Origin of the sequence: Hydrogenophaga atypica (assembly GCF_042665215.1) — a bacterium.
In the GTDB taxonomy this organism is placed as follows: Bacteria; Pseudomonadota; Gammaproteobacteria; order Burkholderiales; family Burkholderiaceae_C; genus Hydrogenophaga; species Hydrogenophaga defluvii_A.
This window is the reverse complement of sequence record NZ_JBHTCA010000005.1, coordinates 277907-329096: the sequence shown is the minus strand read 5'-3', so window position 1 is coordinate 329096 and position 51190 is coordinate 277907. Positions and strand designations below refer to the sequence as shown.

The 51190-nt window shown below is 66.4% G+C and carries 48 protein-coding genes (1 of these 48 only partly in view); 23 read left to right on the top strand and 25 right to left on the bottom strand.

Annotation, left to right across the window (positions count from 1 at the left end):
- The 9 genes from ACFQPB_RS10495 to ACFQPB_RS10455 all read right to left on the bottom strand — a co-directional run.
- A partial coding sequence (locus ACFQPB_RS10495) for a GTP-binding protein (protein ID WP_382222773.1) occupies nucleotides 1-217 on the bottom strand: 217 nt, incomplete at its 3' end.
- Between the two features lie 141 nt (nucleotides 218-358).
- Complete coding sequence (gene fusA, locus ACFQPB_RS10490) at nucleotides 359-2461, bottom strand: elongation factor G (RefSeq protein WP_382222770.1); 2103 nt, start codon at nucleotides 2459-2461, stop codon at nucleotides 359-361.
- A 97-nt stretch (nucleotides 2462-2558) separates the two neighbouring features.
- Entirely contained in the window at nucleotides 2559-3029 is a 471-nt protein-coding gene (gene rpsG, locus ACFQPB_RS10485) for a 30S ribosomal protein S7 (RefSeq protein ID WP_382202674.1), read from the bottom strand.
- A 156-nt stretch (nucleotides 3030-3185) separates the two neighbouring features.
- Nucleotides 3186-3563 (bottom strand): 30S ribosomal protein S12, encoded by a 378-nt coding sequence (gene rpsL / locus ACFQPB_RS10480; protein ID WP_305334118.1) that lies wholly within the window; start codon nucleotides 3561-3563, stop codon nucleotides 3186-3188.
- A gap of 135 nt (nucleotides 3564-3698) precedes the next feature.
- Entirely contained in the window at nucleotides 3699-4844 is a 1146-nt protein-coding gene (locus ACFQPB_RS10475) for a D-alanyl-D-alanine carboxypeptidase family protein (protein WP_382222789.1), read from the bottom strand.
- Between the two features lie 112 nt (nucleotides 4845-4956).
- Nucleotides 4957-5577: an alpha/beta hydrolase gene (locus ACFQPB_RS10470; protein ID WP_382222766.1), complete on the bottom strand. Its 621-nt coding sequence runs from the start codon at nucleotides 5575-5577 to the stop codon at nucleotides 4957-4959.
- The gene (locus ACFQPB_RS10465) at nucleotides 5574-5927 is read right to left on the bottom strand and encodes a (2Fe-2S) ferredoxin domain-containing protein (protein ID WP_382222763.1); all 354 of its coding nucleotides are present in this window, start codon (nucleotides 5925-5927) and stop codon (nucleotides 5574-5576) included. Before ACFQPB_RS10465 ends, ACFQPB_RS10470 begins: the two co-directional genes overlap by 4 nt.
- A gap of 9 nt (nucleotides 5928-5936) precedes the next feature.
- The gene (locus tag ACFQPB_RS10460) at nucleotides 5937-7052 is read right to left on the bottom strand and encodes a VanZ family protein (RefSeq protein ID WP_382222759.1); all 1116 of its coding nucleotides are present in this window, start codon (nucleotides 7050-7052) and stop codon (nucleotides 5937-5939) included.
- 5 nt (nucleotides 7053-7057) lie between these two features.
- Nucleotides 7058-7486: a CopD family protein gene (locus ACFQPB_RS10455; RefSeq protein WP_382222756.1), complete on the bottom strand. Its 429-nt coding sequence runs from the start codon at nucleotides 7484-7486 to the stop codon at nucleotides 7058-7060.
- Between the two features lie 62 nt (nucleotides 7487-7548).
- On the opposite strand from ACFQPB_RS10455, the gene ACFQPB_RS10450 reads away from it, so the two are divergent.
- The 3 genes from ACFQPB_RS10450 (at nucleotide 7549) to glcF (ending at nucleotide 10225) form a co-directional block, all read left to right on the top strand.
- Nucleotides 7549-7773, top strand: a complete 225-nt coding sequence (locus ACFQPB_RS10450; RefSeq protein WP_382222753.1) for a hypothetical protein — start codon at nucleotides 7549-7551, stop codon at nucleotides 7771-7773.
- A 68-nt stretch (nucleotides 7774-7841) separates the two neighbouring features.
- Nucleotides 7842-8984, top strand: coding sequence for a glycolate oxidase subunit GlcE (glcE, locus tag ACFQPB_RS10445; protein ID WP_382222750.1), 1143 nt, complete (start codon nucleotides 7842-7844; stop codon nucleotides 8982-8984).
- Between the two features lie 2 nt (nucleotides 8985-8986).
- Nucleotides 8987-10225: a glycolate oxidase subunit GlcF gene (gene glcF / locus ACFQPB_RS10440; protein ID WP_382222747.1), complete on the top strand. Its 1239-nt coding sequence runs from the start codon at nucleotides 8987-8989 to the stop codon at nucleotides 10223-10225.
- A 66-nt stretch (nucleotides 10226-10291) separates the two neighbouring features.
- Here glcF and ACFQPB_RS10435 read toward each other — a convergent pair whose 3' ends face one another.
- From ACFQPB_RS10435 to ACFQPB_RS10410, 6 genes are all read right to left on the bottom strand, one after another.
- Nucleotides 10292-10588, bottom strand: coding sequence for a cupin domain-containing protein (locus tag ACFQPB_RS10435; protein WP_382222744.1), 297 nt, complete (start codon nucleotides 10586-10588; stop codon nucleotides 10292-10294).
- 41 nt (nucleotides 10589-10629) lie between these two features.
- Complete coding sequence (locus ACFQPB_RS10430; RefSeq protein ID WP_382222741.1) at nucleotides 10630-10917, bottom strand: DUF6506 family protein; 288 nt, start codon at nucleotides 10915-10917, stop codon at nucleotides 10630-10632.
- 134 nt (nucleotides 10918-11051) lie between these two features.
- Complete coding sequence (fghA, locus tag ACFQPB_RS10425; protein WP_382222738.1) at nucleotides 11052-11912, bottom strand: S-formylglutathione hydrolase; 861 nt, start codon at nucleotides 11910-11912, stop codon at nucleotides 11052-11054.
- A gap of 89 nt (nucleotides 11913-12001) precedes the next feature.
- Nucleotides 12002-13108 (bottom strand): S-(hydroxymethyl)glutathione dehydrogenase/class III alcohol dehydrogenase, encoded by a 1107-nt coding sequence (locus ACFQPB_RS10420; RefSeq protein ID WP_382222735.1) that lies wholly within the window; start codon nucleotides 13106-13108, stop codon nucleotides 12002-12004.
- 82 nt (nucleotides 13109-13190) lie between these two features.
- The gene (locus ACFQPB_RS10415) at nucleotides 13191-14420 is read right to left on the bottom strand and encodes a CaiB/BaiF CoA transferase family protein (RefSeq protein WP_382222732.1); all 1230 of its coding nucleotides are present in this window, start codon (nucleotides 14418-14420) and stop codon (nucleotides 13191-13193) included.
- Nucleotides 14421-14498: 78 nt separating this feature from the next.
- Nucleotides 14499-15695: an acyl-CoA dehydrogenase gene (locus ACFQPB_RS10410; protein ID WP_382222731.1), complete on the bottom strand. Its 1197-nt coding sequence runs from the start codon at nucleotides 15693-15695 to the stop codon at nucleotides 14499-14501.
- A 129-nt stretch (nucleotides 15696-15824) separates the two neighbouring features.
- On the opposite strand from ACFQPB_RS10410, the gene ACFQPB_RS10405 reads away from it, so the two are divergent.
- Nucleotides 15825-16730 (top strand): LysR substrate-binding domain-containing protein, encoded by a 906-nt coding sequence (locus tag ACFQPB_RS10405; protein ID WP_382222729.1) that lies wholly within the window; start codon nucleotides 15825-15827, stop codon nucleotides 16728-16730.
- A 5-nt stretch (nucleotides 16731-16735) separates the two neighbouring features.
- Here the strand turns inward: ACFQPB_RS10405 and ACFQPB_RS10400 are convergent, their stop codons facing one another.
- Together ACFQPB_RS10400 and alr are read right to left on the bottom strand one after the other, a co-directional pair.
- On the bottom strand, nucleotides 16736-17221 hold the full coding sequence (locus ACFQPB_RS10400; RefSeq protein WP_382222728.1) for a glutathione peroxidase: 486 nt from the start codon (nucleotides 17219-17221) through the stop codon (nucleotides 16736-16738).
- A gap of 69 nt (nucleotides 17222-17290) precedes the next feature.
- A complete protein-coding gene (gene alr / locus ACFQPB_RS10395) occupies nucleotides 17291-18445 on the bottom strand; it encodes an alanine racemase (RefSeq protein ID WP_382222725.1) in 1155 nt (384 codons plus the stop codon).
- A gap of 158 nt (nucleotides 18446-18603) precedes the next feature.
- On the opposite strand from alr, the gene lplT reads away from it, so the two are divergent.
- The 3 genes from lplT (at nucleotide 18604) to ACFQPB_RS10380 (ending at nucleotide 23929) form a co-directional block, all read left to right on the top strand.
- Entirely contained in the window at nucleotides 18604-19887 is a 1284-nt protein-coding gene (gene lplT / locus ACFQPB_RS10390) for a lysophospholipid transporter LplT (RefSeq protein ID WP_382222722.1), read from the top strand.
- Between the two features lie 12 nt (nucleotides 19888-19899).
- Entirely contained in the window at nucleotides 19900-20661 is a 762-nt protein-coding gene (locus tag ACFQPB_RS10385; protein ID WP_382222719.1) for a sulfite exporter TauE/SafE family protein, read from the top strand.
- 160 nt (nucleotides 20662-20821) lie between these two features.
- Complete coding sequence (locus tag ACFQPB_RS10380) at nucleotides 20822-23929, top strand: putative bifunctional diguanylate cyclase/phosphodiesterase (protein WP_382222716.1); 3108 nt, start codon at nucleotides 20822-20824, stop codon at nucleotides 23927-23929.
- Here ACFQPB_RS10380 and ACFQPB_RS10375 read toward each other — a convergent pair.
- Genes ACFQPB_RS10375 through ACFQPB_RS10365 form a run of 3 tightly spaced genes read right to left on the bottom strand, consistent with a single transcriptional unit; the run spans nucleotide 23917 to nucleotide 25311 of the window.
- Entirely contained in the window at nucleotides 23917-24534 is a 618-nt protein-coding gene (locus tag ACFQPB_RS10375) for an exopolysaccharide biosynthesis protein (RefSeq protein WP_382222713.1), read from the bottom strand. The genes ACFQPB_RS10380 and ACFQPB_RS10375 overlap by 13 nt on opposite strands.
- Nucleotides 24535-24550: 16 nt before the next feature.
- On the bottom strand, nucleotides 24551-24952 hold the full coding sequence (locus ACFQPB_RS10370; protein ID WP_382222710.1) for a hypothetical protein: 402 nt from the start codon (nucleotides 24950-24952) through the stop codon (nucleotides 24551-24553).
- Nucleotides 24949-25311: an HPF/RaiA family ribosome-associated protein gene (locus tag ACFQPB_RS10365; protein WP_382222707.1), complete on the bottom strand. Its 363-nt coding sequence runs from the start codon at nucleotides 25309-25311 to the stop codon at nucleotides 24949-24951. Before ACFQPB_RS10365 ends, ACFQPB_RS10370 begins: the two co-directional genes overlap by 4 nt.
- 101 nt (nucleotides 25312-25412) lie before the next feature.
- On the opposite strand from ACFQPB_RS10365, the gene ACFQPB_RS10360 reads away from it, so the two are divergent.
- Together ACFQPB_RS10360 and ACFQPB_RS10355 are read left to right on the top strand one after the other, a co-directional pair.
- Nucleotides 25413-26294, top strand: a complete 882-nt coding sequence (locus tag ACFQPB_RS10360) for a LysR family transcriptional regulator (RefSeq protein ID WP_382222705.1) — start codon at nucleotides 25413-25415, stop codon at nucleotides 26292-26294.
- A 40-nt stretch (nucleotides 26295-26334) separates the two neighbouring features.
- Nucleotides 26335-27417 carry a calcium/sodium antiporter gene (locus ACFQPB_RS10355; protein WP_382222702.1) on the top strand — a complete coding sequence of 361 codons (1083 nt, stop codon included), beginning with the start codon at nucleotides 26335-26337 and terminating at the stop codon, nucleotides 27415-27417.
- 3 nt (nucleotides 27418-27420) lie between these two features.
- Here ACFQPB_RS10355 and ACFQPB_RS10350 read toward each other — a convergent pair whose 3' ends face one another.
- On the bottom strand, nucleotides 27421-28338 hold the full coding sequence (locus ACFQPB_RS10350; protein WP_382222700.1) for a LysR family transcriptional regulator: 918 nt from the start codon (nucleotides 28336-28338) through the stop codon (nucleotides 27421-27423).
- Between the two features lie 91 nt (nucleotides 28339-28429).
- Here ACFQPB_RS10350 and ACFQPB_RS10345 point away from each other — a divergent pair, with 91 nt between their 5' ends.
- The 5 genes from ACFQPB_RS10345 to ACFQPB_RS10325 all read left to right on the top strand — a co-directional run bounded on the left by ACFQPB_RS10345 (nucleotide 28430) and on the right by ACFQPB_RS10325 (nucleotide 35145).
- The gene (locus tag ACFQPB_RS10345) at nucleotides 28430-29941 is read left to right on the top strand and encodes a CoA-acylating methylmalonate-semialdehyde dehydrogenase (RefSeq protein ID WP_382222698.1); all 1512 of its coding nucleotides are present in this window, start codon (nucleotides 28430-28432) and stop codon (nucleotides 29939-29941) included.
- Between the two features lie 5 nt (nucleotides 29942-29946).
- Nucleotides 29947-31623: a GMC family oxidoreductase gene (locus tag ACFQPB_RS10340; RefSeq protein ID WP_382222695.1), complete on the top strand. Its 1677-nt coding sequence runs from the start codon at nucleotides 29947-29949 to the stop codon at nucleotides 31621-31623.
- A 303-nt stretch (nucleotides 31624-31926) separates the two neighbouring features.
- Nucleotides 31927-32280 (top strand): carboxymuconolactone decarboxylase family protein, encoded by a 354-nt coding sequence (locus ACFQPB_RS10335; RefSeq protein ID WP_382202622.1) that lies wholly within the window; start codon nucleotides 31927-31929, stop codon nucleotides 32278-32280.
- Nucleotides 32281-32322: 42 nt separating this feature from the next.
- Nucleotides 32323-34620: a helicase C-terminal domain-containing protein gene (locus ACFQPB_RS10330; protein WP_382222693.1), complete on the top strand. Its 2298-nt coding sequence runs from the start codon at nucleotides 32323-32325 to the stop codon at nucleotides 34618-34620.
- Nucleotides 34621-34779: 159 nt separating this feature from the next.
- Nucleotides 34780-35145: a nuclear transport factor 2 family protein gene (locus tag ACFQPB_RS10325; RefSeq protein WP_382202618.1), complete on the top strand. Its 366-nt coding sequence runs from the start codon at nucleotides 34780-34782 to the stop codon at nucleotides 35143-35145.
- A 79-nt stretch (nucleotides 35146-35224) separates the two neighbouring features.
- On the opposite strand, the gene ACFQPB_RS10320 is transcribed toward ACFQPB_RS10325, so the two are convergent.
- Together ACFQPB_RS10320 and ACFQPB_RS10315 are read right to left on the bottom strand one after the other, a co-directional pair.
- Nucleotides 35225-36082, bottom strand: a complete 858-nt coding sequence (locus ACFQPB_RS10320; protein ID WP_382222690.1) for a DUF6671 family protein — start codon at nucleotides 36080-36082, stop codon at nucleotides 35225-35227.
- A 91-nt stretch (nucleotides 36083-36173) separates the two neighbouring features.
- Nucleotides 36174-36473 carry a flagellar basal body protein gene (locus tag ACFQPB_RS10315; RefSeq protein ID WP_382222688.1) on the bottom strand — a complete coding sequence of 100 codons (300 nt, stop codon included), beginning with the start codon at nucleotides 36471-36473 and terminating at the stop codon, nucleotides 36174-36176.
- 166 nt (nucleotides 36474-36639) lie between these two features.
- Here ACFQPB_RS10315 and ACFQPB_RS10310 point away from each other — a divergent pair, with 166 nt between their 5' ends.
- Genes ACFQPB_RS10310 through ACFQPB_RS10300 form a run of 3 tightly spaced genes read left to right on the top strand, consistent with a single transcriptional unit; the run spans nucleotide 36640 to nucleotide 39817 of the window.
- Entirely contained in the window at nucleotides 36640-37338 is a 699-nt protein-coding gene (locus ACFQPB_RS10310) for a haloacid dehalogenase type II (protein WP_382222685.1), read from the top strand.
- Between the two features lie 32 nt (nucleotides 37339-37370).
- Nucleotides 37371-39587: a malate synthase G gene (locus ACFQPB_RS10305; protein WP_382222683.1), complete on the top strand. Its 2217-nt coding sequence runs from the start codon at nucleotides 37371-37373 to the stop codon at nucleotides 39585-39587.
- An 11-nt stretch (nucleotides 39588-39598) separates the two neighbouring features.
- The gene (locus ACFQPB_RS10300) at nucleotides 39599-39817 is read left to right on the top strand and encodes a cysteine-rich CWC family protein (protein WP_382222680.1); all 219 of its coding nucleotides are present in this window, start codon (nucleotides 39599-39601) and stop codon (nucleotides 39815-39817) included.
- Between the two features lie 18 nt (nucleotides 39818-39835).
- On the opposite strand, the gene ACFQPB_RS10295 is transcribed toward ACFQPB_RS10300, so the two are convergent.
- Nucleotides 39836-40957: a hypothetical protein gene (locus tag ACFQPB_RS10295; protein ID WP_382222677.1), complete on the bottom strand. Its 1122-nt coding sequence runs from the start codon at nucleotides 40955-40957 to the stop codon at nucleotides 39836-39838.
- A 60-nt stretch (nucleotides 40958-41017) separates the two neighbouring features.
- On the opposite strand from ACFQPB_RS10295, the gene hemB reads away from it, so the two are divergent.
- From hemB to ACFQPB_RS10270, 5 genes are all read left to right on the top strand, one after another.
- On the top strand, nucleotides 41018-42028 hold the full coding sequence (hemB, locus tag ACFQPB_RS10290; protein WP_382222674.1) for a porphobilinogen synthase: 1011 nt from the start codon (nucleotides 41018-41020) through the stop codon (nucleotides 42026-42028).
- Between the two features lie 8 nt (nucleotides 42029-42036).
- On the top strand, nucleotides 42037-43134 hold the full coding sequence (locus tag ACFQPB_RS10285) for a magnesium transporter CorA family protein (protein ID WP_382222671.1): 1098 nt from the start codon (nucleotides 42037-42039) through the stop codon (nucleotides 43132-43134).
- 37 nt (nucleotides 43135-43171) lie between these two features.
- Nucleotides 43172-43582, top strand: coding sequence for a rhodanese-like domain-containing protein (locus ACFQPB_RS10280; protein WP_382222669.1), 411 nt, complete (start codon nucleotides 43172-43174; stop codon nucleotides 43580-43582).
- 2 nt (nucleotides 43583-43584) lie between these two features.
- On the top strand, nucleotides 43585-45465 hold the full coding sequence (gene recQ, locus ACFQPB_RS10275) for a DNA helicase RecQ (RefSeq protein WP_382222786.1): 1881 nt from the start codon (nucleotides 43585-43587) through the stop codon (nucleotides 45463-45465).
- Between the two features lie 140 nt (nucleotides 45466-45605).
- On the top strand, nucleotides 45606-47573 hold the full coding sequence (locus ACFQPB_RS10270) for a sensor histidine kinase (protein ID WP_382222666.1): 1968 nt from the start codon (nucleotides 45606-45608) through the stop codon (nucleotides 47571-47573).
- On the opposite strand, the gene ACFQPB_RS10265 is transcribed toward ACFQPB_RS10270, so the two are convergent.
- Nucleotides 47527-49932 (bottom strand): ATP-binding protein, encoded by a 2406-nt coding sequence (locus tag ACFQPB_RS10265; RefSeq protein WP_382222664.1) that lies wholly within the window; start codon nucleotides 49930-49932, stop codon nucleotides 47527-47529. The two genes, ACFQPB_RS10270 and ACFQPB_RS10265, sit on opposite strands and share 47 nt — an antisense overlap.
- 160 nt (nucleotides 49933-50092) lie before the next feature.
- Here ACFQPB_RS10265 and ACFQPB_RS10260 point away from each other — a divergent pair, with 160 nt between their 5' ends.
- Nucleotides 50093-51190, top strand: the 5' portion of a protein-coding gene (locus ACFQPB_RS10260) for a threonine ammonia-lyase (protein WP_382222661.1). 102 nt of this gene lie beyond the right edge of the window; the window shows 1098 of its 1200 coding nt (coding positions 1-1098); the start codon lies at nucleotides 50093-50095; its stop codon lies beyond the right edge, outside the window.

Below are 51190 nucleotides of genomic sequence, written 5' to 3'. Positions count from 1 at the left end.
CCGTTTCGTACTCAACGTGGGCGGTGTTGATGGTGATGCCACGGGCCTTTTCTTCCGGAGCCGCGTCGATCTGGTCGTAGGCCTTGGCCGCGCCACCGAACTTGGCTGCCAGCACGGTGGTGATGGCTGCGGTCAGGGTGGTCTTGCCATGGTCAACGTGACCGATGGTGCCGACGTTCACGTGCGGCTTGGTCCGCTCGAATTTCTCTTTTGCCATTTCGATTACCTCAGTAAAAAGAACAATGCCCGTGTGGGTTTAACGTCTCCGACCCTGGCAGATCACGGGCAATCTGCCGACCGCAGCAGCGGCGTCGAAGACAAAAAGGATCCCGCGCCAGACAAGGCGCGGGGAGAGGCTTTACTTCGCGCGGGCAGCCATGATGGCTTCCGACACGTTGCGGGGCGCTTCGGAGTAGTGTTTGAACTCCATCGTGTAGGTGGCGCGGCCTTGCGTGGCCGAGCGCAGCGAGGTGGAGTAGCCGAACATTTCCGACAGCGGTACTTCGGCCTTGATGGCCTTGCCGCCACCGATCATGTCTTCCATGCCCTGCACCATGCCACGGCGGCTGGACAGGTCGCCCATCACCGTGCCGGCGTAGTCTTCCGGCGTTTCCACTTCCACGGCCATCATGGGTTCCAGAATGACCGGCTGGGCCTTCTTGCAACCTTCCTTGAAGCCGAAGATGGCGGCCATCTTGAACGCCAGTTCGTTCGAGTCCACGTCGTGGTACGAACCGAAGTGCAGGGTGACCTTGACGTCCACCACGGGGTAGCCAGCCAACACGCCGGTGGTCAGCGCTTCGATCACGCCCTTTTCCACTGCGGGGATGAACTCGCGCGGCACCACACCGCCCTTGATGGCGTCCACGAACTCGAAGCCCTTGCCAGGTTCTTGCGGCTCGATCTTGAGCACAACGTGACCGTACTGGCCCTTACCACCGGACTGGCGCACGAACTTGCCTTCGGCAGCATCCACCGTGCCACGGATGGTTTCGCGGTAAGCCACCTGCGGTTTGCCCACGTTGGCTTCCACACCGAATTCGCGCTTCATGCGGTCGACGATGATTTCCAGGTGCAGCTCGCCCATGCCGGCGATGATGGTCTGACCCGATTCTTCGTCGGTGCGCACGCGGAAGGACGGATCTTCGGCCGCCAGGCGGCTCAGCGCGATGCCCATCTTTTCCTGGTCGGCCTTGGTCTTGGGTTCCACGGCCTGTGCGATCACGGGCTCAGGGAACACCATGCGCTCCAGGGTGATGATGGCGGACGGATCGCACAGGGTTTCACCGGTGGTGACGTCCTTCAGACCCACGCAAGCAGCGATGTCGCCGGCGCGAATTTCTTCGACTTCCTGGCGGTTGTTGGCGTGCATCTGCACGATACGGCCAATGCGCTCCTTCTTGCCTTTGACCGCGTTGTACACGGTGTCGCCCTTTTTGAGCACGCCGGAGTACACACGCACGAAGGTGAGCTGACCCACAAACGGGTCGGTCATCAGCTTGAACGCCAGAGCGGACAGCTTCTCTTCGTCGTCGGCCTTGCGCGAGGTCGGCTCTTCGTCTTCGGTCGTGCCGCCCACGGGCGGGATGTCCACAGGCGAAGGCAGCAGCTCGATCACGGCGTCGAGCATGCGCTGCACACCCTTGTTCTTGAACGCGGTGCCACACAGCATGGGCTGGATTTCGCACGCCAGGGTGCGGGCGCGCAGACCGGCCGTGATTTCGGCTTCAGTCAGGTCACCTTCTTCCAGGTACTTGTTCATCAGCTCTTCAGACGCCTCGGCAGCCGCCTCGACCATCTTCTCGCGCCATTCCTTGGCCTGCTCGACCAGGTTGGCGGGGATGTCTTCGAAGGTGAACTTCATGCCCTGGGAAGCTTCGTCCCAGATGATGGCCTTCATCTTGCGCAGATCAACCACGCCGACGAAGTTGTCTTCGGCGCCGATGGGGATCACGATGGGCACGGGGTTGGCCTTCAGGCGCAGCTTCATGCCTTCGTAAACCTTGAAGAAGTTGGCACCGGTGCGGTCCATCTTGTTCACAAAGGCCAGACGCGGCACCTTGTACTTGTTGGCCTGGCGCCAGACGGTTTCCGACTGGGGCTGCACGCCACCCACGGCGCAGTACACCATGCAGGCGCCGTCCAGCACGCGCATGGAACGCTCCACCTCGATGGTGAAGTCCACGTGGCCGGGGGTGTCAATGATGTTGAAGCGGTGCTCTTCGAACGAGCGGTCCATGCCCTTCCAGAAGCAGGTGGTGGCAGCGGACGTGATGGTGATGCCGCGCTCTTGTTCCTGCTCCATCCAGTCCATGGTGGCCGCGCCGTCGTGCACTTCACCGATCTTGTGGTTCACACCGGTGTAGAACAGGATGCGCTCGGTGGTGGTGGTTTTACCGGCGTCGATGTGGGCGGAAATACCGATATTGCGGTACCGCTCCAGGGGCGTAGTGCGTGCCATGAAAATTCTCCAAATTGATGCATTAAAGCCCGCTCCCCGATTGGGGTGGCGGGCTCGCTTCTGAGAGGCTAGCGGGTAAAGATGAAACCCGCGTGAATCAGAAGCGGAAGTGGCTGAACGCCTTGTTGGCTTCGGCCATGCGGTGCACTTCGTCACGCTTCTTCATGGCGCCGCCACGGCCTTCGTTGGCCTCGATCAGCTCGTTGGCCAGGCGCAGGGCCATGGACTTCTCGCCGCGCTTGCGGGCGGCTTCCTTGATCCAACGCATGGACAGGGCCAGGCGGCGGACGGGGCGCACCTCAACGGGCACCTGGTAGTTGGCACCACCCACGCGGCGGGACTTGACTTCCACCATGGGCTTGACGTTGTTGATGGCGGTGGTGAAGGCTTCCAGCGGGTCTTTGCCGGTTTTCTTCTCGATCTGCTCCAGGGCACCGTAGATGATGCGCTCGGCGACGGCCTTCTTGCCGCCTTCCATGATCACGTTCATGAACTTGGAGAGCTCGACGTTGCCGAACTTGGGATCCGGCAGGATTTCACGTTTAGGGACTTCGCGACGACGTGGCATGTTTACACCTCAAATTTGCTTCAGTTGGCGTCTTTTCAGACACCGCGAAAACCCAGCCAGGTTTTCACTTACTCGACCCGACGCCGACATGGCGCTTTGGGGTCACTACGCTCAACACGGCTTGCCGGCCGGCCGAACACCGAACAACAAGCCGAATTACTTCGCCTTGGGACGCTTGGCACCGTACTTGGAGCGCGACTGCTTGCGGTCTTTCACGCCTTGCAAGTCCAGCGAGCCACGAACGATGTGGTAACGCACACCAGGCAAGTCCTTCACACGACCGCCGCGCACCAGCACGACGCTGTGCTCTTGCAGGTTGTGGCCTTCACCGCCGATGTAGGAAATGACCTCAAAACCGTTGGTCAGGCGCACCTTGGCGACCTTACGCAGAGCGGAGTTGGGCTTCTTGGGGGTCGTGGTGTACACACGGGTGCACACACCACGACGCTGAGGAGAGTTCTCCATGGCCGGGCTCTTGGATTTGGTCTTTTCGACCTCCCGGCCGTGGCGCACGAGTTGATTGATGGTTGGCATTGGAAACGTCCCTAAACGTTTGAAAAAAGCGAAAACGAAAAGCCCTTCGAAAATTTTCGAAAAGCCCGCTAATGTAGCACGGGGTGCCAAGCGGCGCAAGCCAGCCGCGCCACTGCGGGCACACAAAACCCAGATTTACTTGATCCAGAGGCGTATGGCGTCCCACGCCCGGCCCAGAACGCCGGCCTCTTCCACCGTCTCCAGCACCGTGAGGGGCACTTCGGTGACGGCCACGCCACCACCGGTGCTGACCTTGAGCGAGCCCAGCTTTTGGCCCTTTTGCAGCGGCGCCACCAGCGGGTCGGGGCGCACCACCTCGGTCTTGAGCTTGGCGCCCTCACCGGCCGGCACGCTCACCACAATGCCCTCGGGCACCCCCAAGCCAACGGTCGGGGCCTTGCCTTTCCACACAGCCGGCGTCACGGCCGGCTGGCCGGGCGCAAACAGGCGCACCGCCTCGTAGGCCGAAAAACCCCAGTTCAACAGCTTCTGGCTTTCGGCCGCGCGGGCGTTTTCGCTCGCAGCCCCCAACACCACGCTGATCAGGCGGCGTTGGCCGGCAGCGCCCTCGCCCAGGGCGGGGAAGTTGCGGCGAGCGGTGGCCACGAGGCAATAGCCGGCCGCGTTGGTGTGGCCGGTTTTCAGGCCGTCCACGCTGGGATCACGGAACAACAGCAGGTTGCGGTTGGTGTCGTTGGCCGCGGGCGTGCCCGGGTAGCGGTAGCGCTGGATGGCGTAGTAGGGCACGTAGTCCGGAAAGTCGCGCATCAGCCGCGTGGACAAGGTGGCCAAGTCGCGCGCGGTGGTGGTGTGCCCGGCTTCGGTCAGACCCTCCACGTTTTTGTAGCTGGTGTTGGCCATGCCCAGCGCCTTGGCCTGCTCGTTCATGAGCTGCACAAACCGCTCCACCGAACCGGCCACCCCCTCGGCCAGGGCCACGGTGGCGTCGTTGCCCGACTGCACGATCATGCCTTTGATCAGGTCTTCCACCGGCACCATCATCTTGGGGTCGATGAACATGCGCGAGCCCGGCATCTTCCAGGCGCGTTCGCTGACACCAAAGGTCTGGGTCAGGCTGATTTTTTTGGCCTTGAGAGCGTCGAACACCAGATAGGCGGTCATCAGCTTGGTAAGAGACGCGGGCTCCACCTGCACATCGGCGTCCTTGGCGGCCAGCACCTGCTGACTGGTCACGTCCAGCAGCAGGTAGGCGCGCGCGGCCACTTCGGGCGGCGTCAGGGCCTGGGCGCTGGCGCCCAGCGCCGCCAGGCCCAAACTCAGAGCGAACGTGGCCTGGCGAACGGTACGCCACGAGGTGGCCGCCGACGAATCAGAAAAACGCAACACAGGGAATCCTCAGAAAACAAAAAATGAAGGCCAGACCGCGCCCGGCTCAGGCCCGCAGGTGGCGCACCACCAGCGAACGCAGCAGGGGCAGCTGACCATGAAAAAAATGGCCGCCGCCGGGCACCACCGTCACCGGCAACACCTGGGGCCGCGCCCAGTCCATCACCGAGGCCAGCGGCACGGTGTCGTCGGCCTCGCCATGAACGACCAGGGTGCGCTCGTGGAGTTCCGCCGCGATGGGCAACACATTGAAACGGCTGGCCGCCGTGCCAATGAGGGCGATCTTGTGGATGTCGCGCTGCGGCGCCAGCGCCGCCACCGCGTGGGAGGTGACAAAAGCACCGAAGGAAAAGCCGGCCAGGCACAGCGGGCCCTGCGGCGCGAGCTGCTCGACCACCTGCTGCAGGTCGGCCGCTTCGCCCCGGCCCTCGTCGTGCACACCCGCGCTCTGGCCCACGCCACGGAAGTTGAAACGCAAGGTGCTCCAGCCACATTGAACGAAGGCACGCGCCAGGGTCTGCACCACCTTGTTGTCCATGGTGCCGCCAAACAGCGGGTGCGGGTGGGCGATGAGGGCCACGCCGCGCGCCTCGGGCGCCACGTCGCGCGCCACCTCGATGGCGCCAGCGGCGCCAGGAATCAGCAGCTTCTCGGTCTGGGCGTTCATCGACCGACGTCGTGGGGCGTGCGCAGCCGTTCGACCACCACGCCATCGCGCAGGTGCGAGCTGACGATCTCGTCGATGTCGGCCTCGTCCACAAAGGTGTACCAGGTGGCTTCGGGGTAAACCACAGCGATGGGGCCACCGGCGCAGCGGTCCAGGCAACCGGCCTTGTTGACCCGCACCTTGCCGGGGCCGGCCAGGCCCTGCGCCTTGACCTGGGCCTTGCAGCGGTCAAAGGCTTTTTGGGCGTTGTGGTCGGCGCAGCAGGCTTCGCCGTTGTCGCGTTGGTTCAGACAGAAAAAAATGTGGCGCTGGTAGTAGGAACCAGGCAGGGTGGATGCGGCATCGGACATCCACGCATTTTAGTGAGGGCGCCCACGCCGAGAAGCCAAGACCACGCCGTAAGCCAACGCCAGGTAGGGCCAGAGCCAGCCCAACCACTGGCTGAGCCCATGAAAGTGGCTGTAGCGGCTTTGCTCCCACAGCTGCAGTGACTGGTCCAGATAGGGGCTGTCGGGCGCCTGGTTGAGCAAGCCCAGCGAAAACGCCAACGCCAACAGCATCAACACCGCACAGGTGCGCCGGGGCAAACCCAGCGCCAGCAAGGCCAGCAGGGCCGCCGCCACGCCGCCGGCCACCACCTGTGGCACCAACCAGGCCCAGGCGTGCGCGGGGCCGTAGGTGAGCCCGGCCGACACGCCTCCCACCCCAAAGGCGCCCACACAAAAAAACAGCCAATACCACAGACGCTGCCGCAGCGTGGCCAACACGGCGTAGCCCAGCAGGCAAGGCACCAACAGGCTGAACGCCACACACACGGCGGTGCCCAGCGCGCTGAGCTCGCTCAGGGCCGGTGGCTGGGCCGGCAGCCAGGCGGCAAACGGCGTGTCCACCAAGGTTTCACCCAGCCACACCTCGACCCGCTGCCACACCTGCCCCAAGCCAAACGGCAGGGACGAGGGGTACAAAAGCGCCGGTGGCCACAAGGCCAGCAACACCAGGGCACCACGCGAATCCGGCACAAACACACGCTGGCGGAAATCGCTCCAGCGTGCGATGGCGCCCCCGTGCCCCAGCATCAGGGCCAACACCGCCCCCAACAAGGCGCCCGCGGCATTGAGCAGCCAGTCCACGTTGGACGGTACACGCTGGGGCAGGTAGCTTTGCACAGCCTCCAGGCCCAGGGACAACAGCGCCGGCAGCAGCGCGCCTGCCAGCAAGGCCAACACCCGCGCGCCACGCCGCCAAGCCGCCCAGGTGATCAGAAAACCCAGCGGCATGTACCCGGCCAGGTTGGCCAGCACGTCCTTGAGCGTCCAGTACCGCGGCCAGGGCGCCCACAGGTAGTCCCACGGCGACACCCCTTGGTCGCGCCAACTGTGGAAAGGGTAGAGGCTGGCGTACACCACCAAGGCCACGTACCACAGCGCCAGCAGCAGCGCAAAGCTGTGCTGACCGTCGTGGCGGTCGCTTGGCATGGCCGTCAGAAGGGCTTGACCACCACCAGCACCACGGCGGCCACCAGCATCAGCACGGGCGCCTCGTTGAACCAGCGGTACCAGACGTGGCTGCGGCGGTCTTGGCCGGCCACAAACCCCTTGAGCATGCGTGCACACAGGTGGTGGTAGCCCACCACCAGCAACACGATCAGCAGCTTGGCGTGCATCCAGCCATTGCCCGGCCCCATGCCGATGCCATAGCCCAGCCACAGCCACAAGCCCAAGCCCAGCGCCGGCACCGCCAGCAGGGTGGAGAAGCGCAGCAGCTTGCGCGCCATGACCAACAGGCGCTCGCGCTCGGCCACGCTCTCGGGTGGCACCATGGCCAGATTGACAAAGATGCGCGGCAAGTAGAACAGGCCGGCAAACCAGCTGGCCACAAAAACGATGTGAAAGGATTTGACCCAAAGCATCGGGGCAGTGTAGCCAAGCCGTGGCACCCGATCTACCATGGCGCTTCGATCAGGGAGAGAACATGAAACACGCCACTGAACTGGCCTGGCTGCTTGGCCTGGCCCTGCTTGTGTCCACCGCCCAGGCCCGCCAGGTCAAAGCCGAGGACAAACCCCGCCAGCGCACCGGCAGCGTGAAGATCGTGCCCAGCAGCTCCGAGGAGAGCGCCGCCACCCGCGCCAAACGCCTCAAACGCGAATGCCGTGGCCGGCCCAACGCCGGCGCCTGCCTCGGCCACGCGAGCTGAAATCCCGCGCGCGGGGGCACAAAAAATATCAAGCCCCAACAAAGGGCACGGTCGCTACCATTGCGGCCATGCAAGCTGCCACCCATCCCGCCCTGGCCCCGCTCGTCGAGTCGGTGCTGTCTGCGTCAGTCAGCCGCACGCCCCTGCGCGTGCGCGGTGGCGACACCAAAGCCTTCCACAGCGCGGCCACACACGACCTTGCCGCCAGTGCTGCCGTGCTGGACACGCGCGACCTCAGCGGCGTGGTGGCCTACGAACCCACCGAACTGGTCATCACCGCCCTGGCCGGCACGCCTCTGGCCGAGATTGAAGCCTTGCTGGCTCAACACGGTCAGTGCCTGCCCTTCGAGCCGCCCCACTTCGGCCCCGGCGCCACCGTGGGCGGCATGGTGGCCGCCGGCCTGAGCGGCCCGGCGCGCGCCAGCGTGGGCGCCGTGCGCGACTATGTGCTCGGCGTGCAGGTGCTCAACGGCCGGGGTGAGTTGCTCACCTACGGCGGCCAGGTCATGAAAAACGTGGCGGGCTATGACGTCAGCCGCCTTCTGGCTGGCAGCTGGGGCACGCTGTGCCTGATCGTCGAGGTTTCGCTCAAGGTGCTGCCGGTGGCGCCCGCCGAAGCCACGCTGGTGTTTGAACTGCCACAGGCCCCAGCCCTGGCGCAGTTGCAGCGCTGGGGCGGCCTGCCGCTACCAATGAACGCCAGTTGCTGGGTGCACGATGACACCGCCTCACCGCCCAAAGACCTGCTGTTCGTACGCCTGCGCGGTGCCGTGGCCGCCGTGGAATCGGCTTGTGCCCGCATGTTGAACGACGTGCCGGGTCAGCGCATGGACAACACCCAGGCCGGCACCGACTGGGCCGATTGCCGCGACCAGCGCCTGCCCTTCTTCACCGCGCCCGCACCCGACGCGGCCCTGTGGCGCCTGAGCGTGGCACCGTCCGCGCCCGCGCTGGAGCTGCCGTGGTCGCAGTTCATCGAATGGCACGGTGGCCAGCGTTGGCTCTGGGCGCCCGTGGATGCGGCCGAGCGCCTGCGCGCCGCCGCCGCCCGCGCGGGCGGCCATGCCACGCTGTTCCGCCCGCCCATCAACGGCCTGCCAGCCGGCGTGCCACGCCGCACACCCACCACCGGCCCCCTGGCCCAGATCGAACAGCGCCTGCGCGAAGCCTTCGACCCGGCTGGCATCTTCAACGCAGGAAAGCTGGCCTGAGCATGCAAACCAACCTCTCCCCCGAGTTCAAAGGCACGCCCGACGGCCAAGCCGCCGAAGCCATCCTGCGCAAATGTGTGCACTGCGGCTTCTGCACCGCCACATGCCCCACTTACCAGTTGCTGGGCGACGAACTGGACGGCCCGCGCGGACGCATCTATTTGATGAAGCAGGTGCTCGAAGGCGCCACACCCACCCGCGCCACCCAGCAACACCTGGACCGCTGCCTGACCTGCCGCAACTGCGAATCCACCTGCCCCAGCGGCGTGGACTACGGCCACCTGGTGGACATCGGCCGCAAGATCGTCGACGCCAAGGTGCCACGCCCGGCCGGTGAAAAGGCCGTGCGCTGGCTGCTGAAAGAAGGCCTGCCCTCGCCGCTGTTTGGCCCGGCCATGAAGCTGGGGCAACTGGTGCGCCCGCTGCTGCCGGCATCACTCAAGAACAAGGTGCCCGCTCGGCAGGACGCTGGCGCCTGGCCCACCCGCCAGCACACGCGCAAGGTATTGATGCTGTCCGGTTGTGTGCAGCCGGCCATGATGCCCAACATCAACAGCGCCACCGCCCGCGTGCTGGACGCTGCCGGCATCCAGACCATCGTCGAAGGCCAAGCCGGCTGCTGTGGCGCGGTCAAGTTCCACCTCAACGACCAGGACGGCGGCAAAGCCCAGATGCGCGCCAACATCGCCGCCTGGTGGCCACACGTCGAAGCGGAGGTTGAGGCCATCGTGATGAACGCCTCTGGTTGTGGTGTCACGGTCAAGGAATACGGCCACATCCTGCAAGACGAGCCCGAATGGGCAGCCAAGGCCGCGCGCATCAGCGAACTGACAAAAGACCTGAGCGAGCTGTTACCCGAACTGGTGCCCGCGCTGCAAGGCAAGGTGAAGGCCAGCGCCAAACTCGCCTTCCACCCGCCCTGCACGCTGCAGCACGGCCAACAACTCAAAGGCGGCGTGGAACAGCACCTGGGCGCCCTGGGCTTTGACATCCAAGTCAGCCGCGTTGAGCCCCACCTGTGCTGCGGCTCCGCCGGCACCTACTCGGTGCTCAATCCCGAGATCAGCTACACCCTGCGCGACCGCAAGCTCGGCCACCTGGGCGAGTTGCAGGCCAGCACCATCGTCAGCGCCAACATCGGCTGCATCACCCACCTGCAAAGCGGCACCAACACGCCGGTGCGGCATTGGGTGGAGGTGCTGGACGCAGCGATATCACCTTCGCCCTCAAGCCTTTCGTGATGACCAGCAGTCGCCTCCAGACAAGCGAAGCTCGTAGACGACTGGCCAGTTGCGCACGTGACCTGATCACTGATCGACAATGACCAAAGTCCCACAGCTGCCCGCAGCCACTGCATGAGGCTGCCCAGCGGGAACCATGAACACCTCACCCGCTTGCACACAAACGATTTGCCCGTCGATATCGAGGTTCATGTGACCCTCCAGCACAAGCAAAGCCTCCACAAAGTCGTGCACTTCGCTTGGATATGAGGAAGCGTCCATCCGCAAAACCTTGACGTTTGCGCCACCAGCCTTGCCAATGATTTTGGACTGCCAGGAAGAGGGAAGCGCAAGAGCTTCCCGGGCGATATTCACCGTGTTCATCGTCGGGGCGTCGGGCGGTGGCACGAGCGCGCTTGCGCTTTTCACTGCGCAAACAACCTGTACATGGCATCAATGGATTCCTGACCATAGGCGACCACACCTACTGGCACCTTGTAGTCGATGGCCTCGATCACCTTGCCTGCCCAAACGGGGCTGAAACCGCCGCACAACTCGATGAGTTGAATGCCCTCCGCGACCATGTCTTTCGCGGCCGCGATACCTTCACTTGGCTCGCGCACGCCCACCACCTTCATGGAAAAATTGTCTGTCCCCTGGTACTGGACGAACCGGTCGCCGGTAACGATAAATCCGAACTTGGTCAGCGCCATGTGAGTGTCTCCCTGAATGATTGCCTGCCTGAAACAGGCCGCCCATCCTACAAGGGACAGCCAGCGCAGCACGCACACGCTTCGTCAAGTTTTGCAAGAACCCACTGGGCGCTTTCAGTCGGCGCTGGCCTGATTCAGGCCAGCCGCTCGGCGTGGTGCCGAAGGTGGTCGGCCATGAAGGTCTGGATGAAGTAATAACCGTGGTCGTAGCCGGCGTGGCGGCGCAGCGTGAGCGGCTGGCCCGCCTGGGCGCACGCGGCTTCGAACAGCTCGGGCTTGAGTTGTTCCACCAGGAATTTGTCGGCCAGGCCTTGGTCGATGAGGATGCCGTTGGCGTAGGGTGCTGACGTCTGCTGCGCCATCAGCGCGCTGGCGTCGTGCGCGAGCCAAGTGCTTTCGTCCTGCCCCAGGTAGCCGGTGAAGGCGTTGTGCCCCCACGGGCATTGCGTGGGCGCGGAGATTGGCGCGAAGGCGGACACGCTCTTGAACACGCCGGGGTGGCGCAGGGCCAACGTGAGCGCGCCGTGACCGCCCATGGAGTGGCCGAACAGGCCCAGGCGCTGACCGTCCAGACCAAACTGCGCTGTCACGCCGGGCAGCAGTTCCTTGACGATGTAGCTTTCCATGCACCAGTGACCGGACCAGGGCATTTCGGTGGCGTCCAGGTAAAAGCCGGCGCCCACACCAAATTCCCAGTGGTGGTCTTCACCGGTGATGCCGGCACCGCGCGGGCTGGTGTCGGGCGTGAGGATGGCCAGGCCCAGTTCGGCCGCCTGGCGTTGTGCGCCGGCCTTGATGGCGAAGGTTTCTTCGGTGCAGGTCAGGCCGGCCAGGTAGGTGAGCAGCGGCGTGGCTTGCCCGGCCAGCGCCTGCGGCGGCAGGAACAGCCCAAAGCGCATGGGCAAGCCAATTTCGGCCGAGCTGTGTTTGTAGAAGCGCTGCACGCCACCGAAGCAGGCGTGTTCGCTGATCAGTTCCAGGTTGTCCAGCGACATGTCAGTGCCGCCCGGCCGCCCGAAGGCACTGACGCTTCCCCCTGGGGGGCAGCGATACGCGAAGCGATGAGCGTGGGGGCAGTTTCATTTCAGAACTCGACAACGGTGCGGATGGACTCGCCGGCCTTCATCAGGTCAAAGCCCTCGTTGATGCGCGACAGCGGCAGCTTGTGGGTGATCAGGTCGTCGATGTTGATCTTGCCGTCCATGTACCAGTCCACGATCTTGGGCACGTCGGTGCGCCCGCGCGCACCCCCAAAGGCCGAGCCCTCCCACTTGCGCCCCGTCACCAACTGGAACGGGCGCGTGCTGATCTCGGCACCCGCCTCCGCCACGCCGATGATGATGCTGCGGCCCCAGCCCTTGTGCGTGCATTCCAGCGCGTCGCGCATCACCTTGGTGTTGCCGATGCACTCAAAGCTGTAGTCGGCGCCGCCGTCGGTGAGCTGAACGATGGCGTCCACCAGGTTGGCGTGCTCTTTGGGGTTGATGAAGTGCGTCATGCCGAACTTGCGCGCCATGGCTTCGCGTGCGGGGTTCAGGTCCACACCGATGATCTTGTCGGCCCCCACCATCTTGGCGCCCTGGATCACGTTCAGGCCGATGCCGCCCAGGCCAAACACCACCACGTTGGCGCCCGCTTCCACCTTGGCGGTGAAGATCACCGCACCGATGCCGGTGGTGACGCCACAGCCGATGTAGCAGACTTTGTCAAACGGCGCGTCCTCGCGGATCTTGGCCAGGGCGATCTCGGGCACCACCGTGTGGTTGCTGAAGGTGCTGGTGCCCATGTAATGCAGGATGGGCTGGCCATCAATGCTGAAGCGGCTGCTGGCGTCGGGCATCAGGCCTTTGCCTTGTGTGCCGCGTATGAGCTGGCACAGGTTGGTTTTGCGGCTCAGGCAGAACTTGCACTGGCGGCATTCGGGGGTGTAGAGGGGGATGACGTGGTCGCCCTTCTTGAGGGTGGTCACGCCCGGGCCCACGTCCACCACGATGCCCGCGCCTTCGTGGCCCAGGATGGCGGGGAACAGGCCTTCGGGGTCGGCGCCGCTCAAGGTGTAGTAGTCGGTGTGGCAGATGCCGGTGGCCTTGATCTCGACCAGCACTTCACCGAACTTGGGACCTTGCAGGTCCACGGTTTCAATCGTCAGCGGGGCACCTGCTTTCCAGGCAACGGCAGCTTGGGTTTTCATGGGGGGAATCCATCTTCAAAAATGATGAAGCCCATTGTAGGCAGCGCTCTCGCTCGCCCGCTCGCCGCTGGCGATCAACCCGTCAGACCACGCCGCCTTGTTTGAGCGCGGCGATGCGCGCCGCATCCAGCCCCAGCTCGGCCAGCACCTCGTCGGTGTGCTGCCCCAGCGTGGGCGGCGCGTGGCGCAGTTGCGCGGGGTAGTCGCCCAGGCGGATGGGGCTGGCCACGCTGCGTATGGCCAGGCCGTCCTCGCGCTGCTGCGCAATCGCCAGGCCACGCGCTTGCACCTGCTCATCGGCAAAGGCCTGACCAATGTCGTTGATGGGGCCACAGGGCACCGCCTTGTCTTCCAGCAGCGCAATCCACTCGGCGGTGCTGCGGGTGCGGGTCACTTCGGCCATGGCCGGGATCAGCACCTCGCGGTGTTGCACGCGCAAGGTGTTGCTGGCGTAACGCGGGTCTTGCGCCCATTCGGGGTGGCCGGCAGCGGTGCAGAAGCGGGCGAATTGGCCGTCGTTGCCAATGGCCAGCAGCATGGAACCATCGGCCGTGGGAAAGTCTTGGTAGGGCGCCAGGCTGGGGTGGCTGTTGCCCTGGCGCTGCGGCACGATGCCGGCGTTCAGATATGACGCGGCCTGGTTGGCCAGGATGGCCATGCCCACATCAAGCAGGGCCATGTCGATGTGCTGGCCGGTGCCGGTGCGATGGCGGGTTTCGATCGCGGCCAGGATGGCGGTGGCCGAGTAGACGCCGGTGAAGATGTCGGTCAGCGCCACGCCCACACGCTGCGGGCCGCCACCGGGCACGTCGTCCGGGCGGCCGGTGATGCTCATCATGCCGCTGGTGGCCTGGATCATGAGGTCGTAGCCGGCGCGCTCGGCGTGGGGGCCGGTCTGGCCGAAGCCGGTGACCGAGCAGTAAATCAGGCGCGGGTTCACGGCCTGGAGGCTGGCGTAGTCCAGCCCGTATTTTTTGAGGCCACCGACCTTGAAGTTCTCCACCAGCACGTCGGCCTGCGCGGCCATCTGGCGGATCAGCGCCTGGCCTTCGGGCTTGGCCATGTCGATGGTGACCGAGCGTTTGTTGCGGTTGGCCGCTGTGTAGTAGCTGGCGTGTTCGGTGTTGTTGCCGGCCGCGTCTTTGACGAAGGGCGGGCCCCACTTGCGTGTGTCGTCGCCCTCGCCGGGCTTTTCGACCTTGACCACATCGGCGCCGAGATCGGCCAGGATCTGGGTGCACCAGGGGCCCGCGAGCACGCGGGAGAGATCGAGGACTTTGAGATGGGACAGAGCGCCTGGGGAGGTGGTCATGGAGGTTCTCAACAAATGGACAACGCCCTGGCTCCAGCGAGGAGACAGGGCGCCTGGTTTCAGCGATTCAGTGAACGATCAGTTCGCAAATGCGGCGATGCCCGTTTGGGCGCGACCCAAAATGAGCGCGTGGATGTCGTGGGTGCCTTCGTAGGTGTTCACCACCTCCAGGTTCACCAGGTGGCGCGCCACGCCGAACTCGTCGGAAATGCCGTTGCCACCCATCATGTCGCGCGCCAGGCGAGCGATGTCCAGCGACTTGCCGCAGTTGTTGCGCTTGATGAGCGAGGTGATTTCCACCACGTTCTGGTGCTCGTCCTTCATGCGACCCACGCGCAAGGCGGCTTGCAGGCCCAGGGTGATTTCGGTCTGCATGTCGGCCAGCTTCTTCTGGATCAGCTGGTTGGCGGCCAGGGGGCGGCCAAACTGCTTGCGGTCCAGCGTGTACTGGCGGGCCATGTGCCAGCAGAACTCGGCGGCACCCATGACACCCCAGGCGATGCCGAAGCGCGCGCTGTTCAGGCAGGTGAAGGGGCCTTTGAGGCCTTGCACTTCGGGGAAGGCGTTTTCTTCGGGGCAGAACACGTCGTCCATCACGATCTCACCAGTGATGGAGGCGCGCAAACCCACCTTGCCATGGATGGCTGGTGCGGTCAGGCCCTTCATGCCCTTTTCGAGCACAAAACCACGGATGGGGCCAACGGCGCCGCCTTCGGACACTTCCTTGGCCCACACCACAAACACGTCGGCCACCGGGCTGTTGGTGATCCACATCTTGCTGCCCTTGAGCTTGTAGCCGCCGTCCACCTTGTAGGCGCGGGTCGCCATGCTGCCGGGGTCGGAGCCGTGGTCGGGTTCGGTCAGGCCGAAGCAGCCGATGAACTCGCCCGAGGCCAGCTTGGGCAGGTACTTCTGCTTTTGTGCTTCAGAACCGAATTCGTTGATGGGCACCATCACCAGGGACGACTGCACCGAAGCCATGGAGCGGTAGCCCGAGTCCACGCGCTCGATCTCACGCGCCACCAGGCCGTAGCTCACGTAGTTCAAGCCGGCGCCACCGTACTGCGTGGGAATGGTGGGGCCCAGCAGGCCCAGCTCGCCCATCTCGCGGAAGATGCTGATGTCGCTCTTTTCATGGCGGAACATGTCCTGCACGCGGGGCAACAGCTTGCCCTGGCAGTATTCATAAGCCGCATCGCGGATCATGCGCTCGTCTTCGGTCAGCTGCTGGTCCAGCAGAAACGGATCGTCCCATTGGAAGGTGTTGTGGGCCATGGTGGGTCTCCTTGAAAGCGGTTGTGTGGATGGGGGAGTGGGCACATCGTAGGCCCGCCCGCCCCCGGTGGCAAACGATTGTTTTGCACCCAGATATGCGATTAGCGCATTTTTAAGCACAATCGACCCATGCGTCGCAAGATCCCTTCCACCCAGGCCCTGCAGTGCTTTGAATCGGCGGCGCGCCATCAGAGCTACACCCGCGCGGCACAGGAACTGGCGCTCACACAAAGCGCCGTCTCACGCCAGATTGCGCAGCTGGAGTCATTCCTGAATGTGCAGTTGTTCCAGCGCACGCGCCATGGCGTGCTGCTCACGCCCAGTGGTGCCGACTACGCCCAGCAGGTGGCGCGCCGCCTCGACGCGCTGGAGCGCGACACCCTGGACGCCATGGCCCGCTTCGGCCAGAGCCGAGCGGTGCACCTGTCTGCCGTGCCGACCTTTGCCACCCGATGGCTCATGCCACGCCTGCCCGCACTGGCGCAGCAGCACCCGGAAATCGTCGTGCACCTCGAAACCAGCACGCGCGCCTTCCTGTTTGCCGACTCGGAGCGGGACGCCGCCCTGTACGCCGGCACACCCGAGCAAGTGGCCAACTGGGCCGGTACCCACGCCACGGAGCTGCTGCCCGAAGTGGTGGTCCCGGTCTGCGGTCCGGCCTTGCTGGCAGGGCGCCAGAAGTTGCAAGCGGCCGATGTGGCTCAACTGCCCCTGCTGCAACAGAGCACCCGGCCCGACGCGTGGCGCCAGTGGTTCGAGGCGAATGGCGTGGACGCCCCCCTGGCCCTGGCCGGTCCACGGCACGAACTGTTTTCGCTCACCGCCGCGGCGGCGGCACACGGCTTGGGGGTTGCACTGGTGCCGCGCCTGCTGGTGCAAGACGAGTTGGCGCGTGGCGAGCTGGTGGTGGCCTGCGACCGCCCATTTGCCAGCGGCCGGCGCTATTGGTTTGTGACCCCCGAGCTGGCCGAGGAACCGATCGCGGTGGGGCTGTTGCGGGCCTGGCTGGTGGCAGAGGCACAGGCCGCTGCCTGAAACCCTCACGCCGCCAACGCGGCGGCAATGTCCTTGGCCAAAGAGGCGGGCGCGTCCTGCGGCGCGTAGCGTTTGATCACCCGCCCGTCCTTGCCCACCAGGAATTTGGTGAAGTTCCATTTGATGGCCTTGCTGCCGAGCAAGCCCCGCGCCTCGGCGGTGAGCCACTGGTACAAGGGGTGAGCGCCGGCCCCATTGACGTCGATCTTGGCCATCATGGGGAAATCGACCCCATAGTTCACTTGGCAAAAGCTGGCGATCTCGTCGTTGGCACCTGGGTCCTGGCTGCCAAATTGGTTGCAGGGAAATCCCAGCACCACCAGGCCTTGCGGGCCGTAATCCTGGTGCAGCTTTTCCAGCCCGGCAAATTGCGGCGTGAACCCACAAGCGCTGGCGGTGTTGACGATCAGCATCACCTTGCCTTGGTACTGGGCCAAGGGCACGGGTTGGCCGTTGATGGATTCGGCTTCGAAGTCGTAAATGGACGGCATGGTGGGGCTCCGGTGGAACAGCGCCCCATGATAGGCCGCACGCCATAACCCTGCGCCGGCGCCGGGCGGTCAGTCCACCACAAACGGCACCCGCTGCGCCACCCCGCAGGTGAGCTCGTAGCTGATGGTGCCAGCGGCTTGGGCCACCTCGTCGGCGCTCAACACAGCGCCGCTGGCGCTGCGGCCCCACAACACCACCTCGGCCCCCAGGCCGGCGTTGCGGCCAGCGGCCAGCACGGGGGTCAGGTCCACCGCCAGCATGTCCATGCTCACACGGCCCAGCAGCGTGGTGCGCACCCCGTCCACCAGCACCGGGCCGCCGATGCCACCGGTGGCGGTGCTGCCCGAGGCGTGGCGTGGGTAGCCGTCGGCGTAGCCACACGCCACCACACCCACCTTCATGGCGCGATTGGCCACAAAGGCCGAGCCATAGCCGACGGTGTCGCCTGGTGTGAGGTCTTGCACGCCAATCAACCGGCTGGCCAGGGTCATGGCCGGCATCAGGCCCCAGTCGGCGGCGGTGCGCTCGGGGTGATCGGGCGCGCCGCCGTAGACCATGATGCCGGCGCGCACCCAGTCGGCCGCCAGCGTCAAGGGCTGGCCGTCCGCCGCCAGCGGCGTGCTGGCGTGGCGCAAGGTGGCGGCGCTGTTGCACAGGCTGCGCTCGCCAGGCAGGTCGCGGGTCACGGCCTCGAACGCGGCCACCTGATGCGCGATGCCACGCGCGCCATCGGCGTCGCTGAAGTGGGTCATGAAGCCGATTTCATCGACCTGGGGCAAGGCATTCAGCCGCGCCCAGGCGGCGCGGAAGGCCTCGGGCTGGAAGCCCAGGCGGTTCATGCCCGAGTTGAGTTTGAGAAACACGCGGTGCGGCTGGTGGGTTTTGTGGGCGGCCAGCCAGTCGATCTGCTCGCTGCTGTGCACCGCGTGCCAGAGGTTCAGGCGCGAACACAGCTCCAGATCGCGCGCCTCAAACACGCCTTCCAACAGCAGGATGGGCCCACGCCAGTCGAGTGCACGCAGGCGCTCGGCCTCCGCCAGATCAAGCAGGGCAAAACCGTCGGCGCCACGCAGGCCTTCGAACGCGCGTTCGATACCGTGACCGTAGGCATTGGCCTTGACGACGGCCCAGACCTTGGCGTCGCCACCGGCCGCCTGGCGGGCGCGTTCGAGGTTGTGGCGCAAGGCCTGGGTGTGGACGGTGGCGAGTATGGGACGTGGCATGGCAATCTGAGAGAAATGCGGACGTGGTGGGCATGCTATAACCGCCCACCCGTGACAGGCGTTTACACATTCGTGGCTTTTGAGACAGGTCACTTTGTAACCGCACTTTCAACCCCCACCGCGCCCTGACCGACTGACCGCCCCGGAAAATCATCGCCATGAAGCGCGGCTTCTACACCATCATGACGGCGCAGTTTTTCAGCTCGCTGGCCGACAACGCTTTGTTTGTGGCCGCCGTTGAGCTGTTGCGCAGCCGGGGCGCGGCCGAATGGCAAAGTGCGGCGCTGGTGCCCATGTTTGCGCTGTTCTATGTGGTGCTCGCCCCGTTTGTGGGCGCGTTTGCCGACGCCAAACCCAAAGGCCGGGTCATGTTCATCAGCAACGCCATCAAGGTGGTGGGTTGCCTGATGATGCTGGGGGGGGTGCACCCGCTGGTGGCGTATGCCGTGGTGGGCCTGGGCGCGGCGGCGTACTCGCCCGCCAAATACGGCATCCTCACCGAATTGCTGCCACCGTCCCAACTGGTCAAGGCCAACGGGTGGATCGAGGGCCTGACCATCGCCTCCATCATTCTGGGCGTGCTGCTGGGCGGTCAGTTGGTGGGGCCGGTGCTCTCGAGCTGGTTGCTGGCGATCGACCTGCCGGGCGTGAACACCGGCATCGACACCCGCCCCGAAGCCGCCATCGCCACCCTGGTGCTGGTCTATGCGGTGGCGGCGTGGTTCAACACCCGCATTCCGCTGACCGGCGCCACCCCACGCCACCTGCCCAGCAACCCGCTGACCCTGTTGCCCGACTTCTGGACCTGCAACACCCGTCTGTGGCGCGACCGCCTGGGCCAGATTTCGTTGGCCACCACCACCCTGTTCTGGGGCGTCAGTGGCAACCTGCGCTACATCGTGCTGGCGTGGGCCGCTGCGGCTTTGGGCTACAGCACCACCCAGGCGTCGGGCCTGGTGGGGGTGGTGGCCATTGGCACGGCGGTGGGCGCGGTGGTGGCCTCGGTGCGGATGAAGCTGGACCAAGCCACCAAGGTCATGCCGCTGGGCATTGCCATGGGCCTGCTGGTGATCCTGATGAACTTCATCGACAACGTGTGGCTGGCCGCGCCCTTCCTGATTTTGCTGGGCGGCCTGGGCGGGTTTCTGGTGGTGCCCATGAACGCGCTGCTGCAACACAGAGGCCACAACCTGATGGGCGCGGGCCGCTCGATTGCGGTGCAGAACTTCAACGAGCAGGCCTGCATTCTGGGCCTGGGTTTCCTCTACAGTTTCTCCACCGGCATGGGGCTGTCGGCGTTTGCCGCCATCACCATCTTCGGCGTCATCGTGGCCGGGGTGATGTGGCTCATCAAACGCTGGCACGCCCACAACGAAGTGACGCACCCGCATGAACTGGCCCGGTTGCTGGAATTCGCCCGGCGCGATGACCTGCACGGCTGAACACCGCCGCCCATGGACACCTACAGCACCTACACCCTGCTGGCTGCGGCAGCCTTTGCCGCCGGCGTGCTCAACGCCATCGCCGGGGGTGGCAGCTTTCTGACCTTTCCCGCGCTGGTGTTCACCGGCGTGCCACCCATCGTGGCCAACGCCACCAGCGCGCTGGCGGTCAGCCCCGGCTACCTGGGCAGCACCTTGGGTTTTCGTGAGGAGTTGCGTGCGCTGCCTGCGCGCCGGCTCAAGCTGGAAATGTTGCTTTCGGCCGTGGGTGGCGTGGCGGGCGCCCTGCTGCTGCTGGTCACGCCCAGCCACCTGTTCAACGGCATCGTGCCCTGGCTGCTGCTGTTTGCCACCGTGCTGTTCGCGGCCGGGCCGTGGATCGCGCGCCTGGCGGCCAGCCACCCCGGCAGCGAACAGGCCCGCTGGCGCAACCCGGCGCTGCTGGCCGTGGCGGTGTATGGCGGCTACTTCAACGGCGGCCTGGGCATCCTGCTGATGGCGCTGTACACCGTGGCGGGCGAAAGCCGGCTCAACACCGTCAACGCGCTCAAAAACCTCAACTCGCTGGTGTTGTCCTGGCTGTCGGTGGTGGCGTTTGTGCTGGCCGGGGCCATTGCCTGGAAAGCCGGCCTGGTGATGATGGTGGCCGCCACGGCGGGGGGCTTCTTCGGCGCACGCTGGTCCAAACGCCTGCCGGTGGCCTGGGTGCGCGCGGGTGTGGTGGTGGTCGGCCTGCTGATGAGCGCGGTGTTTTTCAGCCGCTTGGCGGGGTAATGCCCCCACACCGCACAAATAATTGTCAAAAATTGCGTAGCTCGGGCCGATAATCTCCCAAAAAACAAGCAGGGGGGTGGGCCATGGTCCATAAACACATCGAGCAGGTGTGCGCAGCCGACGCAGCGCAGCCACCGACTTTGACAGCGCAGGAGGCCTCATGATCCGGGGCCATGAGACGCTGACTTCACGCCGCTACGGCATTTCGCCTGTGGCGGCGGCTTTCGCCTTGAACGCACTGGTGGCCCTGGTGGTGGTCGTTGGTGTGGCCTTGCACCTGTCTGCCCGACGCCACAGTGAAGTCCAGGCCGCCAACGAGCGCGTGGCCGACGCCGTGCGCATGCAGGTGGCCACCATCGGCGAACAACACCGCAACCTGGAATACGTGCTGTCGCAATTGGGCATGCGCCTGAACGAGGCCATGGCACTGCAGGGTGGTCACGACACCGACCTGCACGCCCAATTGCGGCTGTTCCAGAACCTGGTTCCAGGCACCCGGGATTTGCTGCTGGTGGACGGCGAAGGGCAGGTGTTGGCGGCCTCCGGCGCACCCGACGGGCGCACGGCCTTGTCGAACCACTGCGGCGTTTTCGCGCAGGAGCAGCCTGCCATCGAGGCGGCGGGCCTGTGGGCCATGCCCACCACGGCGGCCGATGAACGTTGCCCGCCACCAGGCACAGCGGTGATGGTGTTCAAAAGCGCGGCCTTCACCGGGCTGCACAGCGCCTCGCTGTGGCTGCTGGTGTCGGGTGACCGCTTTCAGCAGCAACTGCAGGAACGCTTGTCTGCACTGGTGCCCAGCAGCCGCTTTCGGGTGCTGATCGATGGCGACACGCCCTTGGTCGAAGGCCAGCTGGGCGGCCACGGGGGCAACGCCCTGGTGGCCAACTTCCCCCCTGCTTTTGACGGCAGCGAACAACCGGACCAGCAAGCCGGCCACACCTGGAGCGACCCCGTCGGCGGCGAGCTGTGGTCGGGCGTGGCCCAGCGTGTGCCGGGCATGGCCTTGCATGTGCAGGCGATCTACCCGGTCGATGCGGCAATTCAAGGCACGTGGCGTCCCTACCTGCGCCTGTGGTTGCTGGCCACCGCTGTGTTTCTGCTGGCCTGGGGCCTGGGCTCCATGCAGTTGCTGCGCCTGGTGCGCCGCTACCAGCACACGCTGCTGCGCAACGAAGACCGTTTCGACCTCAGCCTGGACTACGCCCAGGTGTGTGTGTGGGAGTGGGACCTGGCGTCCAAACGGGTGTTCTGGTCACGCCAGATGACCGCCATGCTGGGCGCGCACAAACCCGTCGTGGAAGGCACGGAAAACACCTTTCTGGACCGCATCCACAAACACGACCGCGAACGTGTGCGTGCCGAACTGCAGCGGTGCATCGACGGGGGCGGGTTCTACAGCTTCGAGTTCCGGCTGGTGCGCGTCGATCACCAAATCCGATGGGTACACAGCTATGGCAACGCCGTGCGCGACAAGAATGGCAAGGCCCTGCGCGTGTTCGGCATCATGCAAGACGCCACCGAGCGCATCCAGGCCACCCGCCAGCTTGCCGAGGTGGCACAACACACCCAGGCCATCCTGGACAACGTGGTCGATGGCATCATCACCATCGACCACTTTGGGGTGATCGGCTCCTTCAACCCGGCCGCCACGCGCATCTTCGGCTACAGCGCGGAAGAGGCCATTGGCCAGCCATCCCGCATGCTGCTGCCCGAGGGTTTCCGCCGTGGGCACGACAACTACATCGCCCACCAGATGGTCCAGACGCCGGACGCCAAGCAGGTGGTGGGCGTGGGCCGCGAGCTGTTGGCTCAACACCGCGACGGGCACACCTTCCCCATCCACCTGGCGGTGTCCGAGGTGCGGCGCGACGGCCAACCCACCTACATCGGCCTGGTGCGCGACATCACCCAACAGCGCCAGGCCGAAGCCGACATCGCCCACCTGGCCTTTTATGAGCAGCTGACCAATTTGCCCAACCGCCGCCTGCTGCTGGACCGGCTGCAGCGGGCCTTGCATGGCAGCGAACGCAGCCGCAACATGGGCGCCCTGGTCATGCTGGACCTGGACGACTTCAAAACCCTGAACGATACCTGGGGCCACGAAGCGGGCGACCAGTTGCTGGTGGAACTGGCCCAGCGCCTGACCGGCGCGGTGCGCGAGGGCGACACCGTGGCCCGCCTGGGCGGCGACGAATTTGTGCTGCTGCTCGAAAACCTGGCCACCGACCGCGCCACCGCCGCCGCCCACACCGAGGCGGTGATGAAAAAGGTGCTGGCGCTGTTCGACAAACCTTTCCACCCACAACAGCGCGAGTACATGACCACCGCCAGCCTGGGCGTCGCCTTGTTTGGCGATGCGGGGCGGACCAGCACCGACACGGTGATGGGACAGGCGGACATGGCCATGTACCAGGCCAAAGGCGCCGGGCGCAACAACTACCGCTTTTTCGACGCCGAGCTGCAGATCGCACTGACCGCCCGCGCCACCCTGGAGATGGACCTGCGCCAGGGCATTGCCAACAACGAATTCCGTTTGCACTTCCAGCCCCAGGTGGACGCCACCGGGCAGGTGCAGGGCGTGGAGGCGCTGTTGCGCTGGCAGCACCCCACCCGGGGCAACGTGTCGCCTGCGCAGTTCATTCCCCTGGCCGAACAAAGTGGCTTCATCCTCGAACTCGGCCAATGGGTGCTGACCACCGCCTGCGAAAAACTGGCGGCCTGGCGCCACGACCCCGACCTGAGCCCGCTGCGCATCGCGGTGAACGTCAGCGCCAAGCAGTTCAGGAGTCCGCGTTTTGTGCGCTCCGTCATCGACACCCTCACCGCCACGGGCGCCGACCCTTCGCGTCTGGAACTGGAGCTGACCGAAAGTGTGCTGGCCGACGACGTGGAAAGCCTGGTCGAGAAAATGACCACCTTGCGTGCCCACGGCGTGTTGTTCTCGCTCGACGACTTTGGCACCGGCTATTCGTCCCTGAACTACCTCAAGCGCCTGCCGCTGGACCAGCTCAAGATCGACCAGTCGTTTGTGCGCGACCTGATGACCGACCCCAACGACGCCGCCATCGTGTGCGCCGTCCTCACCCTGGGCAGCAGCCTGGGTCTGCAGGTCATTGCAGAGGGCGTGGAGACCGACGCGCAGAAAGATTTTCTGCGCCGCCACGGCTGCGCCCAGTTCCAGGGCTACCTGTTTTCGCGGCCCCTGGCCGAGGAGGCACTGGCCACCTTCCTGGAAGCCCGCAGACCGGTGGGTCAGGCCGCCTGAAGCCAGGGCAGGTGGGGCAGCGCGGCGGCCAGCAGGCGCAGCAGCAGCTCCCACCACACCACCACGTAAACCAGGGCCGCCACCCCGGTGGCGCCGGCCAGGGCCAGCGCCAAACCGTCGCGGAACATCCAGCCCAGCGCCACCAACATCAGGCTGAGCGCGGGCAGCACATTGCCCAGCGGCAGTGGCAGGAAAATCAGCGCGGCCATGAGCGACACCCACAGCGCCCACCAGGGCTGTGTGCGCTGGTGGGTCCACATCGCCCAGCGGGGCTTGAGGCAGCGGTCGGCCTGCTCAAAGACCCAGGCCAGACCGTACAGGCAACGCCGGCTCCAGCGTGGGCTCAGGCTGAGCGCCAGCGCGCGGCGCGGCACGGGCAACCGTTCGTGCCCGAGCCACCAGGCCCAGGCCACCCACCAGAGCAGGAAGCTGAGCACCGTGCCGGCACCCGCCACCGGCAGCATGGTGAGCGCCGCACTCAGCAACAACACGCTGGGCAGCGACTGGCTGTCCGGCAAAGCCAACAGCTCGGCCAGTGTGAGCCGCCAGGCGTCACTGGCATCGGCCGCACGGGCACGCAGGTGGCCCGCCAGGTGTCGACTCATGGTCGCCCCACTGCGTTCAATGGCCGGGCACAGCCGCCGGGCCGCGCCGCGCCATCAACCAGTGCAGGCCGCCCGCCAGCAACAACATCAGACCGAGCACCACCGCCCACACCAGCCACAACAAAGGCGCCACCCAGCCCAGCAAGCTGCCGGCCCATCCCGCAGTCGCCGGCAACACGTCCGACAGCCAGGCGAAGGCGTCGGCCCAGGCCTGCTGCAGCGCGCTCACCCAGGCCGGGTCCACCCACAGCGCCAACCACGCGGGCACCGGCCACTGGGCCGCGCTGCGCGCCACGTCCACGGCCTGGCCACTGGCCACCGCTGCGGCCAGCCAGTCGCTGAGTTGGGCGCCCACGGCCACCAAGCCGGTCCAGATCAGCGCCGCCAGCGCCACCACCGCCCACAACAGCCACTTCATGCTGCGCCTCCCAGGGCCAGCGCCTGGCGGCGTGCCAGCGACAAGCCACGCACCGGACGGCGTTGGCGCTGCCAGGCCCGCACCAAGGCCCCAGCAGCACGCTTGAGCGCCAGTTCCAGCGCGCCCATGGCCTGGCGCTTGACCGCGTTCACCACCAGCGTGCCGTGCTGGTCGGTGGCCAGCGTGATCTGGCACGATTGATCGATGCCACCGCGCGGGCCGTTGATGTCGCGCAGGCGCACGTGCACCTGCATCACCTGGGCGCGCATGCGGCGCATCACAAAACGCACCCGCGCCTCGACGCGCTGGCGGGCATCGCCGTTGAGATCATCGGCAACGGTTTCCACTCGAATCTGCATGACTGGCTCCTTCGGTTGGTCAACAAGCCCCCAACCTTAGGCGCGCATTCATTCACATAAAAGCATGTGCTTTGGAATTCTTTTTCAGATAAATTCGAAGCATGAGCCAGGAACTTAACTACAAACACCTCTACTACTTCTGGGTCACGGCCAAAGAAGGCGGCATGTCACACGCCGCCGCGCGCTTGGGCATGGCGGTGCAAACCGTGAGCGCCCAGGTGCGCGCGCTGGAGCAGTCGCTGGGGCACGCGCTGTTCAAGCCGGCCGGCCGTGGCTTGGCGCTGACCGACGCCGGCCTGGCCGCGCTGCCGCTGGCCGAGCAGATTTTTCAGCTGGGCGAACAGCTGCACAGCACCGTGCGGGACGCTGCCACCCACACCCAGGTGCGCCTGGCCGTGGGCATTTCAGACGGCCTGCCCAAACTGGCGGTGCGCGATCTGCTGGCGCCCGCGCTGGCCGAACCCCACCTGCGCCTGCTGTGCCACGAAGATGAGTTCGAGGACTTGCTCGGCGACCTGGCCTTGCACCGCCTGGACGTGGTCCTGTCCGACCGCGCCGCACCGCCCAACCCCAACCTGCGGCTGTACAGCCACGCGCTGGGCAGCTCACCGCTGGGCTGGTACGCGCCGGCGCAATGGGTCGATCAGGCTCGCGACCACTTCCCGCGAAGCCTGGCCACGGTGCCCGTGCTGCTGCCCAGCGCCCACACCGCCGTGCGCCCGCGCATAGACCACTGGTTCGAGCGCCACGGGGTGGCGCCACGGGTGGTGGGGGAGTTCGAAGACAGCGCGCTGTTGAGCACCTTTGGCGCATCAGGCCTGGGGGTGTTCCCGGCGCCCGACCGCATGCGCGAGACGCTGACGCAGCGCTACGGAGTGGTCTGGTTTGCCGACGTGGACGGTGTGCTGGAGCACTTCTTTGCCATCGGCACCGAGCGCAAGGTGCAGCACCCGCTGGTCAGGCGGCTGCTCGGGCAGGGGTGATTGCCTACAGGTGCCTGCTCCACACACAATAGGCCCCATGATGAACTTGTTGCTTTTCCTGGCTGGCCTGGTGGCCTTGGTGGCCGGCGCCGAATTGCTGGTGCGTGGCGCCTCCAAGATGGCGCTGTCCTTTGGCATCTCACCCCTGGTGGTGGGCTTGACCGTCGTGGCGTTTGGCACCAGCGCACCCGAAATGGCGGTGTCGGTGGGCGCGGTGCTGGACGGCCAAACCGACATTGCCCTGGGCAACGTGGTCGGCAGCAACATCTTCAACGTGTTGTTCATCCTGGGCCTGAGCGCGTTGATTGCCCCACTGGTGGTGCACCTGCAGCTGATCCGCCAAGAGGTGCCCATCATGATCGGCGGCGCTGTGCTGCTGCTGGTGCTGGGCCTGGACGGGCGCCTGGGCATGAGCGATGGCGCGCTGTTGTTTGGCCTGCTGTTGGCCTACACCGTGTTCCTGATCGTGCAGTCGCGCCAGCAAAACGCCAGCCACAGCGAGCCCACCGAGTTCGACGTCGAACTCCAGCCGGCCGCCGCCGGCGCCTGGGACAGCAAGCGGCCGGTGCAGGCGTTGCTGGTGGTGGTTGGGCTGGCCTTGCTGGTGCTGGGCTCGCACTGGCTGGTGGGGGCCTCGGTGGTGTTTGCCAAAGCACTGGGGGTAAGCGATGTGGTGATTGGGCTGACCATCGTGGCGGCCGGCACCTCGCTGCCCGAGGTGGCGGCGTCGGTGACGGCTGCGCTCAAGGGCGAGCGCGACATCGCGGTGGGCAACGTGGTGGGCAGTTGCACCTTCAACACCTTCGGTTGCCTGGGCTTGTCGGCACTGGCCGCCGGTGGGGCCGGGCTGGTGGTGCCGGCCTCGGTCATGGCGTTTGACATCTGGGTGATGCTGGCGGTGTCGCTGGCCTGCCTGCCGGTGTTCCTGACCGGGCGCGAGATCGCGCGCTGGGAGGGCGGCGTGTTCCTGGCGTTCTACGTCGCCTATGTGGCCTACCTCATCCTGGCGGCGCAACAACACGCCGCGCTGGGGCCTTTCTCGGCGGTGATGATGGGGTTTGTGATCCCGCTGTCGCTGGTCACGCTGGTGGTGTCGGTGCTGCGCCGCGCCCCGGGCCCCTGAGCCTCAGGCCCACACGCTGTCCAGCGCCGCCAGGGCGCTGGCAATCACCGGCTCACCGGCCCGCGCGGCCAGGCACACAAAACTCAGATCGCAGTCCAGCGCCACGCGGTCGGCCACGACCAGACCACGCGCCTGCGCTTCGCGCATGGCAATCGCATCGCGCACCAGGCTCAGGCCCACGCCACTTTTCACCAGATCCAGCATCGAAGCCTCCTGATCGACCAAGGCCACGCGGCGCGGTTCCAGCCCGGTGAGCGAGCCGGGGCCAAACACGCGGCGCAGCAAGCGGTGGTGCGCGCTGGCGGCCGGGGTGGCCAGCCAGGGCAGCGCGGCCAGGGCCTTCCAGTCTTTGCCACGCACCTGCGGGCCCCAGCCGGCCGGCGCCAGCACCCGGTAGCTGAAGCGGGCCAGCGGGCGCAGCCGGTAGGGCGCGCCGGCCGGGTCGTCCGGCAGGTCGAGAAAAAAGCCGACGTCCAGGTCGCCCCGTGTCACCTGCGCCAGCACGTCACCGCTCATGCCCTGGCGCAGCTCGGTGCCGATTTGCGGCGCCGATTCGACCAGGGCCTTGAGAAAGGCGCCCAGGCGGGTGAACTCGGGGTCGAGGATGGTGCCGATGCGCAGCGTGCCGCGCACCGTGTGGTGCAGCGCGGCGGAGGCCTGGCCAAAATCAGCCAACGCCGACAAGGCCTTGTCGGCCAGGGGCAGCAGGGCCGCGCCGTCTTGCGTGAGGGCCATGCCTTTGGGCGTGCGGGTGAAAAGTTGCAAACCGGTGACCTCGGACAGGGCCTTGAGTTGCAGGCTCACCGCCGGTTGGCTCAAGTGCAGGCGCTGGGCCGCGCGTGAGACGTTGCCCTCGCGCGCCACGGCCACAAAGGCGCGCAGCGCTTGGGGGTCGGCCTGGCCCAGGGCGGGGGTTTTCATATTTGCATTGCTTATAAATAGGTTTTGACGATTTCATTGGATTTCGTCACGTTGGTCAAGCACACTCGGCCCATTCTTTGGAGAACCACCCATGAGCATCACTAATATTGAACACTTCATCAACGGCGCTGAACAACCGGGCACCGCCACCCGCGCACAAGACGTGTTCAACCCCGCCACCGGCGCCGTGACGGGCCGCGTGAAGCTGGCCAACACGGCCGATGTGGCCACCGCCGTGGCCGCCGCGCAGGCCGCCTTCCCGGCCTGGGCCGACACGCCGCCGATCCGCCGGGCGCGGGTGATGTTCAAGTTCCTCGAACTGGTCAACCAGCACAAGGACGACCTGGCCCGTTTGATCACCGCCGAACACGGCAAGGTGTTCACCGACGCGCAGGGCGAGGTGTCGCGCGGCATCGACATCATCGAGTTCGCCTGCGGCATCCCGCAGTTGCTCAAGGGCGATTTCACCGACCAGGTCTCCACCGGCATGGACAACTGGACGCTGCGTCAGCCGCTGGGCGTGGTGGCGGGCATCACGCCCTTCAACTTCCCGGTCATGGTGCCCATGTGGATGTTCCCGGTGGCGATTGCCGCTGGCAACACCTTCATCCTCAAACCCAGCCCCATCGACCCCTCGCCTTCGCTGTTCATTGCCGACTTGCTCAAGCAGGCCGGCCTGCCCGACGGTGTGTTCAACGTGGTGCAAGGCGACAAGGAAGCGGTGGACGCGCTGCTGGTGCACCCCGATGTGAAGGCCATCAGCTTCGTTGGCTCCACCCCCATTGCCAACTACATCTACGAGACCGGCGCCCACCACGGCAAACGTGTGCAAGCCCTGGGCGGCGCCAAGAACCACATGGTGGTGATGCCCGACGCCGACCTCGACCAGGCGGTGGATGCGCTGATCGGTGCCGCCTACGGTTCGGCGGGCGAGCGCTGCATGGCCATCAGCGTAGCGGTGCTGGTGGGCGATGTGGCCGACCGCATCATGCCCAAGCTGATCGAGCGCACGAAGGCGCTGCAAGTGCTCAACGGCACCAACCTGGCGGCCGAGATGGGCCCCATCGTGACGGCCGCTGCGCACCAGCGCATCACCGGCTACATCGAAGCCGGTGCCAAGGAAGGCGCGCAGCTGCTGGTGGACGGGCGGGGCTTTGACGGCGCCCGCGCAGGCGACGGCTGCAAGAACGGTTTCTGGCTCGGCGGCACGCTGTTCGACCACGTGACGACCGACATGAAGATCTACAAGGAAGAGATCTTTGGCCCGGTGCTGAGCTGCGTGCGGGTGCCCGACTTTGCCCAGGCGGTGCAAATCATCAATGACCACGAATTTGGCAACGGCGTGAGCTGCTTCACCCGCGACGGCAACGTGGCCCGCGAATTCGCGCGTCGCATCCAGGTGGGCATGGTGGGCATCAACGTGCCCATCCCGGTGCCCATGGCCTGGCACGGTTTTGGTGGCTGGAAAAAAAGCCTGTTCGGCGACATGCACGCCTACGGCGAAGAGGGCGTGCGCTTCTACACCAAGCAGAAGTCCATCATGCAGCGCTGGCCGGAATCGATCGGCAAAGGCGCCGAGTTTGTGATGCCCACCGCGAAGTGAGCCCCATGAGCGACGCCACGTTCGACTACGTTGTGATCGGTGGCGGCACCGCCGGCAGCCTGCTGTGCAACCGGCTCAGCGCCGACCCGTCCAAGCGGGTGCTGTTGATCGAAGCCGGCCAGCAGGACAACTACCACTGGGTGCACATCCCCGTGGGTTACCTGTACTGCATCGGCAACCCGCGCACCGACTGGCTGTACCAAACCGAACCCAGCGACGGCCTCAACGGCCGCCGGCTGCGCTACCCGCGCGGCAAGGTGCTGGGCGGTTGCTCCAGCATCAACGGCATGATTTACATGCGCGGCCAGGCACGCGACTACGACCAGTGGGCGCAGCTCACCGGCGACGATGCCTGGCGCTGGGATGCCTGCCTGCCCGACTTCAAGGCGCATGAGCAGCATTACAAACTGGACGACACCCAAGACCCGGCTTTTGCCGCCTTGCACGGCCACAAAAACACCGGCAGCAGCGGCGAGTGGCGGGTGGAAAAACAGCGCCTGCGCTGGGACGTGCTCGACGCCTTTGCCGAGGCCGCGCAACAGGCTGGCATACCCGCCACGGGCGACTTCAACACCGGCAACAACGAAGGTGTGGGCTACTTTGAGGTCAACCAGAAAGCCGGCTGGCGCTGGAACACCGCCAAGGCCTTTCTGCGCCCCACCTGCACACAGCGGCCCAACGTGACGCTGTGGACACAAAGCCAGGTCAGCCGCGTTCTGCTGGAGGCGCAGGCCGATGGCAGCCAGCGCTGCGTGGGCGTGGAGGTGTGGCGCGAAGGCCGCCCCGTGACGGTGCGCGCCGAAGCCGAGGTGGTGTTGAGCGCGGGCAGCATCGGCTCGCCGCAGATCCTGCAGCTCTCGGGCATCGGCCCGGCCGACCTGCTGCAGCGGCACGGCATCACACCCCTGGTGAACCTGCCCGGCGTGGGCGCCAACCTGCAAGACCACCTGCAAATCCGCGCGGTGTTCCAGGTGCAAGGTGTCAAAACGCTCAACACCCTGGCCAACAGCCTGTGGGGCAAGGCCCTGATCGGGCTGGAGTACGCGCTCAAGCGCAGCGGCCCCATGAGCATGGCGCCCAGCCAACTGGGCGCCTTCACCCGCAGCGACCCGGCCCAGCCCCACGCCAACCTCGAATACCACGTGCAACCGCTGAGCCTGGAGGCGTTTGGCGAACCGCTGCACCCCTTCCCGGCCTTCACCGCCAGCGTGTGCAACCTCAACCCCAGCAGCCGGGGCACGGTGCACATCCAGAGCGCCAACTTCCGCGACGCCCCCGCCATCGCGCCCAACTACCTGAGCACGGCCGACGACCGCCAGATCGCCGCCAACAGCCTGCGGCTGACCCGGCGCATCGTTGAGCAATCGGCCCTGGCCAAATACCGGCCCCAGGAGATCAAACCCGGCGTGCAGTACCAGAGCGATGAAGACCTGGCCCGCCTGGCCGGCGACATCGCCACCACCATCTTCCACCCGGTGGGCACCACCGCCATGGGCCGCGATGGCGACCCCATGGCCGTGCTGGACAGCCACCTGCGCGTGCGCGACGGCCAAGGCGGGCACGTCGCCGGCCTGCGGGTGGTGGATGCCGGTGCCATGCCCACCATCACCAGCGGCAACACCAACAGCCCCACGCTGATGATGGCCGAGAAGGCCGCCGCCTGGATTCGTGCAGGCCGATGAGCGGTTGTGGTGCCTGGGGTAATCCCTATGCCCAGTTGCGGTGCATGTTTTTTACAATTCGGCCACTCGCAAACGGCGTGGCTTGAAACAGCGCACCGTTGTGCCGCGAGGGACCGAGGAGACAACCGAAGTCGAACAACATATCCCCAGCGTCCCCAAGAGATGCATTTGATTCAACCGCGCCGGCCCAAGCCGGCGTTTTTTTTGCCCTCACGCCCCACAAACACCCCAACTGACGCAAGTCAAGGCGGGTGAGCACCCGGCCTCCGATACTCCCAGGTGTACCCCACATCGGAGATTCAGATGGCGTTGTTCGATCACACCGGCCTCATGGCCGAACTCAACCAGAGCCTGGCCAGCTTCCGCCAGGCGCAACCCGAGGCCATGGCGGGTTTTGGCCAATTGGCCCGCGCCTCGATGGCACCGGGCGCCATGGACGGCAAACAAAAGGAGCTGATCGCGCTGGCCATCGGCATCACGCAACGCTGCTCGGGCTGCATCGGCTTTCACGTCAAGGCCTTGCACAAGCTGGGCTGCAGCCGCGCCGAGCTGGAAGAGATGTTGGCCATTTGTGTGTACATGGGCGGCGGGCCGGCCCTGATGTACGCCGGCGAAACCCTCAAAGCATGGGACGACCTCGACCCCAGCAAGGCCTGATGACCTGAAGGCCCGCGCGGGCTGGCATGATGCGCGCTGCCCATGCCAGCCGAGCCCGCACCCGCCGCGATCACCACCTACACGGTGGCCGTGCGCACCCTGTGCGACTTCACGGCCCGCCAGGGTGACCTGGACACCCGCTTCACGCCTGGCCCCACGGCCGCGCAAGGCCAGGAAGGCCACCGCCTGGTGGCCAGCCGCCGACCCAGCCATTGGACTGCCGAAGCGAGCCTGAGCGGCCGCTGGCGCCACCTGCTGGTGCGCGGCCGGGCCGACGGCGTGGACGTGCAGGCGCGGCGCGTGGAAGAAATCAAAACCCACCGGGGCCCGATTGAGCGGGTACCCGCGAACCACCGGGCCTTGCACTGGGCGCAGGCCCGCACCTACGGCTGGCTGCTGTGTGAGCAGGAAGGCTGGCCTGAGGTGGAGGTGGCGCTGGTGTATTTCGACCTCGACGAGCAGGCCGAAACCGTGCTGAGCGAAACCCACAGCGCGGCCGATTTGCGCGACCACTTCGAGTCCCTGTGCGAGCGCTTTCTGCACTGGGCCGATCAAGAAGCCGACCACCGCACGCGGCGCGACGAAGCGCTGCGCCAGCTCGCCTTCCCCTTCGGCCACTTCCGCGCTGGCCAGCGCGAACTGGCCGAGGCCGTGTACCGCGCCCACACCCACCACCGCTGCCTGCTGGCACAAGCCCCCACCGGCATCGGCAAAACGGTGGGCACGCTGTTCCCGGCGCTGCGCGCCCTGCCTGTGACTGGCACCGACCAGCTCTACGCCCTGAGCGCCAAAACCCCCGGCCGCCAGCTCATGCTCGACGGCCTGGCCCGCCTGCAAGCCCACACGCCCGCCCTGCCCTTGCGCACGCTGGAGCTGGTGGCGCGCGACAAGGCCTGCGAACACCCCGACAAGGCCTGCCACGGCGACTCGTGCCCCCTGGCCCAAGGCTTTTACGACCGCCTGCCCGCCGCCCGCGCAGCCGCCGTGCGATCGGCCCGCATGGACCGCGCTCAGGTGCGCGCCATCGCCCTGGCGCATCGCATCTGTCCCTACTACCTGACCCAGGCCCTGGTGCGCTGGAGCGACGTGGTGGTGGGCGACTACAACCACTTCTTCGATCCCTTCGCCATGCTGCACGCACTCGTGGCCAGCGAAGAACGCAGCGCGGCCCTGCTGGTGGACGAGGCCCACAACCTGGTGGAGCGCGCGCGGGGCATGTACAGCGCGGCGCTGGACTTCGCCTGTTTTCGCGGCATGCGCCTGCTGGCGCCCAAAACACTCAAGCGCCCGCTGGGGCGCCTGCACAAAGCCTGGAAGCAGCTGCTGGACAGCTTTGACGCGCCTTACCAGGTGCTGGAAACCTTGCCCGACGACTGGACCGGCGCCCTGCAAGGCGCGGTGGCCGCCGTGGCCGAGCACCTGGCCGAACACCCCACCGAAGCCCCTGGCAGCCCGCTGGTGCGCTGGTATTTCGACGCCCTGTTTTTCCAAAGCCTGGCCGAGGCCTTCGGCCCCCATTCCCTGCTGGACCTGAGCACAGAGAACGACGGCACGCTGAGCCTGCGCAACGTGGTGCCCGCGCCGTTTCTGCGCGAACGCTGGCAGGCCGCCCAAGGCGCCACCCTGTTCTCGGCCACCCTCAGCCCGCCCGACTTTGTGCGCGAACTGCTGGGCCTGCCCGAGAACACCGCCTGGCGCGACGTGCCCTCGCCTTTCGCCGCGTCACAGTTGCGGCTGGAGGTGGCGCGCGACATCTCCACCCGCTTTCAGGACCGCGCCCCATCGCTGGACCGCCTGGTGGATCGCATCGCCCACCACTACCAAAACCGCCCCGGCAACTACCTGGCCTTTTTCAGCAGCTTCGACTACCAACGCCAGGCCAGCGAACGCTTGGCCGAACGCCACCCCGAGGTGCCGCAGTTCGCGCAATCGCGCGGCATGAGCGAGGCCGACCGCCAGGCCTTTGTGGACCGCTTCACGCCCACCAGCCAGGGCGTGGGTTTTGCCGTGCTGGGCGGCGCCTTCGGCGAAGGCATCGACCTGCCCGGCGCCCGCCTCATCGGTGCCTTCATCGCCACCCTGGGCCTGCCACAGGTCAACCCGGTCAACGAACGCATGCGCGAGCGCCTGCAAGCCCTGCTCGGCGACGGCTGGCGTTACACCTACCTCTACCCCGGCATACAAAAAGTGGCCCAGGCCGCCGGGCGGGTGATACGCACGCCCGAGGACCAGGGGCTGATCGTGCTGATGGACGACCGCTTTGCTCAGGCCGAGGTGCTGGCCTTGTTGCCGGCCTGGTGGCCGGCGCCGCAACCGGGCAACCAGTTTCACAAAGCTTGAGCATCGGACGGGACACCGTGCCCGTCGGCCCCCGTAACATGGGCACGCCCGATGCGGCCAGCACGCTGCCACGGTCGTTCCGGGCCAACGCCAGGGGCGTGATGTCGGCCCGATGCCCCATGTCAGGCACACCCATTAAAGAGATGAGACCACCCACCCATGGAACCGTCCGCCCTGATTGATCGGTACTGCGACGTCTGGTCAGAGCCCGACCCGCGTGCCCGCGCGCGACTGCTGGCATCCGTGTGGGCGCCCCACGCCACCTACACCGATCCGACCGTGCACGCGGTCTGTGCAGAGGAACTGCTCTCGCACATCGCCAAGGTACAGGCGCGCCGCCCAGGCGCCCGGGTCGTGCGTACCAGCCAAGTCGATGTCCACCATGGGGTGGCCCGGTTTGCGTGGCACGTTGTCCAGGCCGATGGCACGGCCTTGCCGGAGGGCTTGGACATCGCGTTCATCGCGCCCGAAGGGACTCAGATCGAACGCATCATTGGGTATTTCGGTCCTTTGCCCCGCCGCTGATGGGCAGCCGGCTCTGAGCGCTCGGCACCGTATCGCCCGCTTCACTTAAGTTGCGCGCGAAGCGCTCGTGTGAAAGTGCCTACCGATTGCACATCGGGCAAAACGCCGGATCGGCCTTGCCCTTGACCTTGCGGTGTTCGATGTGGTGACAGGCTTGGCACTGCCAGGCCGGGCCCGACGGCATAGAGGTAGGAAAGCCACAAGTGGCACACGGCAGGCCTGGGCGTGGCAAAGGCTCGCCAAAACCCGGGGCCTCGCATTTGGGGCAGGCGGTGCGCAGCCGGTTGGCCAGGCGCATGGCCAGGCGGCGGATGTGGCGCAAGCGGGTGGGGTTGAGGTGGGCGCGCAGCTCCGAGCGCAGCTCGGCCACCGGGTGCTCGCGCAACACGGTGGCCACGGCTTCGGCGATCTGCTCGCGGGTGGTCAGCGCCTTGAAGAACACACCGGGTGCACCGGGCAGGCCCACCATGACAGCGTGTTCGGGCAGGCGGTAAGGGGCCAGGGCCTCGTGCAACTCGTCCACATGGCCCACGCGACGTTCGTGGTTTTCCATGGTGGTGGTCATGCCCTGCACCGTGCACTCGAAGCCGGTGTCGAGGTCGGCGAACTTGAGCCACTCCAGGTTGACCATTTGCAGCGGCACCGTGGGGTGCGGGCGGAAGCTGCCCTCGGACGCCATGAACAGGCGCCCCTCGGGCACCATTTCCTTGGCGGCGGCGATTTTGGTGGCCAGGGCAAACAGCGGGCCGTTGGGCCGGTCCACCGCGCCACAAAAAGTGCCAAGCTTGTCGGTGTCCACCGGCACCTCTTGCACTTGCGCGATGCCCAGCGTGGGCGCCAGCACCGAAGTGAGGGTGGGGCCTTTGCCGTGCAGCGTGGGCAAATAGACGGTTTGGCCAGCCCAGGGGCTGGCGATGCGCGGGCCTAGGGCACTCATGATGACGAGCCCCCACGCTCCCCCGCTTCGCGTGGTCCGCTGCCCCCCGAGGGGGCGCGAGCTTGCTTGGGGCGGCCCGGCGCGGCGCTCATCAGGCGAGGGTGTCCAGCAGCGAGCCGGTCATCTCGCGCTCGGTCTTGAGCACCCGCAGGTTGGCCTTGAATTCGAGCACGGCCATTTTCTGATCCACCACGTCGCGGACCACATCAGCGCCCTGCGTTTCGGCCTTTTGCACACTGACCGACACGCCGCCCCCTATTTGTGGCACGGCGCTGACCTCATCGCGCCGGAAACCGGGCGTGTTCATGTTGGCGATGTTGTTGGCGGCAGCGCCCAGACGGGTCTGGGCCGCGTTCAGGCCGGACAGGGCGGTGGAGGACAACATGTTCATGGGCATCACCTGAATGTGAATTCGGCAGTTTACGCCGCCGACTGAAAGCCGTCCGTCCGCTGCGCGACGAATCGGCATCGGGCCGGGCAATTCATGCACAAAAAGTCATGGATACATCGCTTCTGGATTTGTTAATGATTTGACAAGTATCGAATACAGTCTCGCCATGGAACATCCCCGCGCTGTACTGTTTGACGCCTATGGCACGCTGTTTGACGTGTACAGCGTGTCGCTGCTGGCCGAACAGCTGTTCCCCAGCCAGGGCGAGGCCATTGCCGTGTTGTGGCGCGACAAACAGATTGAATACACCCGCCTGGTGACCACCAGCAACCACGGCGCGCACTACCAGCCCTTCTGGGCCCTGACAAGCCAGGCGCTGACCTACGCGATCAAACGCCTGGTGCCGGTGGCCCGCAGCGACTGGCCGGCGTTCGAAGAACGCGCCACGCAGTTGCTGAACCAGTACCGCCACCTGTCGGCCTACCCCGAGAATCGCGAGGTGCTGCAAGCGCTCAAGACACGCGGTGTGGCCACCGGCATTCTGAGCAACGGCGATCCCGAGATGCTGGGCATCGCGGTGCGCAGTGCCGGACTCGATGGCCTGCTCGACCACGTCATCAGCGTGGACCCGATCCGCAAATTCAAAACCCACCCCGACGCCTACGCGCTGGGCGAACAGACCACCGGCCTGTCGCGCTCGCAGATCCTGTTCGTCAGCAGCAACGGCTGGGACGCGCTGGCGGCCACCTGGTACGGTTTTCGCACGCTGTGGGTGAACCGGCAAAATCTGCCCTTTGAGGAATTGGGCACCCAGCCAACGCGCACCGGCAGCAGCCTGCGCGACGTGCTCAGCTTTTTCCCCTGACACCGCCTTTTTATTGATTCAACGGAGTCTTCATGACCGCACGCACCCCAGTCCACCAACTGCAAGTCGCCACCGAGTTGCACCAGTTCATCGAAAACGAGGTTCTGCCGGGCACCGGCGTGGACAGCGCCGCGTTCTGGAAAGGGTTTGACGCCATCGTGGCCGACCTGGCCCCCAAGAACATCGCCCTGCTGGCCGAACGCGACCGCCTGCAGAGCGAGCTCGATGCGTGGCACAGCGCCAACCCCGGCCCCATCCAGGACATGGCCGCTTACCGCGCCTTCCTGGAAAAGATCGGCTACCTGGTGCCGGTGCCCAAAAAGGTGAAGGCCACCACCAAAAACGTGGACGACGAGCTGGCCACCCAGGCCGGCCCGCAGCTGGTGGTGCCCATCCTGAACGCACGCTATGCACTGAACGCCGCCAACGCGCGCTGGGGCTCGCTGTACGACGCGCTGTATGGCACCGACGTCATCAGCGAAGACAAAGGTTGTGAAAAGGTCGGCAAAAAAGGGGGATACAACCCCAAACGCGGCGCCAAGGTCATCGCCTACGCGCGCCACGTGCTGGACCGCTGCGCGCCGCTGAAGAAGGGCTCGCACGTGGGCTCCACCGGCTACAAGGTCAACAAGGACGGCGAGCTGGTGGTGGGCCTGGCAGAGGGCGGCACGTCCAAACTGGCCGACAAGTCGCAGTTCATCGGCTTCCAGGGTGAAGCCAAGGCGCCCAGCGCCGTGCTGCTCAAGCACAACGGCCTGCACCTGGAAATCCAGATCAACCGCAACACCGCCATCGGCAAAAGCGACGCCGCCGGCGTGAGCGACCTGGTGGTGGAAGCCGCGCTGTCCACCATCCTCGACCTGGAAGACTCGGTGGCCGCCGTCGATGCCGAAGACAAGGTGTTGGGTTACCGCAACTGGCTGGGCATCCTGCAGGCCACGCTGACCGAGTCCATCACCAAGGGCGACAAGACCTTCACGCGCGGCCTCAACCCCGACCGCGAGTACACCGGCAGCAACGGCAAAAAGGTTCGCCTGCACGGCCGCTCGCTGATGTTCGTGCGCAATGTTGGCCACCTGATGACCAACCCGGCCATCCTCTACACCGCCGCCGATGGCTCGGTGAAAGAGATCCCCGAGGGCATCATGGACGCGGTGGTCACCACCACCATCGCCCTGCACGACCTCAAGCGCACGAAGAAGGACGCCATTCGCAACTCGCGCAAGGGTTCGGTCTACATCGTCAAGCCCAAGATGCACGGCCCCGAGGAAGTGGCCTTCGCGGCCGAGCTGTTCGGCCGCGTCGAGCAACTGCTGGGCCTGGCCGACAGCACCGTCAAGCTGGGCATCATGGACGAGGAGCGCCGCACCTCGGTCAACCTCAAGGCCTGCATCGCAGCCGCTGGCAGCCGCGTGGCCTTCATCAACACCGGCTTCCTGGACCGCACCGGCGACGAGATGCACACCGCCATGCTGGCCGGCCCCATGATGCGCAAGGGCGACATGAAGTCCAGCGCGTGGATTCAGGCCTACGAGAAGAACAACGTGCTGGTGGGCCTGAGTTGTGGCCTGCGCGGCAAAGCGCAGATCGGCAAGGGCATGTGGGCCATGCCCGACCTGATGAAGGCCATGCTGGAGCAGAAGATCGGCCACCCCAAGGCCGGTGCCAACACCGCCTGGGTGCCCAGCCCCACCGGCGCCACGCTGCACGCCCTGCACTACCACCAGGTGCTGGTGTCCGACATCCAGAAAGAGCTGGAGAAGACCAACGCCGACAAGCTGCGCGATGAGCTGCTGACCGGCCTGCTGACCGTGCCGGTGGTGGCCAACCCCGCCTGGACCGAAGCCGAAAAACAGGCCGAGCTGGACAACAACGCCCAGGGCATCCTCGGCTACGTGGTGCGCTGGGTCGACCAAGGCGTGGGCTGCTCCAAAGTGCCCGACATCAACGACGTCGGCCTGATGGAAGACCGCGCCACCCTGCGCATCAGCAGCCAACACATGGCCAACTGGCTGCACCACGGCATCGTGACCGAAGCGCAAGTGAAAGAAACCTTTGAGCGCATGGCCGCCAAGGTGGACAAGCAGAACGCGGGCGACAAGCTGTACCAGAACATGGCCGGCCACTTCGACACCAGCATGGCCTACCAGGCCGCGTGCGACCTGGTGTTCAAGGGCAAGGAACAGCCCAGCGGCTACACCGAGCCGCTGCTGCACGCGTGGCGTTTGAAGGTGAAGGCGGCAGCCTGAGCTCTGCACGCATGTCCACTGGCACCACGGACCCCTCCCGCTGCCCGCTCTGCGGGCAGCCCAACCGCTGCGCCATGGAGATCGAGCGCGAAACGGTGGAGAAGCAGGGCCCTTGCTGGTGCGTGTCGGTGGACTTCACGCCCGCGCTGCTGGCACAGGTGCCGGCGGAGGCGAAGGACCAAGCCTGCATTTGCGCGGCTTGCGCTGCGCGCGCCAGCCCCTGCGATTGAGCCGCCCTGCGGGCCGGCTCACATCACCCGCGACAGCGCAAACATCACGGCCGAGCCCAGGCGGGTCGCCACCTCGTCGCGCGCGATGCGGGTGGTGGCCGCTTCCAAGGTGGGCGGCAGGCGGTGGGGAGAGGTGTCGGTGGAACCGATTTCCACAAACAGCAACTGCGGTTGTTTGGACAACAACTCGGCTTGCAACAGGTGCAGGGCGTCGGCATGGTGGGCGGTGTCCAGCACCAGCAGGTGGGCCACGTGGCCTTGCAAGGCCTCGCGGGCCTGCGCTGCGTCCACCACGCCGTCCACCGCAATGCCCAGGCGTTTGAGCGTGGACACGGCGTCGTTGCGCAGGGCCGCATCGCCTGACACCACCACCACATAAGCGCCCGACACCGACTTGAACACCGAGTCCATCGGCACCTCTTGCGCCGCAGCCACCTTGACCTCTTCCTCAGCCACCTGCACGGTGCGCCGGAACAGTGCCACCAGCTCGACGCCATCATTGGCGAGGCTGCGCTCCAGGCGCACGGCACCGTCGGATGCAGCGATCTGGCTCAGCAGCAGCCAGTGGATGTTGTCTTCCACCACCGCGCTGCCGGGGATGACGCGGTCGCCGCTGTAGACCTTCATCCACAGGCGGGCCTGGCCGTCGGTCGTTTCCAGCCGCCAGTCGATGCGGTAGCCAAAAGGCAGGCCCCAGTCGAGCATGGCGTTGGTGAGGCTGAAGCCCAGGGTGGGATCGATCAGGATGTCCACCGCCTTGAGGCGGCGGCGCAGGGTGACGCCCAACATGGCCATCTCGCCCTTGCGCTCCTGCAGCACACATTCGAGCAGGTAGGCCAGGTCGATCTTTTCGTGCGACTGGCGCACCCGGCCGCTCTGGAATCGGACGATCTGCTGGGCGCTGATGCCACAGTGTTTGAGCCGCTCGGCCGGCATGGCCAGCACCTTGTATTCGGCGGGCGTCAGGCGCCCCTTGGTGAGCAGCAGGTCCAGCCCACGCACCAGCGACGACACCGTTTCAATCGACTGGTCGGTGAGCGCCGTCACCAGCTCGGGCCAGTGCTCGGCCATGCGCCAGTTGTCGATGGCGGACAAAGGCGCGGGCGACGAAGCGGCGGCATCCGGCGGTGTAGTGGCCATGGTGGTGCGTCAGGTGGTTCACAAATGAGTGTAACGCCAACCATTTGCCACAATACCGGTATGAACACCGCTCCGCTGCCCGCCTTCCCCGCCGCCCGCCCGCGCCGCCTGCGCCGCGACGCCTTCACCCGCAACCTGGTGCGCGAACATGCGCTCACCGCACACGACCTGATCTACCCCGTCTTTGTGCTGGACGGCCAGAACCGGCGCGAGGCCGTGGCCTCCATGCCCGGTGTGGAGCGCCTGAGCCTGGACCTGCTGCTGCCGGTGGCCGAAGACTGCGTGAAGCTGGGCATCCCGGTGATGGCGCTGTTCCCGGTGATCGACCAAAGCCTGAAGACGCCCGACGGCCGCGAGGCCTTCAACCCGGACGGGCTGATTCCGCGTGTGGTGGCCGGCCTGAAGACCCGCTTCCCTGAGCTGGGCGTGATGACCGACGTGGCGCTGGACCCCTACACCAGCCACGGCCAAGACGGCCTGCTGGACGAGCGCAACTACATCATCAACGATGCCACGGTGGAGGTGCTGGTGAAGCAGGCGCTGGCACAGGCTGCCGCCGGCGTGGACATCGTGGCGCCCAGCGACATGATGGATGGCCGCATCGGCGCGGTGCGCAACGCGCTGGAAGCGGCCGGCCACATCCACACCCGCATCATGGCCTACAGCGCCAAGTACGCCTCGGCCTTCTACGGCCCCTTCCGCGACGCCGTGGGCTCCGCCGCCAACCTGGGCAAGGCCGACAAAAAGGTCTACCAGATGGACCCGGGCAACACCAACGAAGCGCTGCGCGAAGTGGCGATGGACATCGCCGAGGGCGCCGACATGGTGATGGTCAAACCCGGCATGCCCTACCTGGACGTGGTGCGCCGCGTGAAGGACGAATTCGGCGTGCCCACCTTCGCCTACCAGGTGAGCGGTGAATACGCCATGCTCAAGGCCGCCGCGCAGAACGGCTGGCTGGACCACGACGCCGTGATGATGGAAAGCCTGCTGGCCTTCAAGCGCGCCGGCGCCGACGGTGTGCTGACCTACTTCGCGCGCGACGCGGCGCGCCTGCTGCGCCAGATCTGAAGCCACCGATGCGCGCCTTCACCATCGCTCACAGCGGCGCGCGCGAACTGGGCGCCTGCCCGTCGGCGTTGCCCGACACCGGCTTTCTCTGGCTGGCGCTGGAGCGCAGCGAACTGGAAACCGACACCACCACCTGGCAACAACGCCTGCAAGACCTGTGTGGTGTCGGTCTGGTGGACCTGCATGTGTCGGACCTGCTCAATGCACAGCTGCCCTCGCGCTACGACTACACCGACAGCTACGACCTGCTGGTGTTCCGCCGCCTGGCGGCGGCGGGTACGGCCAACGGCAGCGACACGCCGCCCCCGCCCGAGCCCACACGCCGCAGCGGCCCGCCGGTGCTGCGCCGCATCGACACCAGCCCGGTCGGTTTTGTGCTGTTCGACCGCGTGCTGCTGAGCGTGCACCCCAGCGGCTGCGGTGTGCTGGTTCAGCAGGCCACTCGCCTGCTGGCGGCGGGTGCGGCCGACCACCGCCCAGCGCTGGCCCGCACCCTGCCCGACCACCCGGCCGAACTCATGCTGCGCCTGACCAGCGTGATGGTGGACGCCTACCTCGACCTGCGACGCGACCTCACGCGCCAGCTCGACCACTGGCAGACCGAGCTGCTGCACCCGCGCACCCGCTTCAACCAGTGGGACCGGCTGCTGCAAGCCCGCATGGCGCTGCACCAGCTCGATGAAATTTGCGAAGACCAGCGCACCGCCATCCAGGGCTGGATGAACGGTCTGGAGCTCCCCACCGACAAAGCCGCCAAGCGGGAACAGGAGCTGCTCAAGCTGCGCGGGCGCGATGTGATCGAGCACATCGAACGGGTGGTGCACCACGTGCGACGGCTCGAACACAACGCCGAAACCACGGTGCAGATGCACTTCAGCGTGCAGGGCAACCGCACCAACGACATCATGCGCACGCTCACCGTGCTGACCGCCATCTTCTTGCCGCTCAACCTCATCACCGGCATCTTCGGCATGAATTTCGACAGCATTCCGCTGTTGCACAGCCAGCGCGGCTTCTGGTGGGCCATGGCGGCCATGGGTGTGGTGGCCGTGGGCCTGGTGCTGGTGTTCTGGCGCAAGCGCTACCTGGAACGCAGCGGTCGCTGAAAGGCCGCCCCACACACAACGGCGACAATATGGCCCCATGAAACACCTGTTGCCGACCGAAGCCTGGGGCCTGCTCCAGCAGCGCCGCGACGAGCCGCTTGAGACCGCGCCGCTGTTCGTGGACGTGCGCATGGAAATCGAATCGCTGTACGTGGGCCGCCCGCCCGGTGTGGTCAACATCCCCTGGTACGAGTACCCCGACCTGATGCCCGACCCGGCACGTTTTGTGCGCCAGGTCGAAGAAGAATCCGGCGACAAGGCACGCACCGTGTTGCTGATCTGTCGAAGTGGCAAACGCACGGTGGAGGCCGGCCAGGCACTGGAAGCCGTCGGCTTCACCGATGTGGTCAACATCCTGCACGGCTTTGAGGGCGAGCTCGACGAACACTTCAAGCGCTCCACCCTCAACGGCTGGCGCAAAGAGGGGCTGCCCTGGGAGCAGATGTAGTGTTGGCCTCCCTGGCCAGCCCGGCGCTGGCCGCACACGGCATCCTGCGCGAGGTCTTTGGCTACGACAGCTTTCGCGGCCAGCAGCAGGCCATCATCGAGCACGTGTGCACGGGTGGCGACGCCCTGGTGCTCATGCCCACGGGCGGCGGCAAAAGCCTGTGTTACCAGGTGCCGGCCATCGCGCGGGCGCGCGCTGGTTTGGGCGTGACGGTGGTGGTGTCGCCCCTGATCGCTCTGATGCACGACCAGGTGGGCGCCCTGCACGAAGCCGGCGTGGACGCCGAGTTTCTCAACTCCAGCCTCAGCGCCGACGACGCCGCGCGCATCGAACGCCGCCTGCTGCAGGGCGAGATCACGCTGCTGTACGCCGCACCGGAGCGCCTGAACACACCGCGTTTCCTGGCCCTGCTCGACACCCTGCACCAGCGCCACCAGCTCAGTCTGTTCGCCATTGATGAGGCGCACTGCGTGAGCCAGTGGGGCCACGATTTCCGGCCCGAGTACCGGGCGCTGTCGCTGCTGCACGAACGCTACGCGGGCGTGCCGCGTGTGGCCCTCACCGCCACCGCCGACGCACCCACGCGCGCCGACATGGTGACCCACCTGCAGCTCGAAGGTGCTCGCACCTTCGTCAGCAGCTTCGACCGGCCCAACATCCGCTACGCCATCGTTGAAAAGAAAGACGGCTTCAACCAGCTGCTTCGTTTCATCGAACGCGAGCACACCGGTGCCAACGGGCACGACGCCGGCATCGTCTACTGCCAGTCGCGCAAGCGGGTGGAAGAGGTGGCGCAAAAGCTCAACGACGCCGGCCTCAAAGCCCTGCCCTACCACGCCGGCCTCGATGGCCCGGTGCGCCAGGCCAACCAGAACCGCTTTCTGCGCGAGGAAGGCGTGATCATGGTGGCCACCGTGGCCTTCGGCATGGGCATCGATAAGCCCGACGTGCGTTTTGTGGCCCACCTGGACAGCCCCAAAAACATCGAGGGCTACTACCAGGAAACCGGCCGCGCCGGCCGCGATGGCGAGGCCGCCAACGCCTGGATGCTCTACGGCCTGCAGGACGTGGTGAACCAGCGCCGCATGATCGACGAAAGCCCGGCCGCCGACGCCTTCAAGCAGGTGCTGCGCACCAAACTCGATGCCCTGCTGACCCTGGCCGAATCGACCGAATGCCGGCGGGTGCAGTTGCTGCGCTACTTTGGCGAAGACAGCTCGCCCTGTGGGAATTGCGATAACTGCCTGCACCCGCCGGAGACGACCGATGCCACGGATGCCGCGCGCAAACTGCTCTCGTGCATCTACCGCGTGCAGCAGGCCAGCGGCACGGCCTTTGGTGCGGGCCACATCATGGACATCCTGCGCGGCAAAGCTACCGAGAAGGTAGAGCAACACGGCCACCAGGCCCTGAGCACCTTTGGCATCGGTGCCGACTGGAGCGAGACGCAGTGGCGTGGCCTGTTGCGCCAGTTGATTGCGCGCGAAGCCGTGTGGGTGGACGCCGAGCACTACAACACCCTGCGCCTGACCGACGCGGCCAAACCCATCCTCAAAGGCGAGGCCACGGTGCGCGTGAAGACGACAGTGGACGAGCCGGCCTCGCGCCGCAAGGCCAAGGCGCAACGCCTGGACAGCGGCCCGCCGCTCACCTTGGCCGGGCGCGACTGCCTGGCCGCGCTCAAGGCCTGGCGGGCCGAGGTGGCGCGCGAACACAACCTGCCGGCCTACGTGATCTTCCACGACGCCACGCTGCGCGCCATCGCCGAACGCCAGCCGCGCAGCCTGGCCGATCTGGATGGCATCAGCGGCCTGGGCGCCAAAAAACGCGAAGCCTATGGCGACGAGGTGCTGAGGGTGGTCCAGACCACCAGCGGCGCGTAAAAACCCGCCCCCGGTCGATTTAACAAAATGTGGCAGTTGATCTGCCATGCGGCAGAATCGCCGCACCACGGGTAAGCAGCGCGCCCACATCGGCACAGACCGAGTGCGAGACGCCTGGCGCCACGTGGCAAGGGAGCGGTATGGAACTGAAAAAAGATGCCCCGTCGGGTGCGCCGGCACACAGCCTGCGCCGACGGGCGTCCGACATGGCGCGGCTGGGTCCGCTGCGCCGCTACACCTACGAAGTCATGGCAGCGGCTGCCGTGTTGCCCTTTCTGGTGGCCTGGTTGGCCACACAGAACGGGCTGTGGCACGCCAACGCCCTGGCACATGACCAATGGCTGGCGCACGACGCGCCCCCCACCTGGGCCGAGGTGGTGGTGATCGCGCTGGACGAGACCTGCCCTGCCCACCTGATCCATTGCGCCGCCCTGCCCATGCGGCGCCTGGAGCTGATGGAACGCCTCAAACCCCATGGGCCGCGCAGCGTGATCATGGACATCCCGTCCATGCCTGACACGGCCACCCTGCCGGCCGACCGCGACGGCATCGTGCGGCGGCTGCTGCCACACGCCCCCGGCGCGAACACCACCACCGTCCACCACGCCATGCAGGTGCTCAGGCTGGCGCCACCCCGCGACGGCTGGCCGTCCGAGCTGTTTCTGCGCTGGCGTGCGACCGACCAGGGGCCGCCGGTGTGGACCTACGCCGATGTGCTGATGGACAAGCTGCCGCCCCATGCCCTGCGCAACAAGCTGGTGGTGGTGGGCCCACGAGGGGGCGCACAGGCTGGCCCGCCGCTGCTGGTGCGGGTGGGCGCCAGCACCCACACGCTGCCCCAGCCCGACGCCTATGCCCAGGTGCTGGACAACCTGCAGCATGGGCGCTGGGTGCGCCACCTGCCCGCCGGCGCCGCCTTGCTCTGGGCCGCCCTGCCACTGTGGTTGGCGGCATGGTTGTGCCTGCGCCGCCCCGAACACACCGCCCAAGTGGTGATGAGCATGGGGCTGGCCACCACCACACTGAGCGCCTACACCTTGCTGCAGCACGGCTGGTGGTTGCCGGCAGCCACACCCCTGGCGGGCCTGGTGCTGTTCCTGCTGGTGTGCAGTTGGCGGCGCTCCCAGGCTTTGTCGGCCCTGTTTGCCCACCGCATCGAGCGGCTGGACAAGGTGCTGGCGCAATCCCCCATGGACGCCGACCCACGCCTGCAACCCCTGGCGCCCCAGGTGATGGACCGCGCGCCACAGGCCAAAGTCGAGGTGCTGGACCAGGCGCTGGAACGCCTGGAAGCCCAGCACCAGATTCAGCGCCGCCTGCACCAGCAGCGCGACCGCTGGTTGGCCTTTTTGTCACACGATCTGCGGGCGCCCCAATCCAACATCCTGAGCCTGCTGGAGCTGCGCGAGCACGGTGTGGAGGGCATGACCGACGAGCGCTTCTACGGCGGCATCCGGGTGCAGGTGGACCGCACCCTGCGTCTGGCCGAAGGTTTTGTGGACCTGTTGCGCGCCGAGTCAGACACCCTCAACCGGCGGCACGGCACGCTGGAACACCTGGCCCAGGAAGCGGTGGACCGCTGCTGGCCACAGGCCCAGGCCGCGCAGGTCAAGATCGTGCAGCGCGGCACGTCGAACGAGGACGGTGCGTTCTACGGCGACCCCGAGTTGCTGACCCGGGCCATGGTCAACATGCTGGGCAACGCCTTGCGGCACAGCGAACCTGGCAGCCAGGTGGAGGTGTGCGTGGCGCGCGACCCGCACACGCACCAGGTGGCCTGGTCGGTGCGCGACCACGGTGCGGGCATGGAAGCCCAGGCCCTGGCCGACCTCCTCCACGCGCTGGACACCCACACCTGGGTGCGCCCGCGAGGCAAGACCGGTGGCGCACGCACCCACGGGCTGGGCCTGGGGCTGCTGGTGGCCCACACCGTGGTGGCGCGCCACGGCGGCGAACTGCATGCCCTGGCCGCGCCCGGCGAGGGCTGTCATTTTTTGATGCTGCTGCCCCCGCCGGACAGTGGCCAGGCCGCCCCACCGCCACACCACAGCAGCCCAACACTCAGCCCAGAAAACCCACGGGGCGCGACTCACGCACTTCCGGCTTGATGCGGTGCTCGGCTTCGAGCTGGGCGAGGAATTCGTCCGGGTCCAGCGTGGTGGCCAGGATGTCGGCCTGGCGTTTGACGGCGGCAAAATCGCCCGGACACAACACGTTCAGGCGTGCCAGCCGATCTTGCTGTGCACCGGTGAGATCGGCCTGCCTCCCGCCCAGCGCCTCCACCACAAACATGCGCTCTCGCTGATCGGCCCGCAGCGGCTTGAACTGGATCTTGAAGGTGAAGCGGCGCAAGGCCGCCTGGTCCAGGCTGTCCAGCAAATTGGTGGTGCAGACGAAGATGCCGCGAAAGCGCTCCATGCCCTGCAGCATCTCGTTGACTTCGGTGACCTCGTAGGTGCGCTGTGCGCCGCGCCGGTCCTGCAAAAAACTGTCGGCCTCGTCCAGCAGCAGCACGGCCTTTTCGGCCTCGGCTTCGGCAAACATGGCGGCCATCTGCTGCTCGGTCTCGCCCACAAACTTGCTCATCAGGTCGCTGGCCTGCTTGATGAGCAGCGGGCGTTCAAGCGCACGCGCGATGTGTTCGGCCAGCGCGGTTTTGCCGGTGCCCGGTGCGCCGTGAAAACACAGGGTACCGTGGCCACGCGCCTTGAGGGCGGCGACGATGCGCGGGATGTCGAAGCGCGACTCGACGTGGAGCATGTCGAGGTCGTACTGCGTCACGCAGGGGCGGCCCTGGGCCTCGCCACGGCGGCCCAAGGCATGGTCAGCGTGGCGCAGCTGGCGTTCGATCAAGGCCTCGGTCTGCAGCTCGGGCTGGCCGGGCCGGTCGGTGCCCACCAGTTGGGCGAAGCGCACGGCCGTGCGTATCTGCGCGGGTGTCAAGCCCTTGCGTTCGGTCAGGCGGGCCACCAGCGTGTCCGACACCGCCACCCCCTCCAGCGTCTTGCGCACCAGCTGCTCGCGCGCGCCGGGCGGCGGCGAGGTGAGTTCGAGGTGGTAGGCAAAACGGCGCCGAAAGGCCGGGTCGATCTGTTCGATGCGGTTGGTCACCCAGAGCGTGGGCACCGGGTTGCTTTCCAGTATCTGGTTGACCCAGGCCTTGCCGCTGATACTGGCGCTGTGTGGCGCGCTCACCTGCTCGGCACGCGCCAACAATTGCGCGGCCTCGCTGGTGATGGGCGGGAACACGTCTTCCACCTCATCAAAAAGCAGCGCCGAACGCGCCGTGCCCTTGAGAAACACCTGCGCGATCTGCAGCGAGCGGTAACGGTCGCGCCCGCTGAGCGAATGGCCGTCGCGGTCGGCGTACTCCACCTCGAACAACTCCAGCCCGGCGGCCAGGGCCACCACCCGCGCCAGCTCGGTCTTGCCGGTGCCGGGCGGGCCGTACAACAACACGTTGACGCCTGGCGCCTTGCGCGCCACCGCTTCGCGCAGCAGGGCACACAACACCTGCACCTCATCGCGCACAAAGTCGAAATCGGCCACGCCCAGGGCGCTGCGCGCGGCCGGGCGGGTGAACACCGCCATCAGCTCGTTCTGGTCGCGGTACTCGCGCATGAGCACCGGTGGCAGCTTTTCGCTGACCTTCATGAGGTCGGCCAGGTCGGTGATGTTGTGTTCGGAGATCAGGTTCTCCACCATGCCGATGCGCTCCAGGCGCGAACCTGCGCGCAGCGCCTCGCCCACCTCGGCCGGTGGCACGCCCGCCAGATCGGCGATGGCCGCATAGGCCTCGGGCGCGTTGTTGACCTTGAACTCCACCAGGATGGAACGCAGGTCGCGCTGGTAGCGCGCCAGCGTGCCGTAGAGCAGCAAGGCGCGCTCGGCGCGGTTGAGCTGCAGCAGGCCGGCCAGGGCGTCGATGTTTTTTTCCACCAGCGTGGACTGTTTTTTCAGCGCCTGCGCCAGCCACTCGCCGGTCACCCCCAGCACGCTGAGCAAATCCTTGGGCGACTCCTTGGCGTATTCGTCGAGGTAGAAGAACAGCGTGCCTTCTTCATAAGGCCCACGCCACACGCCAAAACGCTCCATGAAGGCCGCCAGCGGCAGCTCGGCGTGGTGGGCCCACAACTCGTTGTCGCGGCAGCGCCGTGTGAGGAATTCGCGCAGGCGGGTGAGCACCGTCAGCGGCCACACCAGGTGGCGTCCGGCCAGGGCGAGCAGGGTGTTGAGATCGCGCCGCAGGTTGAAGCGCGCGCCCTGGCGCGCGGCCAGGGTGAGCACAAAATGTGAGCACATGAGGTCCAGCACCGGCGCCTGGCGCAGCTCGGGCGGCACGAACACGCGCCCCCCACTCAGGCGCGCTTCGCCCGACGGCCGCAACAGCGCGCGGCCGTCGCCACGGCCCACACCCCGCACCTGGGCCATCGGCTTGCCGGCCGACGCCACCAAACGTTTGACCATCCGAAACACCTCCAGCCTTGCCACAACAGCGGACCGTGTCGGGTCTCATGCGGCCGGCGCTTGCGCACCAGCCGGCCCTTTGTATTGCGCGAACCATACCCCAGCTTTTGCGCGGGGGGAAGTGTGTCGCGCAAAGGCCCCAAGCGGTCACAATGCCGGGATGATTGAACTCGCCGATATCGAAGCGGCCGCCCAACGGTTGGCCGGCCAGGTCTTGCTGACGCCATGCGTGGAGTCGCGCACGCTGTCGCAAATCACCGGGGCGCAGGTGTTTCTCAAATTCGAGAACCTGCAATACACCGCCTCGTTCAAGGAACGCGGCGCCTGCAACAAACTGAGCCAACTCAGCGCCGAGGAGCGGGCACGCGGTGTGGTGGCCATGTCGGCCGGCAACCACGCCCAGGGCGTGGCCTACCACGCACAACGCCTGGGGCTGCGTGCCGTCATCGTGATGCCACGTTTCACGCCCGGCGTGAAGGTGGAACGCACACGCGGCTTTGGTGCCGAGGTGGTGCTGCACGGCGACACCCTGGACGAGGCCCGCGCCCACGCGTTTGCATTGGCCGACCGCGAAGGCCTGGTGTTTGTGCACCCCTACGACGACGACGCCATCATTGCCGGCCAGGGCACGGTGGGCCTGGAGATGATGCGCGCCCAGCCCGACCTGGACGTGTTGGCCATCGCCGTCGGTGGCGGCGGCTTGATCGGCGGCATCGCCACCGCCGCCAAGGCGCTCAAACCCGGCATCGAGGTGGTGGGGGTGCAGACGCAGCGTTTTCCCGCCATGGTCAACGCCATGACCGGCCAACATTTGCCGCAGGGCAGCAACACCATCGCCGAAGGCATTGCGGTGGCCAGCCCGGGCGAGCGCAACATGACACTGGCACGCGCCCGGGTGGACGACTGGCTGCTGGTCGACGAAGGCGACATCGAGCAAGCCATCGTGATGCTGCTGGAGATCGAGAAAACACTGGTGGAAGGCGCCGGCGCCGCCGGCCTGGCCGCCCTGCTCAAACACCCACAGCGGTTTGCCGGCAAAAAGGTGGGCCTGGTGCTGTGCGGCGGCAACATCGATCCGCTGCTGCTGGCCTCCATCATCGAGCGTGGCATGGTCCGCGCCGGTCGGCTGGTGCGCATCAAGGTCAGCGCACGCGACGTGCCGGGCAACCTGGCCCGCATCGCGGCCTTGGTGGCCGAGGTGGGGGCCAACATCAACGAGGTGCACCACCAGCGGGCCTTCACCTTGCTGGCGGCACAA

Coding starts and splice junctions, on each gene's coding strand:
- fusA (WP_382222770.1), bottom strand. CDS start 2,461: ATGGCACGCACTACGCCCCTGGAGCGGTACCGCAATATCGGTATTTCC.
- rpsG (WP_382202674.1), bottom strand. CDS start 3,029: ATGCCACGTCGTCGCGAAGTCCCTAAACGTGAAATCCTGCCGGATCCC.
- rpsL (WP_305334118.1), bottom strand. CDS start 3,563: ATGCCAACCATCAATCAACTCGTGCGCCACGGCCGGGAGGTCGAAAAG.
- ACFQPB_RS10470 (WP_382222766.1), bottom strand. CDS start 5,577: ATGAACGCCCAGACCGAGAAGCTGCTGATTCCTGGCGCCGCTGGCGCC.
- ACFQPB_RS10465 (WP_382222763.1), bottom strand. CDS start 5,927: ATGTCCGATGCCGCATCCACCCTGCCTGGTTCCTACTACCAGCGCCAC.
- ACFQPB_RS10460 (WP_382222759.1), bottom strand. CDS start 7,052: ATGCCAAGCGACCGCCACGACGGTCAGCACAGCTTTGCGCTGCTGCTG.
- ACFQPB_RS10455 (WP_382222756.1), bottom strand. CDS start 7,486: ATGCTTTGGGTCAAATCCTTTCACATCGTTTTTGTGGCCAGCTGGTTT.
- ACFQPB_RS10450 (WP_382222753.1), top strand. CDS start 7,549: ATGAAACACGCCACTGAACTGGCCTGGCTGCTTGGCCTGGCCCTGCTT.
- glcE (WP_382222750.1), top strand. CDS start 7,842: ATGCAAGCTGCCACCCATCCCGCCCTGGCCCCGCTCGTCGAGTCGGTG.
- glcF (WP_382222747.1), top strand. CDS start 8,987: ATGCAAACCAACCTCTCCCCCGAGTTCAAAGGCACGCCCGACGGCCAA.
- ACFQPB_RS10435 (WP_382222744.1), bottom strand. CDS start 10,588: ATGAACACGGTGAATATCGCCCGGGAAGCTCTTGCGCTTCCCTCTTCC.
- ACFQPB_RS10430 (WP_382222741.1), bottom strand. CDS start 10,917: ATGGCGCTGACCAAGTTCGGATTTATCGTTACCGGCGACCGGTTCGTC.
- fghA (WP_382222738.1), bottom strand. CDS start 11,912: ATGTCGCTGGACAACCTGGAACTGATCAGCGAACACGCCTGCTTCGGT.
- ACFQPB_RS10420 (WP_382222735.1), bottom strand. CDS start 13,108: ATGAAAACCCAAGCTGCCGTTGCCTGGAAAGCAGGTGCCCCGCTGACG.
- ACFQPB_RS10415 (WP_382222732.1), bottom strand. CDS start 14,420: ATGACCACCTCCCCAGGCGCTCTGTCCCATCTCAAAGTCCTCGATCTC.
- ACFQPB_RS10410 (WP_382222731.1), bottom strand. CDS start 15,695: ATGGCCCACAACACCTTCCAATGGGACGATCCGTTTCTGCTGGACCAG.
- ACFQPB_RS10405 (WP_382222729.1), top strand. CDS start 15,825: ATGCGTCGCAAGATCCCTTCCACCCAGGCCCTGCAGTGCTTTGAATCG.
- ACFQPB_RS10400 (WP_382222728.1), bottom strand. CDS start 17,221: ATGCCGTCCATTTACGACTTCGAAGCCGAATCCATCAACGGCCAACCC.
- alr (WP_382222725.1), bottom strand. CDS start 18,445: ATGCCACGTCCCATACTCGCCACCGTCCACACCCAGGCCTTGCGCCAC.
- lplT (WP_382222722.1), top strand. CDS start 18,604: ATGAAGCGCGGCTTCTACACCATCATGACGGCGCAGTTTTTCAGCTCG.
- ACFQPB_RS10385 (WP_382222719.1), top strand. CDS start 19,900: ATGGACACCTACAGCACCTACACCCTGCTGGCTGCGGCAGCCTTTGCC.
- ACFQPB_RS10380 (WP_382222716.1), top strand. CDS start 20,822: ATGATCCGGGGCCATGAGACGCTGACTTCACGCCGCTACGGCATTTCG.
- ACFQPB_RS10375 (WP_382222713.1), bottom strand. CDS start 24,534: ATGAGTCGACACCTGGCGGGCCACCTGCGTGCCCGTGCGGCCGATGCC.
- ACFQPB_RS10370 (WP_382222710.1), bottom strand. CDS start 24,952: ATGAAGTGGCTGTTGTGGGCGGTGGTGGCGCTGGCGGCGCTGATCTGG.
- ACFQPB_RS10365 (WP_382222707.1), bottom strand. CDS start 25,311: ATGCAGATTCGAGTGGAAACCGTTGCCGATGATCTCAACGGCGATGCC.
- ACFQPB_RS10360 (WP_382222705.1), top strand. CDS start 25,413: ATGAGCCAGGAACTTAACTACAAACACCTCTACTACTTCTGGGTCACG.
- ACFQPB_RS10355 (WP_382222702.1), top strand. CDS start 26,335: ATGAACTTGTTGCTTTTCCTGGCTGGCCTGGTGGCCTTGGTGGCCGGC.
- ACFQPB_RS10350 (WP_382222700.1), bottom strand. CDS start 28,338: ATGAAAACCCCCGCCCTGGGCCAGGCCGACCCCCAAGCGCTGCGCGCC.
- ACFQPB_RS10345 (WP_382222698.1), top strand. CDS start 28,430: ATGAGCATCACTAATATTGAACACTTCATCAACGGCGCTGAACAACCG.
- ACFQPB_RS10340 (WP_382222695.1), top strand. CDS start 29,947: ATGAGCGACGCCACGTTCGACTACGTTGTGATCGGTGGCGGCACCGCC.
- ACFQPB_RS10335 (WP_382202622.1), top strand. CDS start 31,927: ATGGCGTTGTTCGATCACACCGGCCTCATGGCCGAACTCAACCAGAGC.
- ACFQPB_RS10330 (WP_382222693.1), top strand. CDS start 32,323: ATGCCAGCCGAGCCCGCACCCGCCGCGATCACCACCTACACGGTGGCC.
- ACFQPB_RS10325 (WP_382202618.1), top strand. CDS start 34,780: ATGGAACCGTCCGCCCTGATTGATCGGTACTGCGACGTCTGGTCAGAG.
- ACFQPB_RS10320 (WP_382222690.1), bottom strand. CDS start 36,082: ATGAGTGCCCTAGGCCCGCGCATCGCCAGCCCCTGGGCTGGCCAAACC.
- ACFQPB_RS10315 (WP_382222688.1), bottom strand. CDS start 36,473: ATGAACATGTTGTCCTCCACCGCCCTGTCCGGCCTGAACGCGGCCCAG.
- ACFQPB_RS10310 (WP_382222685.1), top strand. CDS start 36,640: ATGGAACATCCCCGCGCTGTACTGTTTGACGCCTATGGCACGCTGTTT.
- ACFQPB_RS10305 (WP_382222683.1), top strand. CDS start 37,371: ATGACCGCACGCACCCCAGTCCACCAACTGCAAGTCGCCACCGAGTTG.
- ACFQPB_RS10300 (WP_382222680.1), top strand. CDS start 39,599: ATGTCCACTGGCACCACGGACCCCTCCCGCTGCCCGCTCTGCGGGCAG.
- ACFQPB_RS10295 (WP_382222677.1), bottom strand. CDS start 40,957: ATGGCCACTACACCGCCGGATGCCGCCGCTTCGTCGCCCGCGCCTTTG.
- hemB (WP_382222674.1), top strand. CDS start 41,018: ATGAACACCGCTCCGCTGCCCGCCTTCCCCGCCGCCCGCCCGCGCCGC.
- ACFQPB_RS10285 (WP_382222671.1), top strand. CDS start 42,037: ATGCGCGCCTTCACCATCGCTCACAGCGGCGCGCGCGAACTGGGCGCC.
- ACFQPB_RS10280 (WP_382222669.1), top strand. CDS start 43,172: ATGAAACACCTGTTGCCGACCGAAGCCTGGGGCCTGCTCCAGCAGCGC.
- ACFQPB_RS10270 (WP_382222666.1), top strand. CDS start 45,606: ATGGAACTGAAAAAAGATGCCCCGTCGGGTGCGCCGGCACACAGCCTG.
- ACFQPB_RS10265 (WP_382222664.1), bottom strand. CDS start 49,932: ATGGTCAAACGTTTGGTGGCGTCGGCCGGCAAGCCGATGGCCCAGGTG.